We start from the raw sequence: 57,012 nt of genomic DNA, 5'->3' as shown, positions 1-57,012 counted from the left end.
TATGTGCGGATACCGCGTTCACAAAGAATAATGTTTCCATTTCCGCGAGACATAATGTATTCAGCAGCGTTAATGAATTCTTCAATTGTTGCTGCCAATCCACGTTTTAAAAGAATCGGTTTGTCTACAGAACCTGCAGCTTTTAATAGCTCGAAGTTTTGCATGTTACGTGCACCAATTTGAATCACATCTACGTAGTCTAGAGCCGTTTCAATATCTTGAGGAGAAACAATTTCACTGATAATTGATAGGCCTAGCTCATCGCCTACTTGACGTAAGATTTTTAACCCTTCCACTCCAAGACCTTGGAAATCGTAAGGTGATGTACGTGGTTTGAACGCTCCGCCGCGCATTAACGTAATGCCTTGTTCTTTAAGGGCTAAGCCCACTTCTTTTACTTGTTCGTAGCTTTCTACTGCACATGGTCCCATTACAAATTCTAAGTTTCCAGGTCCTACTTTTGTACCGTTGATGTCAACGATTGTATCTTCAGATTTCTTTTTACGAGATACAAGAAGTGCTTTGCGGTGATCGTCTTCTTGAAGCTCTAAGCTTGCTTTGAAAATTTCTTTGAAAATATGCTGAATTGTTGAAGCTTCGAATGGTCCATTATGGTTAGCTAAGATTTGATCTAACGATTTACGTTCACGCACTGGATCAAAGCGATTCACACCTTGTGTACCTTTTACTTTTCCGATTTCTTGTGCGATTTCACCGCGTTTATTTAATAATTCTAAAATTTCTAAATTTATTTCGTCGATTTGTCCTCGTAATTGTTCTAGTGATTTTGTCATTTTAAAAATCCTCCTTTGATTTTATAACCTTGAACGGATCTTCTCGTTTAGTTTGTATTGAAAAATCCGTTTTACACCTACACAGCCGCTTATGCGGATATACAAAAAGTCCCTACTGATTGTATCAGTAGGGACGAATTGATCGCGGTACCACCCTAATTGCAAGCATTGCTTGCCTCTTCATTAAGATAACGGCTATTGCCGCTTTTGACTATCGCCAAAAGAAAGCTCCAAGAATGTAATTCGCAATCTCTTTTGTACTGATTCGCACCAACCATCAGCTCTCTGAATACAGGGAAGATTTTGCTACTATGCTCTTTTCATCGCTTGTAATGGATATAAAATTATAATGGACCGAAATACAAAAAGTCCCTACTCACCCTTAAGATTTTTCTTAAGAGTCAGTAGGGACGAAAATTCGCGGTACCACCCTAGTTGCAAGCATTTTGCTTGCCTCTTCATTAAAATAACGGCCAGGCCGTCTTTTCCTACTCGGAAAAGATGCTCAAGGAATGTACTTCGAAAAAATTTGTGTTCTGACTCGCAGCAACCGTCAGCTCTCTGTTACAGGGAAATTTTTTCTACTAGTGCTCCTATCAACGCTCAGTATTGACTATGTATGTGTACTTGGATAATCAGTTCCGATCGTTTGAAACTGTTTGTCGCTTCCAAGTTGTGTGTAATGTTGTGTGATGTTGATTTGTATTATGAATGTTTTTTTTATCTTCGTCAACACTTTTTATCAATTTTTTTTATTTTTTAAAAACCATAGCTCCTTCAAAGCCATCTCTATCAAGAGTTTTGCTGCTCTAATTTTTTTCAAACTTGTATTCCATTTCAGATTCACATTCAATAAACCCATGTTTTTGATACAAGCTTTTTCCAGCGGGAGAAGCATTTAACCATATTCGATTTACACCACTTTTTTGGCAGTACTGCATCAAATGCTTTAAAATAGCTGAAGAGTAGCCGTGCTTTCGGTGATCAAAAGCTGTATACATGTTCATAACATATGCTTCTTTTCCTTGGAGGTTACTCGGTGAAGGCGGACGTATAAAAAAGACGATGCTTCCTGCTGATACAATTTCTCCATCCGCTTTTAAAATAGCCGTATAGCTATTTGGATTATTTATATTTGCAGTAAAATATTCTTCTGTAGCTTTTTGAAACAGCTCCTCGTTCCCGTTTAATTCTCCCAGTTCTTTCATGAGCAACATTCGCAGTTTAACCAAATCCTGAACGTTTTCTAGCGCTGCTTTTTCAACCATGACTTCCCCTCTTTTCGTCTCTTTTACACAAAAAAACTCTCATTATTTGAGAGCTTCATTTAAGCAAGAAAAACAGCTCCGTATACGAGTGCTCCGACAATAACGAACGCTGGATGCACACGTAATTTTTCCAATAAAAGAAAGCTGGCTACTACTAAAAATAAAGTTTGCCATATACCTGAATCACCGTATGAATTCATAAAAAATTCATACGCCATCAAGCCCAGTAAAATGGCGATAACGGGACGAATGTAGTTCGTCATTTTCTTAACATTTGGCGAATCTTTATACTTAAATAATATTCGAAGTAAAATAACTAAAAGTAAAACCGATGGAGCAATCGTTGCAAAAAGAGCAATCACAGAGCCTAAAATCCCTGCCTGCTGATATCCGATAAACCCCGCCATTTTTGTTGCAATCGGACCAGGAAGCGCATTTCCAATTGCCAGCATTTCACTAAACTCTTTGACGGTAAGCCAATGGTAGCGATCTACGACTTCTTTTTGAATAAGCGGAATCGACGCAGGTCCGCCTCCATAGCCTAAAATATTTGAAACAAAAAACGCCATAAATAGCTGAATATAAATCATACCGATTCCCTCTTCTGCTTGTGTTCAGCACTTTCGCTTTTTTTTCCTTTTCGTTTTAGCGGAATCCAAGCTGCCGCCATAAGAACAATAATAATGACCGCTGGATGGATATGGGCAAATTCCATTAATCCTAAGCTAATAATCAGTAAGATAATAGCTGGCGTCCACCCTAAACCAGATGTTGATTTTTTAAAAAAGTCCCACGTCATAACCGCGAGCATAACTCCCACTACAGGAACAACTGCTTTGGTCATGCCCATAACCCACGGCTGATCTTTAAATTGCGTTAAAGTTGTTAACAGCAATACCATTAAAAAAACGGTTGGAATAACGGCTGCAAATAAAGCTGTCCCGAGACCCAAAATACCGCCGACTCGATAGCCGATGTATCCAGCCAGCTTTGTAGCAATAGGCCCAGGCAGCGTATTGGCGATTGCTAACAAATCGCCAAATTCATCGTCATCCATCCATTTGTACGTATCGACCACTTCTTTTTTTACGAGTGGAATAGCTGAAGGTCCTCCTCCGTAGCCGAGCATACCTGAGCGAAAAAACGCTATAAAAATATCCAATTGTCGCATTTCTCGCGCTCCTTTCTCTGTGATCTAATAAGCAACGACCGCTCCGTCTGTTCGCGCTTCTGTGCCGCCGTATAATACGCCGGTTTGTTCATCTCTCAAAATAATCTGCCCTCTTCCAAACGTATGTCTGCTCGTAGCCACATGAATATCATGCCCTTTGCGTTCTAATGCTTCTACAATATGTGAAGGCATTTCTTTTTCCACAAGAACCTTTTTATGTTCAATCCACTGCCATCTTGGTGCATCTAAAGCTGCCTGAGGATTTAGATGAAAATCAATCATATTCATGACGACTTGCACATGTCCTTGAGGCTGCATGAATTTGCCCATTACACCGAAGGGACCTACAGCACTTTTATTCTTTGTTAAAAATCCAGGAATAATGGTATGATAGGTCCGTTTTCCTGGCTCTAATCGGTTATGGTGCTGTGGGTCTAACGAAAAATTATGCCCGCGGTTTTGCAGGCATATGCCCGTATCAGGTACGACAAGTCCTGAGCCAAAATCCATGTAATTACTTTGAATGAATGATACCATGTTTCCTTCTCCATCAGCTGTCGCTAAATAGATCGTGCCGCTATGAGACGGCTGTCCGGCTTCGGGAATAAGCGCTTTTTCACCAATCAGTCCTCTGCGCTTGTTTGCATAAGAATCATTCAACAAATCTTCAACTGCTACTGTCATTTTGTCAGCATCTGTAATGAATTTTTGTCCATCTGCAAACGCTAGCTTCATGGCTTCAATTTGCTTGTGATATGTATCGACAGAATCTTTGGCATCGAAAGAAAAGCCTTTTAGCGTATTTAAAGCTAAAAGTGCAATAAGGCCTTGGCCGTTAGGCGGAATTTCCCACACATCATATCCTCGGTAAGAAGTTGAAATTGGCTTCACCCACTCTGCTTTAAAAGCTGCTAAATCTTCTTTTGCTAAAAATCCGCCGTATTTTTTCGAAAAAGCTGCTATTTTATCAGCTAAATCCCCTCTGTAAAAAGATTCTCCATTCGTTTCGGCAATTTCAAGCAGCGTAGCAGCATGGTCCGGTGATCGCCACACTTCCCCTACTTTAGGAGCTGATCCATTGTTGGCAAACGTCTCAAACCAGTGCTTATATTCGTCACCTTTTAACGCGTGTGTAAATCGTTCAAACGCTCGTTCCCAATTGTACCCTAAAATCGGGGAGATTGGGAAGCCTTCTTGTGCATATGAAATAGCAGGCTGCAGCACTTCTTTTAACGATAGCCGCCCAAAGCGTTTTGACAGTTCTACCCACGCACTCGGGGCACCTGGGACCGTAACAGGAACAAAACCGCGAGCGGGCATCTCTTTTATCCCCATGGCACGCAGAGCCTCAATAGAGATAGAAGCAGGAGCAGGACCGCTCGCGTTGAGTCCGTATAGCTCTTCATTTATCCACACAAGAGCAAATGCGTCTCCGCCAATTCCATTTGACGTAGGCTCTACAACCGTTAAACAAGCCGCGGAGGCAATAGCAGCATCTACCGCATTGCCTCCTTTTTTCAACATTTCAAGACCCGCCTGAGCAGCAAGAGGCTGACTGGTTGCTACCATTCCGTTTTTTCCAAACGTACACGTACGCTGCGATGCATAGGGGTGTGTAAAAAAGTATTCACTCATAGAAAATCTCCTCTTTTCTTTATATGATGAATAAAACGAATCTCTACAGGCTAGACAACGCTACTTCTTCCTCGTAAACTTCTAATGCTGCTTGCAAAGCAGCACCTGCATTCACGCTTGCCCCGTTTCGAATAAGCACTGCTTCAAGACCAGCCAATGTAAATAGAACGTTGTCTTTTCGACAGCTGTATCCCATTGTACCGATACGCCATATTTTTCCGTGCATCGGCCCAAAAGAACTTGCAATTTCAATCCCAAATTGTTCAAGAAGCGTAGAACGAACTGTCTCTCCGTCAATACCTGGGGGAATTAAAACACAAGTAACGGTTGGAACTTTTGAATGCTCATTTCCGAATAACGATAATCCCATTGCTTTAATACCGGCTACAAGTGCTTTTTCATGGAGACGATGCCTTGCAAATCTTTCCTCTAATCCTTCTTCTAAAATAACGCGCAGCCCTTCCCTTAAAGCATAGAGCATGGACGTTGCTTCCGTGTGATGATTTAGCCTGCGCTCACTCCAATAGTCTTGAAGCTGACTTAAATCGAAATAGTTGCTGATAATATTCGGACGCAGACGAACAGTTTGAGCATCTGCTTTTGTTGCGATTCCTTTTTCAACTTTTTTGCGTTCCATGATAATTTTTTCAATACGATCATTGTACGTAATAGGTGCCATGCCCGACGGAACAGATAAACACTTTTGTGTACCTGCAATCAATGCGTCAATGTTCCACTCATCTACTTTTACATCCGTACCGCCAATAGTGGCTACTGCGTCGACGATAAATAAAACATCTTGGTTGCGGCATGCAGCACCAATTTCTTTAAGCCGCTGCATTCTTCCTGTAGACGTTTCACCATGAACCATTGCAACAATTTTCGGATTCACTTTTTTTATTTCATGGATAACTGTTTCAGGGTCAAACACTTCTCCCCACTCGCATTCAATATTGTGTACATCAGCTCCGTAGCGCTCGGCAATTTCCGTTAATAAATAGCCGAAGCGGCCGAAAATCGGGACAAATACTTTATCTCCAGGCTCAACTACACTTGCAAGAACTGCTTCAATCCCAGCTCTAGACGTTCCATCAACGGGAAAAGCCCATTTGTTTTTGGTTTGAAATAGTTCACGAAGCATTTCCATCGTTTCGTTCATAATGTGCGTAAATGCGGGGTCAAACTGACCTAAAATAGGTGTTCCTAATGCTCTTAATACGCGGGGATCTGCTTCTACGGGTCCGGGTGTCATAATCGTACGCGGCGGTGTATGAAGCTGTTTTGTTATAGTCATGTCAAATTCCTCCTAGTAGGCAAGTTTATATAATAGTTCTATTAAGACCTTTACTCCTTTTTCTAACTGTTCTCCTTTGGTGAATTCCTTTGGGGAATGGCTGATTCCATCTTGGCTCGGTACGAATAACAAACATGTGGGAACTCTTCGTCCGAATACCTGCGAGTCGTGTCCTGCACCGCTTACTAATTCTCGGGAGGAGATATTCTTTTCCGAGGAAATAATTTTGGAAAGTTCAGATAATTCTTCGCTCATGGCGACAGGTTTTTCATCCATCCAGCAGTCGATATTCACTTCTAAATCCCCTGCTGTTCTCTTTATAATTTCCTTCATTTCTCGTTCTGCCTCTTGTAAAACCTCATATTCATGATGTCTTATATCGACCGTAAATTCTACATATCCTGGTATTACATTCGGTGCATTTGGAGAAAGTGTAATTTTGCCAACCGTTACGTATAAAGCGTTATGATATTTTTCGCTCACTTCAATAAATGCTTTAGCAAGTTTGCAGCTCACATAAAATGCATCTTTTCTGATGTTCATCGGGGTTGTGCCCGCATGGTTACTTTCACCTTTAACAGATACTGTAAATCGTTTCTGCCCGACGATACTAGAAACAATTCCGATATCGCAACGAGACATTTCAAGCTGCTTTCCTTGTTCGATATGCAGTTCAATAAAAGAAGCGATGTCCGTGCGGTATGGCTCGCTGTGGAGGCCTTTTCCGAAATTAAGCTGTTTCATTGCGTCATCCAGCTTAACCCCTTCTTTATTTATAACATGTTTTGCATCACTTTTGCTGTGTAATCCATTCATATTACCTGATCCCCAATACGTAAGAGGAAATCTGCTACCTTCTTCTTCACAAAGTGATACGACCTCTAAGGTTTTTGTAGGGGAGCCGTAATGCGCATATAGGTACTGCAGAGCAATGATACCTGCCACAACACCAAACGCCCCGTCATACTTTCCTCCGTTTATCACGGTGTCGATATGGGATCCTGTCAAAATAACTTGTTGTTCTGAACCCGTTCCTTGCAACCGTCCAAATAAATTTCCTACATCATCGTAATACGTTTTGAGGTGAAGTCCCTTCATTTTTTCTTCCAATGCTTTTTGAGCTGCATTCCACTGTTCGGTATATAAAAGCCTCGTAACGCCTTCTTTTTCATCTAACCCAAACTGTGACAACCAGCTAACGTTTTCTTCGATTTGCTGACAAAGCTTAGATTTTCCCGTCATATCTGCAACCATTGCTATCCCTCCTGCTATCTTCATTTTAAGAAAATGACTGATTGTTTTCATTGACACTTCCTACAATGATTTAGTGTTTTTTTGGCTATTATCACTAAATATACAAAGTCTTATATACGTCACTTTTTCTAACATTATATGTTATTTATTTTATCTTACATGATTGAATACACTTCTTCATTAACAATTTATACATTTTTTTCTGAAAATTTTATTTATTTTAACCAAACTTTCTTATAAAATAAAAGATAGATAAAGATATGCGCAGGGAAATGTGAGAATTTTTAACAAAAGGAGTAATGAATAATGGAACTACAAACTCTTTTACGCATTCCAATTTATGAAAAAGCATCTGTAGTAGCCGGGCAAAAAGGAGTCACCCGCAAAGTACATAACGTCAATATGATGGACGCACCCGATATTTTATCTTTTTTAAAAGAAGGAGAATTTTTAATTACAACGGGTTATCATTTCAAAGAACATGAAGAAAGCTTAGCAAAACTTGTAGAAGGAATGGCTAAAAAGAAATGTGCAGGATTGGCCATCAAAACAAAGCGCTTTTTCGAACACGTGCCTGCTTCTATTTGTCAGCTAGCTGATGAACTTCACTTTCCGATCATCGATTTCCAAACGGACGAAACGTTAGGCGCGGTTATTAACGAATCTCTCAGCTTTATTTTAGATAAAAAAACAGCCGAGCTTCAGCAAGCGATGGTCACACATCAGCTATTTTCCTCGTACATCTTACAAGGAAAAGGCATTGAGAAAATTATGCAATCTATTCAAACGTTATGCAATGCTCACGTTGCCCTTTTTGATACCCATGGCCATGAACTCTTTTATACAAACAAACGCGAACCTTTTTCACTCCCGATGGAAGAAGCGATAGCGGGCGCTAAGCAGTTGTTTTTACGAACGTCAAAATATACAACCTTTTCCTTTTTACACACCAAAAAAACCGTTACGCTTTTTCCGATTGCTACTCATACAAGAAAGTACAGTTATTTACTTATTGAACACCAAGTTTCTTTATCCGATTCAGCGCTCCTAACGATTGAACAAGCAACAAACGTTTTATCCTTCGAAATGATGAGGCAGCAGGCTTTGTATGAAGCTGAACGGCGACGAAAAAACGATTTTTTCAATCAGCTTGTTAACAATTATTATAAAACGCTTGAAGATGCTTCCTTTCAAGCACAGATGATGGGCTTATCTGCAGGAAACAGCTATATTTGCGCCGTCGGGAAAATCCACTCTACATTCACGCCTTACAGCGATGATGATATGATCTATGAGCTCCTTCAATATGAGTTATCAGCAGGTCATACAGAGGCCGTTTTGTTTTTCTATGACAATCTTTATATTCTTTTGTTTACACCTCATTCTCAACCTATGATTATAGAATGTTTGCATCGCTTGCAGGAAGCTGTTTACCGCCACTACGATAAGCGAATGTCATTTGGAGTTGGAAACCAAAGCCAATCCCTACTTACAATCGCTGACTCATATAAAGAAGCTGTTGAAGCTCTTGAAACCATCCATTTTAAAGATCAATCGAAGCTTATTCAATTTTATCAGCCAAAACAGTTTAAAGAACTGCTGAGGTTGCTTCCAGCAAACGATTTACAAGATTACTATTCTCAAACATTAGAAGGTTTGCTGCAGTACGATAAGAAAGATCGCTCCATCTTACTTGACACGCTTGAAACATATCTAAATTCCAATTGCCAAATCTCAGAGACCGCTAAGCAGTTATTCGTTCACCGGAACACGGTGATCTATCGAATTGAAAAATGCGAAGAATTATTAAAAAGACCTATTCACACGTCAGAGGAAACCCTTCGGCTGCGCGTAGCTTTTCAAATTTTTTCTCTTGTGCATGCTAATTAAGTATAAATACAATAAAAAACGCCTGAGTGGATACTCAAGCGTTTTTTATTGTATTGCATATTATTTATTTTGCTTTTAATTTAGACTGTACTGATTGTAATTTCCCAGCCATCGTATGATTTTCTTTATCACGGCGATCATCAATTCGTAAATTTGTACATACGCGCTGAATACCATTTTCAAAAGGTACTTCATGCATCTCTTGAACAATTTTTAGCAGCGTGCTTAATTCCCCTTCAATCAATGTATTCATAGGGGTTAATTGATATGTAATTTCATCTTCATGCTTGGCCAACACTTTTTGAATATCAGCTACGTACTGACTCACGCTTGGCGTTTCCGTACCTACCGGAATAATGGTTACATCTACAATAGCCATGTTATACACTCCTTTTATTTGTTCCCTAGTTATCATACCAAATCGCGCAAAAATTTCCTACTTTTACGTTTATGTTGCATAGAAAAAAGGAATAGTTCTGCAACTACTCCTTTTTGTTACACTCTTATAGGTAACGCTTTGCTCCTAAGTAACGTTTTGACCAGTAAGAGTTGCTTAGTGATGTGATTGTCACGCCTGTTGAAGAACCTGCATGCATGAATTGACCGTTCCCGATATAAATTCCAGCATGACTAGCTCCTGGTTGGTACGTTTCAAAGAAAACGATATCGCCAGGCTGAGGTGAACTTACACGCGTACCAGTTTGATAGATGCTAGCAACTGTACGAGGAAGACTTACACCTACTGCATTGCGATATACATAGTTAAGGTAACCACTGCAATCAAAGCCTCCAGGCGCAGCTCCACCCCAAACATAAGGTGTTCCCATAAAACGTTTACCATATGAAATAACTTTTGAAGCTGAGCTTGAGCTTGTGCTGCTTCCTGTTGATGTTGAAGGTTTTGAGCTGCTAGAGCTGCTTGAATTTAATTTATTCAGCGTATCTGGACCCGCTTCTCCGTCTACTAATAAACCATTTGCACGTTGAAATGATTTTACTGCACTTGTTGTAATTGAGCCAAAGTAGCCTGTTACACCAGCTGAGAAGTAACCTTTATTTTTTAGTTTTTGCTGAAGGCTGCTTACTGCTGAACCTTTCATACCTTGACGTAAAATAGTTGAGTTGCTAGAGCTAGAACCACCAGTTGAAGCGCTAGAACCGCCATTTTTTAATTTGCTTAACGTAGCTGGACCCGCAATTCCGTCCACAGACAGTCCGTTTGCACGTTGAAATGCCATTACTGCATTTTTTGTAATTGAACCGAAGTATTGAGTCGTAGTTCCTTTAAAATAACCTTTATTCTTTAGCTGCTGCTGTAAAGATTGTACGTTTGGTCCAGTTGAACCAACGCGCAGCAATGAACTTGAGCTAATTGATGAACTTCCGCTTCCTAGCAGCTTATTAAATGTAGATGGACCTGCAATACCATCTGCAGATAAACCATTTGCACGCTGAAACGACTTTACTGCGCTAGTCGTGATTGAACCGTAATAGTTTGTTGTTGTACCGTATGTAAAATAACCTTTGTTTTTTAATTTTTGCTGTAATTCTTTCACATCTGAATTACTTGTTCCTGGGTGCAGCGTAGCATCTCCTAAAGCAGCTTCACTAATTGTAGGTACTACTGTTAAAGATCCACATAACGCTAACGAATATATCAACTTTTTCATAAAAAAAGGTTCCTCCAATGCCATAATCTACTAATCTATAAGACGTTTACATTGTAACAACACATTATTACAAAATAACATCACTAATATTACATTTATGTTACAGGAAACGACAGTAGCGCAGCTGTATGGTGTATATTGTCGTAGTTTATTGTCGTTTAACACTTAATAAGTTCGACAAAAAAGCTAATATATTCCAATATTATTCCTTTTCCTACACTAATAATAGGTAAAAAATCACCCGTAACATTATCTTTATATTTCAAAAAAAACAATTTATTTTTTTTTGAAATGTGAAACTTTTTTAAAATTTATTCGTTTAGCGGACTTGTTCCCCTCTTTAGTAAAACAGCTTTTCTTCTAAAAATTTATATTTTTTCCATATTAATGAATAAAAAAGCGAAGGCTGAAAAAAATAGTCTTGTTATGTTTGAAACAAGGAGGATTATTTTATGAGCCATAAAGGCATTCATGGTACAAATGTTAGCGGATCAGGTGACTCGGAGGACCAACGCTATGCAGCCGGAGAAAACGAGCAGACGCTTACGACGCGTCAAGGTCACCCCATTCGTGATAACCAAAATTCTCGAACGGTAGGCAACAGAGGACCTGCTACTCTTGAAAATTACCAGCTGATTGAAAAGCTTTCGCATTTTGATCGTGAACGTATACCGGAACGTGTTGTTCATGCCCGGGGAACGGGAGCTCACGGATATTTTGAAACGTACGGAAAGCTTGGAGACGAGCCCGTTGAAAAATACACCCGCGCAAAAGTTTTTTCAGGAGCAGGCAAACAGACGCCCGTTTTTGTCAGATTTTCTACCGTAACTCATGGAAAGGACTCTCCAGAAACAATGCGAGACCCAAGGGGGTTTGCTGTAAAGTTCTACACAGAAGACGGAAACTGGGACTTAGTAGGAAATAACCTTAAAATATTTTTTATCCGCGATGCTATTAAATTCCCTGATTTGATTCATGCTTTTAAGCCCGATCCTGTGACAAACCGTCAAGATACCGAGCGTATTTTTGATTTTATTTCTCACACCCCTGAGGCTATGCATATGATTACTTTTTTATTTTCACCTTGGGGAATACCTGCTAACTATCGGCAAATGCAAGGTTCCGGTGTTAATACATATAAGTGGGTAAACAAAGATGGCGATGCGTTTCTTGTGAAATACCATTGGGAACCAAAACAAGGAATTAAAAATTTGACCCAAAAGCAAGCAGAAGAAATTCAAGCTAAAAATATCAGTCACGCCACTCAAGACTTGTATGAAGCGATTGAGAGCCGTAACTACCCCGAGTGGGAACTTTGTATACAAATCATGGAAGATGGAGAGCATCCTGAACTGGATTTTGATCCGCTTGATGACACGAAAATTTGGCCGGAAGACCAATTTCCATTTCTCCCAGTAGGTAAAATGGTCCTAGATAAAAATCCAAACAACGTATTTGCTGAAACGGAGCAAGTCGCATTTGGTACGGGTGTACTTGTAGACGGACTAGATTTTTCTGATGATAAAATGCTGCAAGGAAGAACGTTTTCCTATTCCGACACGCAGCGTCACCGGGTGGGAACAAACTACTTGCAGCTGCCTATTAACGCGCCGAAAAAACATGTAGCAACAAATCAACGCGACGGTCAAATGGCCTATCATGTAGATGCTGCTCCAGGTCAGAACCCGCACGTGAATTACGAGCCTTCTTCCCTTGGAGGTCTTCAAGAAGCGCATGACCATCCAAAACCTCATCAGCCTTATGTTGAAGGAAATGTAAAAAAAGAAAAAATTGATCGTACAAATGACTTTAAGCAAGCTGGTGAACGCTATCGTTTACTAGAGGACTGGGAACGTGATGAGCTTATTCAAAATTTAGTAGACGGCTTAAAATGTTGTCACCATACCGTTCAAACAAAGATGATTGAGCTTTTAACTCAATGTGATTTTGACTACGGCAATCGAGTAGCAAATGGCATTGGTCTTCTGACGCATGATGATGGTTCCCTAGAAATTGAAATGGGAGCAGAAATGACTCCTACATACGGGAAATTGCCAAAAGAAGGCGGTTCACCCTTAGGAAGCAACAAAGCTGCTGATGCGGTAGAAGAAGCTAATGAAAAAGGTCACGATGCTCATCCTTATTAACAAAAAACATCCTGCAGCGACAGCAGGATGTTTTTTGGGTTAAACGCTTATGACCAAGTAACGGCAAACACGTGGTAGTCATTTTTTAACTGTGGCGCATCAATGGGTGTCCCGTGCTGATATCCTTGTTTCACTCTTTTAGGATGTAAGGGTTGAACCCATTCTTTCACTTGCTGTTTTGTACCATTTGCTAAAATATATACACAATCAGAAAATGCCCCGTCATTGTTTGGACTATCAACTTTTAGTACTTCCACTAACACATCTTGGACACACGTTTTTCTCTGAATACACATAAGCGTATGGTAGATAATATCAGCGGACACATCGTTATTTAAACGAAAGCCCACCTTTTTTTGTTCAAAAAAAGACGAGAATGAGACGATTGGTAATGTCTTTTTTTGTTCATACGCTTGAGATAAAATCTTGACAAGAACTTCTCCACTCAAGATGATCCCTCTTTCTAAAAAAACGCTTCATCACAACATATGTGAGCATTGATTATGCTCATAGGATAATATATTATCATAGTTTAATTCTGTGGTGTTAGTCTTTTTTGGGGTTTTTACACTGGGAATTATACCCGCCTATTTCTTGCGTTTCCCTGAAGTTCTCGCTACTAGCAACAGAATTATTAATAAAATAAATACCCCTGCCCCTACAAACATATCATACAAGAAATCAAGCATCATACTCCTCCTCTTCCTTCAAAAAAACGCTGTTAAAACCAAGCGTTTTAACAGCGTTTTTTCGTTAGATAAAGCCTAGCATATTAAGAAATACAATGATAATTAAAACAGGTGCAATGTATCGAATAGCAAGAAGCCATAAAGAGAACCAGCGCTTCACATTCGCTGAACCGTGCTTAAATTCTTCAATTAGCACATCTTTTTTCATTTTCCAAGGAACAAAGATGGCGATTAAAAGAGCACCTAGTGGCATAAGGATATTACTTACAAGAAAATCGAAAGCGTCAAAGATGCTTTCTCCAAAGATCGATACGTCACTTAATAAACCATACGATAGCGCTGAAGGTATTCCTACCACGAAGATTAGCAAGCCCGAAATCCAAGATAGCTTTATACGCTTGTGCTGCTCTCCTTTGGCTAAAGAAGCAACAATAATTTCTAACATCGAAAACGCAGATGTCAAAGTGGCAAATAAAAACAGCGCCAAAAAGAAAGTTTGAAACACAATTCCGAACGGAAGCTGTTCAAAAATAGAAGGCAATACAATGAATAAAAGACCTGGTCCTTCCGTCGGTTTTACACCCATTGAGAAGACCGCAGGGAAAATTGCCAGTCCTGCTAGTAAAGAAATCAAAATATTTAACGCTGAAATTGAAATAGCCGATTTTGGCAAGTTTTGCTGCTTAGATAGATACGAACTGTACGTAACCATAACTGAAACGCCTACGCTAAGCGAAAAGAATGCTTGTCCCATGGCAAACAAAATCGTTTGGGATGTAAGCTTTGAAAAATCTGGATACAAAAAGAAAGATACGCCTTCCATCGCCCCGTCTAATGTTAAAGAACGAATAATGATAATAATAAATAAAATAAAGAGAGCAGGCATTAAAATTTTGTTTGCTTTTTCAATACCATTTTGAATGCCTCTTGCGACTACAACAATTGTTAAAAGAAGAAAAACAAATTGAGAGATAACAGCACTTGTTGGATTAGCAATGGTCGAGTTAAATAAACTCCCGTAGTCACTTACTCCATTCAGCTGACCCGTGACGCTGGCAAAAATATATTGTAAAATCCATCCTCCTACTACACTATAGAAAGATAATAAAATGAAGCATGTAATCACACCTAAATACCCGATTCCTTTCCATAGAGAATCGGGAGCAACTGCATCATAAGCACGAATTGCTTCCTTTTGTGTATGTCTACCTAGTACAAATTCAGCAAGCAAAAGCGGCAAACCAATAATTGCTGTAAACAAGATAAACAGTAAAAAAAAGGCCCCTCCTCCGCTTGTTCCGGCTACATAAGGCAGTTTCCAAATGGCTCCGATTCCAATCGCGGAACCGGCAGATGCCAAGATAAAGCCGAGTTTTGAGGTCCATTGTTCGTTTTGACTCATTTTTTCTCACCATTTTTCTTTATTTATTCTGATTTGTCATACTATATCATACAACCCTTCTGTCGAAAAGGGTTTTTGTTGTTTTAACCCCCATCATGTGTTATGAATAGTATGTAGGTTTCATGATTTATTTTCGTAACTAAAAAAAGTTTGACAGTTAGAGGTACAAAAAATGACAAATCAGCAAGTAATACAGCAACAATTTTTAGATAAGTTCCTTGATTTTATCTTAGTAAAATGTCCAAACTGCGAACTATGTGCGCGAGTTGTAAAACTGGATAAAAAATTGAGTGGGTCAACGCACTCATGCACGTGTCCTCACTGCGGTTATCTAGACGTAACCAATGCTGATAGCCAAGGACCGTTAGAACTTTCTGAAGCAGTAGATCCTTTTTTTCAGCTTCCGCTTTACTTAGAAACGATATGCCCTGAACGTCGACTTTGGGCTTATAACTTAGATCACCTTCAGTATATTGAATCTTATATTGAAGTTAAAACATGCGGGGCTTGTTTCGACGAGCTGTCGGTTGAACATTCATTGCCAGATTGGGTAATTCATAAGCAGAAAGAAGCATTAAACGAAATTCAACGTTTAAAAGACACCGTCTTTTGCACATTCAAATGAAGATAGAAAAGAAACATTGCCGAAGAGGCAACGTTTCTTTTTTTACGAAGAACTTTCTTCGGTAAGTTTTCTTCGATAGTCTCCGGCCTTATCGAACTCTTTTGCGGTGCCGACGAAAAAGTAGGTTACCGTATGATTTTTGTTACCTTGAGTCGTTCCATGAATCATCTTCCCCTGCTTCAATTGCTTTCGCTCTCCATTTTTATTTACATAGAAATATTTATTTCTTGCCCAGCCGCCGCCGCTTAAAAGCGTTTTGGTTTTCCCGACTCCCTGGTCATTTACTTTAAATACAATGTAGTCTCCTTCTGTCTTGCTGGGATTTCCGTTATCTTTGTCATATTCGACCATAACCCATCCTTTGTACCCTTCTGGTATAAGGAAAATGCTCGGTTGAGACGTTTCATCTGGGCGTCCACATCCAGCTGCGATTATAATCATTAAGCACAAAATGAGCCACCTTTTCACTTTTCCCAACTCCTTTCTTAATAAAAGACGTGCCTCTATACTGCTTTTAGTTTTTGTTGAAGGTAAGATTATATTCTTTTTGTATCCCTCAATTTTTTCCAGTTTATCCAATCAAATATGCTATATTTACGTATTGTTTGTCACACACTATTAGCAGGCGTTTACAATTTACATGGGAGGATAACAAAAATGAGCTATGTTTTTTTATTTATTTTGCTCTTTGTCATTCCGCTTTACACACAGCAAAAAATTGTTCGTGCCGATCGTGAAAATACACGTACATTATTACTAAGTGAACACGAGCAATCTGGACATAAAAAAAGCGATTCCCCGTAAAACAGGAATCGCTTTCTTTTAATATGTTAAGCTTCCGGCCACAATAAGGCCGACGGCAACCGACGCTGCAAAAAGAGTTACTCCAACCGCTACATTTCCTTCTTCTACTTTTTTGGCTAGGCTCGTTTTAGGCGTCATGATAAATTCAATAACCCAATATGCCACTACTTGAGTAATGATACCTACTACTCCCCAAAGAGTTGCATCTACCAAATTTAAGCTGTTGCTCCATACAGTAAAAATGACAATAGCAAGCCCAATTCCTTTTCCCCATAACTTCAAAGCGACCGCCACATTGCCTTTTTTTATGAGTTCACGGTCATTAAACTTTGTTGTTAATTCAAATACCATAACTCCGATAAATAATAGCCCTAACCCTACCGCTACGTGAGATAAAAAACTCCCTATACTAGCCCAATCAATCCATTGTGTCATTTTTATTCCCCTTTTCATTTTAATCCAATCGGCAAATAATACGATTCGTTATCCGTAATTTGATTTCCAGCTCGTATTCCTAATGCGCTTGCTTTTCCATTTAATAAAAAGCACCCGTACATGATATGAGCCTCTATTGTTTGCGTTTGAGTCTTCATCGTTGCAGTTGGCAATGGAATAAACTGTTGATACACAGCCGTGTATTCTTGATATGTTTTATGCTGATCTTCGTCTATTTTGATTCCATCTTCATTATAAATTTCAACGGTATCTCCCTCACGACCAAAAGATGGTTTCTTCACAAATGCTTGTTTTCTTTCAATAAATGGATCTTCTTCTAAATACGTTGGTAAAAAGTACGTTTCAATGATGTGATGCTCTTCTTTAGTGAAGAAAGGGTGATGTTGTTCATACAAAGCCCAAATGAGTGCTTGCACGGCTTTGGACTGCAGTAAAAATGCAGAAGGCGGGTTGATTATGGCTACTTTTTTTTGCTGTGCCAATGTTAAAAGCATGTGTCCGACTTTTTCATGCGTGCTCGGATCTTCATCTTCAATTAAATGTTCAAGCGGATAAGTTTGGCGATAAAGTACGTCTATTTTTTGTCCATATTGATCATACACGCCCGCTTCTATATGTTCACCTTCTTCCACTGTAGAGGAAGGGACAATTCGAAGCTGCGATAATGGAACGTATGTAGCATCTACATCGGCTAGCTTCATTAAATAAAGAGTCGTTAGCTTATCTTCTTCATGTGTATCATGAGAAGAAAAAACGACGTTTGGATAGTTCGTTCTATCGAGCTCGTTATAAGCTTCAAAAATGGCGTGTTTTAATGCTAAAGCAAGCTTTTCTTCCTCAAGCTTATTAGGGTTTTGCACTTGAAAATGACGACAGACTAACTCATTTACATGAAATAATTCTTTAATGAACGTAGGCGTATCCGCATTTAGTTCTAAAAGCTTGATTTGATCAGTCGTAACAGCAAAATCAAGGCGCGAAATCACACTTTCTGTTTCCATCGTTTTCAGTCGTAGGTACGGGAGGCTGTCTTTTGGAAATCCTAAAGAAAAAAGCGTCTGATCATCTAACGAACGAAGTAAAGGTGCAGTTTTAAAAAATAATTCCCCGATTTGATTTGAAGCTTCTTTAATAGAACCAATGATATGAGAAGACTCTATATGTACGTCATAAAGAGCATACTCTGTTCCGTATAAATCGTGCCAAAAATCTTCAATTTCTTTATAAAACATTTCTCGCTTTTCTTTATGCATTACCCGCCAAAACCGCCTTTAGAGCCGCTCCCAATTCCAGATTTATACGAGCTGCTTGATTTAAATGATTTATAGGCCGATGATGAGGTCAGCTGTTTTTTAGAGACGTAGTAGCGGCCTCCGTGATAATATGAGCCGCTGTGGGAAGAAGAAGAATCTGAACAGTAGTACGTTTGGGTATCTTCATCCCATTTCCACTTGTCACACGATTTATCTTTCGGTTTAGCTGGTCTTGCCTGATCAGTTGAACCACAGGCAACGAGCGATGTCATTAAAGCTGTGGTCAAAACCCCGGCCATCATTTTTTTTGTTTTTGACATTACGCCTTTCCCCCTTCATACGTTACGCCTGTTTTTGTTACATATAAACTGTACACGCTGCGATCTTCATCAATTTCCGCAGAGTCTCTTTCCCATTCCAGTCCATTGTAGTATGTATAAACTGTTCCGATATAGCTTAATACGTCCAAATGCGTATGAAATGAAGAGACGAATAAAATCGGATGTCCTCGAAGAGAATTCAGTTCGCGGACTTCTAATGTAATCTCTCTGTGATCATCTTCTGCTTGCTCTTTCGGTCCATGTTCATGTTCTTTTACATAAATAATATGTATATCATCTTCGACTGCAGATGAAGTTTGTTTATACGTTACTCCTTCTTTAACAAAAAATTCGCATTCTCTTCTTGCTAAAATTTGTTCAAGTTCAATAGATTGATAGTGATAAATAGATACAAATGTATCATCAGGCTTTAGCAGTCGGTATTCTAACTTTCCCATTATGCAACTCCTTTTGTGACTTTTTTGTGAACGTTCTTTAATAAATACGTACAGATTTTCAAAAAGTTTCAATTTTTCTCATATTAAAAGGCTTAGCTTTAGATAAGCTAAACCTTTATTTTCTTATCACATCTGTCACAACTTCATAACCGCCTGTGTATGGGTCGAATACATATTCAAGCATGCCGTTTCCACGATTGACTTTAAATAGATAACGGTATTTTTTAGGGCTGTCTTTTGCTGGATATACGTATTTTCCTTTTTGGAACTGACTTAGCAAGAGCTGTTCTCTTTGCGCAAGCATTTTTTTTGCTTCATTATAACCATACAGCGGGAGATTTTTGGCATAGAGAACCGGTACGAATACAAGCACAACGACTGAAATCGTAATAAGCCCTTGTTTAAACCACCGCATAAATCTCTTTGGATTTCGCGAAAGCAACATCGTGATGACAATTACTACTAACAAAGGAACAATATATACTTGAACATACGGAATGTTTGCAAATACAGGTCGATTAATCAATAAGACAATTACTTCGATAGCTGCTACTAATACTAAAATAAAATAGACCACTTACTCTTCACACCTCGACGATTCAATGAATTTTATATGTGTTAGAAAGTATTCCCACTCATGAATGAACTCGTCTATTGTATCATAAGACGCAAAAAAAATATCTACGCTTCTCTATTTTACGGAATTCAGATAATAAAAGAGATTGAGACATAACGAAATCACCCCAATCTAAAGACGAACAAATGGGATAATACGCTAGCATGGATCCCTTGTTACACCGCTGTTGATTTCCGTACAAGGCTGCGCTTTCCGAGGGCGGCCGCTCCTGCCGGGTCTCATCTGTTCCGATTTTCACGCAGGAGTCCTCGCCTTGCCCTCCAACCAACAGCTAGAAACCACTACATACATGAAACTACCTTCACTCTAACCATAAAAAAATCTGAACGCATTTGATTCTCCATCAAGAATCAAATGCGTTCAGATCTTCCTTTAACTAAGCTACTTTTATTCCATCCTCTTTATTACGAAACTTCTACGTTTCGATTTTGATTATATTTTTTTCCTTGTAACAGTGAGTAAATGATCGCTGCGGCCCACACAATAAGTATGAATGCATATACAGCTATCTGAGTTGAGCTGCTGGATACCCATGTGTTTAAGAGTGTTCGAGCATTTGTTAAAATGATAAATCCACCAACAAGTGAACCAAGCAAGTGAGCCGGGATAATACGAACAAACCATGCAGCAATCGGAGCCGCGATAATTCCGCCAATCATAAGGGCGCCTACCCAGAACCAGTTTACCTGCTCCCAGCCAAGAGAAATTAAAAAGCCAAGTGTAGCCGAGACGGCAATAGCAAATTCACTTGTATCCACGGTTCCAACGACTTTCCGGGCTGTTGTGCCTTTTTTAGCTAGCAATACAGGCGTTGCTATCGGCCCCCAGCCTCCTCCTCCTGTAGCATCAGCAAATCCAGCAATTAATCCCAACGGAATGGACTGCTTCGTCGATAAAGGTTTGGTGCTCTTTTCTTCGTTTGTTTTAAACGTAAATAAAAAACGAAATAACACATAAACTCCTAGGAGCAATAAGAATGTTGAAACGTAAGGCCTTACTGCATCTCCAGGTAAATTACTTAGAAAGCAGGCTCCTAAAAAAGCTCCGATGGAACCTGGGATAATTAGTTTTAACACCATCGATTTATCTACGTTTCCAAATTTAATATGTGAAACACCAGAAGCTGCTGTTGTTACAACTTCTGCTAAGTGAACAGATGCGGAAGCCACAGCTGGTGCAATTCCAAACGTTAAAAGCAGCGTAGTTGATGTCACCCCGTATGCCATTCCGAGTGATCCATCAATTAACTGAGCTAAAAAGCCAATAAGTGCAAACGTAATTAACTTTTTCATGTTGTCCCTCCACTTTCATCTTCTGTTAGAAAGCGCAAAAAGGCCTCCAACAGTTGTTTGCTAGAAGCCTTCGGTATGTCCGATCAGCTGTCCGTTTTATGAATAAGTTGTTTATATTGTAATCCTAACTATTCCTAGAAGTCAACTGTGTTTTTGATTTTTTCTTTTAGTCTATGTATGCTGCTTGGTTATAGTATCAGTAAAATAAAATTCTTCTTGTTAAGTCAACCACATAAAAACGACCGCTCACTTAATAAGGGCGGTCGTTTTTATGCATGTCTTTCCAATGAGCCAGCACTTCAGGAGGCAAACTCACATCTTTATCTAATGACGTCATATCCATAGAAGCAGGCTCGTCGCTATTTATCACTTTTTCTACCCAATCTGGCTGTACGACTAATGCTTGTTCAATCGTAATTAAAGCCAGACCTTGCTCAAAAGCTTCTGCTACTTCTGTTGCTGTAAGTCCTCCTGTACCTACAAGAGGGACACGGTGATTGACGTGCTTAATAATCGAAGAAAGAAGTGAACGATTTTCTTCACTATCCAAGGTAGATTCATGCAAATCACTGATATGTAAATAATCAATTTCTGTATGAACAAGACGATCAATCCACTCAAATGTATCTTCCACTTTATTTCCTAAATAGCCTTTTTCTTTAGGCGCTAATGTATACCCCACAATAAATGGTTTGCCCGCATGTGCTGCTCGACGCGTCACTTCACGAATAACTTCAAGTGCAAAAGTGAAGCGGTTTTCTGCGCTTCCCCCATAAGAATCGCTTCGTTCATTGGCTTGCCTTGACATAAACTGCTGCAGTAAACATTCATTTCCTCCGTCAATTTCCACTCCGTCAAATCCTGCTTCCATAGCTCTAGTGGTAGCTTCGCCAAACGCTTGAACAATATAAGTTATATCGCGCTCGTTCATTTGAACAGGCTTTTTGCCTTTACGTTTATGAGGCTTTTCACTTGGGCTAATGGCTTGCCATTTATTTTTCATTTCTACGCACTTTCTTCCCCCGTGCGATAGTTGAAGAATCGCTTTAGCTCCTCTCCTATGAATCATTTGAGTTAGTTGATGAAGCTTTCGTATGACCTGATCACGATGAATGCCGATTTGACCATGTGCTACTTGGCCATTTTCTGTGATAAACGCGGGGCCGACAATTACCGTACTGACGCCCCCTACTCGTTTTTCGTAAAAAGTCAGATCGATATCGGATATTTCTCCGTTTTCCCGTGAAGCGTATGTGAGTATAGGTCCCATTGCTAATCGGTTTTTCATCTCAAGAGCATCAACAAATTTAAAATGTTTAAATAATTTTTCATAGGCTGTCTTCAATTAATTCACACCTTTTTTCCTTAGCTTGCCCATCTAGAAGCCGAGTAGACATAGGCACAAAAAAAGAAATACCTTCGCCGGCATTTCTTTTTACGTTGTTTTTCTTATTTTTTTAATGGGGTAAAATACAAATTCGCTTTTTCCGACAATCCGTTTCTCATCAATGAGACCTAGACCGTTGCGGCTATCCATACTGTACAGACGGTTATCACCCATTACAAATACTTCGTTTTTAGGTATTTGAACGGGTTCAAAATCTCCTGTGAGCTCCATATCCATGTTATTGGCAATTTGACGATTCGTTTTTAAATAAGGTTCACTTACTTTTTTATCATCAATATAAAGCTGATCTTTTTTCATTTCGATTTTTTCACCTGGCAGACCGATTACTCTTTTTACATAATGCTTATTCTTAGCCTCATCTTTAATAATCACAATATCTCCGCGGCGAATATCATGGAGCGAATACGACAGTTTATTCACAAACAAACGCTCTCCGTTATGAAGCGTTGGGTTCATTGAAGCGCCTTCTACAATATACGGAGAAAATAAAAATGCGCGAATCATAAATACTAGAGCGATAGCGAAGATAATAGTTTTGAATATGCTGCGTAATTGATCGCTTTTTGTTTTTTCCGTAGTCAATATACTTTGTCTCCTTTGTACAGCTCACTTTTCTTATGAAAAAAAGCAAGAAACCTCTTACTTTAACACTTATTCTAACTTAATCATAGAAAGAACTGAAATCAAATGTTTTATGTTATGTAAAAAAAGAACCTCTAACAAATGTTAGAGGCTTACATTACGCAAGTTTCGTCTTTACATCTCTTATTATAACATTAATTATATAAAAAGAGACTACCTTTTATGTAAAAATTATGTTTTTTACGCAAACTTAACTAAATCTTCACATTTAAAGGCGTTTCTCCATGTATAAAAAGTTGAGAGATACAATACTCTATAATCTCTCTTCGCCGCACGAGTCCAATAAAAATATTTTGATCATCTACAACTGGTACAAAATTTTGTTCAGACGCGCGTGACAAAATACTTTCCATTTCGTCATTAATGGTGATAGGTTCATAATCGCGATGCCTTGGGACCTCTTCAATTCGTAGGTGTTCTAGCTCATGAAGTTCTATATGCTCTAGGCTTTTTATTTTCCATAGCAAGTCTCCTTCTGCCAAAGTCCCTACATATTCTCCTTTTTGGTTAATGAGCGGTACAGAAGAGTAGCGATGATACTCCATTTTCTCCAATGCTTGACGGACAGTTGACTGTGTCGACAGGGTAACGACTTCTTTTTTGGGGAGTAAAAAGAACGCAATATTCACTCATATTCTCCTTTTATTATACATCCATTTTATTGTCATTGCTTTGCTGAATCTGAAACAATATGAATGTCGATGTTATGAGTCTGTCTCATAATCGTATTCACAATAGACCCTTTTCGAATCTCTTCCCACCTTGTCCTCGCTGATTGCCCTAGTAAGATTTGAGTAACGCGATACTGCTTGGCTACGTTCACAATCACTGCAGCCGGTTTTTGCTTTTTAGCTTCTTCAACAATTAGCGATGCGTGAAAGCGATCAGCAAATTCCTGCCACTCTTTGATTTGTGCTTTTTGCCTTTCAGTTTGCTCGCCTGTAAAAACATGAAGCAGCAGCAAATCTGCTTTCAACCGGTTTGCCATTCTCCAGCCTCTTCGAATCAATTTTTCAGCTGTTTCACTGTATTGAATGCATACTAAAATGCGTTCGCAAATACCTGTTACGCCAATTTCATGGGAATGAATGAGCTTACCGTCCACTTCATCCGCTATTTCTCTGAGCGTTAATTCACGAAGGGCATGGAGATTTGCGAGCTTAAAAAAAGACTGCAGGCTTTGTTCAATTTTATGAACTTCGTATATTTTGCCTTCACGAAGACGCTTTTGCAGCTGTTCTGGCGTAACATCCACAAGCTGAATTTCATCTGCTTGCTGGATAAATAAATCTGGCACTGTTTCACGAACTTTTACCTGGGTAACAGCATATACGAGATCATGTACGCTTTCCATATGCTGAATATTCATTGCTGACATGACTGAAATACCTTGGTTGAGCAGGTAAGAAACATCTTCAAAACGTTTTTTATGGCGGCTTGTCGGCACATTTGTATGAGCGAGTTCATCGATAATTACAACTTTTGGCCGCCTTCTTACAATCGCCAGCAAATCAAGCTCTTGTAATTCTTTTCCCTTATAAAAAATGGTTTCTTTTTGGATTACTTCTAGATTTCCGATCATCGCCTCAGTCTCATTCCTCCCGTGTGCTTCTACATATCCAACTACGACATCTACGCCTTCTTTGACTAAATCGTGCGCATCTTGAAGCATTTTATACGTCTTTCCTACTCCCGGCGCCGCACCGATGTAGAGTTTAAGCTTTCCGCGCTTCTGATCATGAAGTTCACGCAATAGTTCTTCCGGAGTTTTTCTTCGAAAGTATGGATGAGCTTCTTTTTCTTTCATTGTTCAGGCCCCTTTATCACACTCGCTTCAATACATGAAGCGAGGGCATGTAATTAGCGCTCTCGTTGAACAGCTAAATTTAGCTCTACTACATTTACTCGTTTTGCACCAAAAGCTCCTTGCTGAGTATGTTCTTTGATCAGCTCTTTTAGCGTGTTGGTGTTAATATGCGCTGCTTTTGCTACGCGCTCTACTTGTGCATATGCAGCTTGTGGCGTAATATCCGGATCGAGTCCAGAAGCCGAATTTGTGACGGCATCAATTGGAATTCCGCCTTTTGGTACCTCGTTTTCTTTTTTCCACGCCGCTACTGATCTTTCGATACGGTTCGTAAGATCTTTATTTGAAGGTGCTAAATTCAACGAGCCAGACCCTGCCCCGTTATAATCAATACTAGAGACTCTGCCATGAAAAAATGCATTGCTCGTAAACTGCTGCCCTATCAGCTTAGAACCGATAACTTGATGCTTGTTTGAATAGATTAAGCTGCCATTTGCTTTACTTGGAATAGCCGTCTGAGCAATGCCTGTCATCACAACAGGATAAATAAGACCACAAAGAATTATCATCATAATTGTTAAGCGAACAATAATGCTTCCCATTCGTTCTGTTTGTATCATCGTTTCTTCTCCTCTACATTACAAATGAAAGTAGTAAGTCAATCGCTTTAATCCCAATGAAGGGAACCAATACCCCACCTAATCCGTAAATGAACAAATTTTTTCGCAGCAGGGTGTTAGAACTCATCGGCTTATACGCAATTCCCTTCATGGCTAAGGGAATTAACAGCGGGATAATGACCGCATTAAAAATAAGCGCTGACAATACGGCAGATAGAGGTGAATTCAGCTTCATTACGTTAAGAGCCTCCATTTGCGGAATCGCCAAGGTAAACATGGCTGGAATAATAGCGAAATACTTAGCAATATCGTTTGCGATACTGAATGTAGTTAAGGCACCCCTTGTCATTAATAGCTGTTTTCCAATTGAAACGACTTCAATGATTTTAGTGGGATCAGAATCTAAGTCCACCATATTTGCTGCTTCTTTAGCAGCTGAGGTTCCGCTGTTCATTGCTAAGCCAACATCAGCTTGAGCAAGCGCAGGGGCATCGTTTGTCCCGTCACCTGTCATAGCAACTAGCTTTCCTTGCTGCTGTTCATATTTAATTACTTGAATCTTGTCTTCTGGCTTGCATTCCGCAATAAATTCATCTACTCCAGCTTCTTTTGCAATGGTTGCAGCGGTTAACGGATTATCTCCTGTACACATAACCGTTTTAATACCCATTCTACGAAGTTCATCAAAGCGTTCTTTCATTCCTGGTTTTACCGTGTCTTTTAAATAAATTAAGCCATAGATTTTATCATCATCGGCGACGGCAAGCGGCGTGCCACCAGCTCCTGCAATTTCGTTTGCTTTTTGCTGCAAATCAGAGGGAATCTTCCCGCCCTTTGACTCTACCCATGCCGTGACGGCGTCCACTGCTCCTTTTCGTACAGATACATTCTCTAAGTCAATACCGCTCATTCGCGTTTCAGCTTTGAATTCTACAAATGTTCCCTGCGTTTTTCTAAGATCTTCTACTCCCATACGGTTTTGAATAAAATCAACAACTGAGCGCCCTTCTGGCGTTTCGTCGTAAAGAGAAGAAACAAACGCCCATTTGTAAAGTTCACGTTCGTCTATGCCTTTTACAGTCGTTAATTGATGAGCCATTCGGTTTCCGAACGTAATGGTGCCGGTTTTATCTAAGATAATTGTATTGATGTCACCAGCTGCTTCTACTGCTTTTCCTGACATGGCGATCACGTTAAACTGAGTAACTCGGTCCATCCCAGCAATTCCAATGGCCGATAATAATCCTCCAATTGTCGTAGGAATGAGGCAGACGAGCAGTGAAATTAAAATAGCCGTGTCGAGCTGAAAATGTAAGTAATTTGTAAATACAGGAAGCGTCACAACAACTAGTAAGAAAATAATCGTCAGACTTGTTAAAACCGTGTTTAGCGCAATTTCATTTGGCGTTTTTTGACGCTCTGCTCCTTCAACAAGCGAAATCATTTTATCTAAAAATGATTCACCTTGCTCACACGTAATTTTAACTGTAATTTCATCACTGACAACTCTTGTACCTCCCGTTACAGAGTTAAAATCTCCCCCTGCTTCTTTCATAACAGGTGCCGATTCACCCGTAATAGCCGATTCATCAACAGACGCCAGTCCTTTAATGATTTCTCCATCTCCAGGAATCATCTCGCCTTGTGAAACGACGACGATGTCTCCTTTTTTTAGTTGCGATGCCGAAACTTGTATCATTTGCCCGTTTTGAAGTTTATTAGCTGTAATGTCACCTTTCGATTGCTTTAATGAGTTTGCCTGCGCTTTTCCTCGTCCTTCTGCTAATGCTTCTGCAAAATTAGCAAAAACAATTGTGAAAAATAAAACGAGGGATATGGTAATATTAAAGCCTGCGCTTACTGTACTTTCTCCGAAAAGGTCTGGAACAACAGCTAAAAAAAGCGTAATAACAAACCCGATTTCTACTACGAACATGATAGGGTTTTTTATCATCGTTCTTGGACTTAGCTTGATAAAAGCCTGCTTTACTGATTGAATAAAAATCGATGAAGTTTGTTTATCTACTGAACCTTGAATGTGACTGTTACGATCTAATTCAAGATTATTCATAAAATTCCGTTTATTCATTATAATCCTCCGCTTTCTTGATTACAGTGTCAAATACTCAGCAACCGGCCCAAGTACAAGCACCGGGAAAAACGTAAGTGCCCCTACAATAACGGTAGTTCCAATTAAAATGCCGCTAAATAAAGACGTATCCGTTTTAAATGTCCCAGGTGTTTCAGGAACAAGCTGCTTAGATGCTAGTGAGCTCGATACCGCCAGCATCGTAATTAGTCCGAAGTAGCGTCCAATATACATAACAATTCCCGTAGAAATGTTCCAAAACGGAGTTGCGTCACCGAGTCCTTCAAAACCGGATCCATTGTTTGCTGCTGACGACGTAAATTCGTACAGTGCCTGGCTTAACCCGTGAAAGCCTGGGTTTGATATACCTTCCATTCCTAAATGAGTAGTGAGCGCTACGGCGGTTCCCCCTAAAATTAGCAGCGGCTGCAGAATAAGCGTCACGGCAATGAGCTTCATTTCTTTTCCTTCAATTTTTTTACCTACGTATTCCGGGGTTCTTCCAACCATTAAACCTGATAAAAATACGGCGATGATGACGTACATCATGACATTCATAAATCCTGCTCCGACACCGCCAAATACAGTATTTAACATCATATTTCCAAGTGTCAATAACCCGGTAAGAGGCGTAAGGGTATCGTGCATGGCATTGACTGCGCCTGTTTCACTTGCTGTCGTCACGATGGCGTACAGAGTTGACATGCCGACACCAAAACGAACTTCTTTCCCTTCCATATAACCGCTCGCTTCATTCAAATGAAAAGCATCAAGTCTAGGGTTGCCACCCCACTCTGTTACAAACGCTGTACTTAAGATAACAATAAAGAGCATACTCATCGATATAAACAAGATGCGACCTTGTTTACGCTGTCCGATCATTTTTCCGTACGTAAAAGGAAGTGCGGTTGGCAATAAAAGCATAAGGACGATTTGTAATACATTGCTCCACGCATTAGGATTTTCAAATGGATGAGCTGAATTAACACCAAAAAATCCCCCTCCGTTGTTGCCTAGCTCTTTGATTGAAAGAAAAGAAGCAACTGGTCCCCTTGCTATTTGCTGGGATGCCCCTTCTAATGTATGGGCAGTCACCGTTCCGCTTAACGTTTGAGGAACACCTAAAAACGCAAATAAAATGCCTGTTATAAAAGCGATAGGAAGTAAAACATGCGTAATTGATTTCACAAAATCAACAAAAAAGTTTCCCATTTCCTTCCCTGCCAACCCACGAATAAAAGCGATTGCTACCGCAAGTGCTGTTGCTGGTGCAGCAAACATCATAAATACAACGGCGGCCATCTGTGAGAAATAAGACAAACCTGATTCACCGCTGTAGTGCTGCAAGTTCGTATTTGTCATAAAACTAATGGCCGTGTTAAAAGCAAGGGCCGGATCCATTCCTTTGATGTGGCTTGGGTTAAGCGGCAGTACCTCTTGAAACCGGAAGATAAGATACACCACAAAAATCATAAACGTATTCGCCAAAACGAGAGCAAGTGCATATTGCTTCCACGTCTGATTATGCCCTTTAATTCCTGCCGCTTTAAACATCACCGATTCTATCTTCCCTACCAAGCTAGTGTTTTTATCGTTTGAAAACACATTCGCTATATAAATACCTACGGGCTTTGCAATAAGCGCTACAAAAACAAGCAGCAGCGCAACTGATAGTAGAAAAATTCCCACGTTTTATTCCTCCACTTATTAAAATTGTTCTGGATTTAACAGTACATATACTAAATAAATTAAAACGAGAACTGAAATACCTAACAAAATGAACGACATGTTCACTTCTCCTCTCTTTCGTCTACTACATGAGACGACCAGCAAATAATTCCGTACATAGCAGCTGTTAATATGGCAAGCGTTCCAAGCATGATTATATCCAAGTTGCTCCCTCCTATCTGTTTCTTACCACCCATGATTAAGCGTAGTGACTGTTTCTGTGCGTAAAGCATCACGCCCAAGTGAGCTAGCTGCGAAAGGTTATCTTTGATTGTTTAATCCTCACGTATTGTTGCTCTCGTTTTAAAAGCCTTACTATATCCTCTTTACGGTGCAGACATAACCTGCTCTCCTATTTTCCCCATTAAAAAAACCGCAGAAGAGAGTTCTCTTCCGCGGTTTAATGCACGACAAATAAGCCGTGATCGACACGAATTTTTTTACTCCCAAAACGCTTACGGAGTTAGCTGTCGGATTCGGGTTATGGAAGTAACCCTACTCAGTTAAGAGATTCACCCCTAGTACATACGTACAAAATATTGGGTCCCCCGCTCATAATTGATTAAGCGTATATTTGTTATTTAATTTTTAGACTTAATTATGGTTTTTACTGCTGCGTTTAAAACTTTGATTAGCTAACGTAGACAAATAGCGGTTTGCTAGATCAAAAGATTGCTGGTCGCACATTGCTCGGTATTCAATCAATTGAATCATTTGCATAAATGCATCTTGACGCTCCTTTCACCTATATTTTGAAAGGAGCGTACTATCCGCTGTTATAGAAAACGACCACGATTACACCATCCTCTCTCTTAACGCTTACGAAGTTAGCTGACGGGTTCGGGTCAAGAAAGTAACCCTACTCAATTAAGAGATTCACCCCTGATAATTGGGTCCTCCGCTCTTTCCTTCTCTTTCAGAAAAGACTCAGCGTTTCACAGTGGAACGTTTCATGAGAGTAATCTTACTCCTGTTAAAATTTACTGTCAACAACATTTTTTGAAATTTTAAAAGCTTTATTTTTCTATGTATATTCATTATTTTAAAATAATAGATTCGAAGAAAAAAAGGTTGTGACTGAATGTAGCCCATCTAAAGATGAACAGGTGAAACCTATGAGCTGAACCGCTTGTGACACCGCAGTTGATTTCTGTGCAAGACTTCGCTTTCCGCGGGCGGCCGCTGAGCCTCCTCGTCGCTTTTCCCGCAGGAGTCTTCTTCTTGCCCTCCAATCAACTGCTAGAAGGATCTGAACAGGTGAAACCTACGTTCACTTTAACAAAAAAAAACGAACCACTAATCAAACACCTTGATCAATGGTTCGTTTTTCACTTCGGCTAAAGTACGTTTGTCCCAGCCTTTTTTTAGCTCATTTTCTCAATTTCATTTACAAGAATTGAAATGGCATCCGTTTTTGTTGCTTCACGCATTGTACGCTTCATCGTACTTGCCTGCTGCTGAAGCTCATTCACTTCACGCAAAAACACTTCTTTTGTTAACTGTTCTTCTTCCACGACCATACAGTAGCCTTTTTTCTTAAAGGACTGTGCATTTAAAATTTGATCTCCGCGACTTTGTGTTTTTGACAAAGGAATAATCATCATCGGTTTATGAAGGGCTAAAAACTCAAAGATAGCATTTGATCCGCCGCGTGTAATCACATAATCAGTGGCCGCTAGAACATCTGGAAGCTGTTCATTTACATATTCTAACTGACGGTAGCCCGACTCTTTTTCAAGGCTTGTATCAACATTGCCTTTTCCGCACAGGTGTACAATTTGAAATTTCTTTTGCAGTTCAGGCAAGGACTCTCGAACAATTTCATTGATGCGACGTGCTCCTAAACTTCCGCCCATAATGGTTAAAATTGGGCGCTTATCATAAAAGCGAAGCCAGCTTTCCCCGTTCGCTGCGCTTCCGCTAAATAATTCTTTTCGAATAGGTGAACCAACAACCTGCACTTTTTCTTTTGGAAAATAGTTTGCCGCTTCATCAAAAGAAGTGAAAATTTTAGTGGCAAATTTCTGCGCAATTTTATTTGCCAGTCCCGGTGTTAAATCACTTTCATGAATGAACACGGGAATGTTTAGCGATTTAGCAGCCATTACAACAGGAACTGTGACAAAACCGCCTTTTGAAAACACAAGAGAAGGCTTTAACTTTTTCAGCACGCGACGTGCATCGCCAACTCCTTTTGCTACTCGAAATACATCTTTTACATTTTCCATATCTACGTATCGACGCAGCTTCCCGCTTGAAATCGCATGATATGGAACGTTTAATTTTGTAATTAATTCTTTCTCAATACCATTGTGAGAACCGACATAATGGATATCCCATTTTTCACTGTCTAATTCTTTCATAATGGCAATGTTTGGTGTTACGTGTCCAGCTGTTCCGCCTCCGGTAAAAACGATAACTTGCTTACTCATTTTTTCTTCCTCTCTTTACTTCACTTAATCGATCTGTTTTGACATCAATTTTTATCTGATCTTTTTAGCATGCAATCTGACATGTAAAACGATGGTTTTATTATAGCATTTTTCTTTTTACATATGTATGATAAGGCGTATAAAAGCATGCTATACTTTTCATAGGGAGTGATGATAATGAACAAATCTGTACCTGCAGTAAAAGGTGATACGGTGGATTCCGAAACGCGCTGTACGCACTATCATACAGCTAAAGATATTATCGCAATAAAATTTTATTGCTGTAATACATATTATCCATGCTATCAATGTCATAACGGACATGCTGATCATGATATTAAAAGGTGGCCAAAAGCTATGTTTAATAAAAAAGCTATTCTTTGCGGAGTATGTAAACATGAGCTATCAATTAATGAATACTTAACCTGTAACTCGACTTGCCCTCACTGTCGTTCTTCTTTTAATCCCGGGTGCAGCCTGCATGCACACATTTATTTTGAACAAAAAAGCTGAACAAAACATCGTTCAGCTTTTAAAATAATTGCTCATCTATATTTATAATGGAAGGAAGCAGACCTGGGAACAATTCCTCAAGTTCTTCTAAACGCAAGGAATAATAGTGCTGCGTACCTTCTATACGTAGTTTGATAATTCCAGCTTCGCGAAGTACTTTAATATGATGTGATAGCGTTGATTTTGATACATTTAATTTTTGATAATACGAACAGGTCTGCTCCTTTCTTGTCACTAAACACTGTACAATTCGCAGCCGGTTAGGATCACTCAACGCATGTAAAATAGGCGTTAATTTAATTTCAGATTTCGGTGGTTGATAAGGTTTTCTCATGCTTAAAATATAACACAGCTTCTTTTGTGTATCAATGTTCGATAACTTTCGAACTAAATTCCTTGCACTGTTATTTAATCGGTGTTATAGTTTCATTGTTCGATGATATTCGAACTTATCTTCATTTTAATCGTAAATTGAATGAAAGATTAAAAACAAAACAAATAATATAAAGCACCATCATTATTAAAGGAGGAATCACCCATGATTCATTTACAAGCTTCAATGAAAGTTAACCCAGCAAAAAGAGAAGAATTTTTAGAAAACGTACAAGAACTAATTAAGCATTCTTTACAAGAAGAAGGAAACAGCAACTATCAACTATTTGAAGATGCTTTTACACCTAACACATTTATGATGATTGAAGAGTGGAAAAGCGAAGAAGCAATTCAAGCACACAATAAATCAGCTCACTTCCAAAGTTTTGTAGTATTTGCTCAAACTGGCGTACTTGTAGCACCTTTAGATGTAAAAACATTACAAGGTTAATCATAACTTCTTTGAAAGGATGACGCATCATGAATGAAGCAATTCGTATAATTCAAGATCATCGTTCTATCCGTCAGTATACAGACGAAGCAGTAAGTGACGAACATTTAGATAAGATTATTCAATCTGCTCAGTCAGCCGCTTCTTCTATTAATGGACAGCAAGTAACTATTATTAGCGTCCAAGATAAAGAAAAGAAGAAAAAACTTTCAGAGCTTGCCGGCAACCAAGCGTGGATTGACCAAGCTCCTCTATTTTTAATCTTTTGTGCAGATTTTAATCGTGCTAAGATTGCAGCTGAGCTTAACGATGCCCCTCTTGGCGTAACCGATGGGCTTGAATCAATTTTAGTCGGGGCAACTGATGCTGGAATTTCTTTAGAAGCCGCAACAGTTGCAGCAGAATCACTCGGTTTAGGTACAGTCCCAATCGGAGGAATTCGCAGAAAGCCGCTAGAAGTCATTGAACTGCTCGATTTACCGGAATACGTATTCCCAGTAAGCGGTCTTGTGGTTGGGCATCCGTCAGATCATTCTGCGAAAAAGCCTCGATTGCCACAAGCTGCTGTGCACCATCGTGAAAGCTATAATCACGACTTGAAGTCATTGATTCAAGACTATGATGCTGAAATGGCAGAGTATATGAAAAAGAGAACAAACGGTGCTGATGACCGCAACTGGTCACAAACTGTATCAGCTATTTACAAAACCATTTATTATCCAGAAGTTCGAGCGATGCTTGAAAAACAAGGATTTAAATTCGAATAACCAAAAGCTGCGATGAACATCGCAGCTTTTTTATCTACTTTAACAGCGTGCTGAATAGACTAAAAGTAATACTCAATAAATGAGGTGTTGATATGGAGTTTATTTTAATTTGTAATTTTCTTTTAAGTGCAACCGCAGCGTTTTTATTGGTGCCGGCTTTTACAAAAAAGCACACACTTCACGTAACTTTACTTTCTCTCCTTTTCCTCCTTTCGATTGTCCCGACTTTTCTTCTCGCTAATCCACATATCGGCGTTTTGCCTTGGGCTATTCGAGACGGTCTTCTATTGTTCGCCGCTTTCCTTTTCTTTTATTTAACCTTCACTTTAAACAGATGGAAAAAGCTTTTGTTTTTTCTTCTATTTTTACTGTCGATTGCTCCTCTTTCCTACGTCGTATATGACGACTTCACGCATACGTATATAGATGCCAATATTGGGCTTGGCCTAGGCTTTTTATTGACATGGCTCTTAACAGCTCTGTACAATATTTTGGCTATTCTTCGATTTTTTCGTCAGAAATCTCAGTAAACATATCAAAAGTTAACAAACAAACGAATAGTTGATTTTATTTAGTGTACGCTAACAACTGCACAGTCCTTCTATTTACATAAAGCTGTGTATAATAAAAAAGGAGTGATACTTGATGAAACGACTATTCGTAATGGCAGCAGTGATTGCCTTCTTGGCACTTAGCCGCATGTTAGTATTTGCTGCTGAAACACCTCCTGCTGCAGATGAGCGAACAGCTCAAAATGCAGAAGTTCGCATCGTTCATGCTTCACCGGATGCTCCGGCTATAGACATTTTTGTGGATGACAAAGCTATAGTAGAAGGAGCAAAGTTTAAAGATGTCTCCAACTCCTTGCCTTTGTCAGCCGGTTCTCATAAAGTAGAAGTATACGAAACGAAGACAAAAGGAACAAAAGATTCCATCATCGAAGCTACCCTTGTTGTAGACGGTGGAAAATCGTATACAGTGGCCGCTGTAAATAAAGCGGAAAATCTTGAACTACAGGCTTTCACGAATAATAAGCAAGGAATGGATGGAAAAGCAAGCTTACGTGTTGCTCATTTATCTCCTGATGCTCCTGCGGTAAACGTAGGTCCTAAAGGTGCTGCTCCTTTATTTAAAGATCTGTCTTTTAAAAGCATTTCAGGTTATCAAGTAGTAAATCCGGGTTCGTATGATCTATCTGTTTCCACAGCAGATGGAAAAGAAATACTAAGTCTTCCTAGAACAAATCTTCAAAGCGGTAAAAACTATACGGTTCTCGCAGTAAATACTGCTGACAAGCTTGAGATCATTGTTTTACAAGATAATTAATTAAAAAACGTCATTTCAATTGAAATGACGTTTTTTATAGACTGCGCTGAATGAATTCTTCTTTTTTGTACTCATAGGTAGAAATATCGTTCCACAATCGTTTTGAAAGCTCGTATTTCATACCTTCATATTTTTTTCTAGCACGTTCGCTCGAGCGTAACTGCTCCCTGAAATTAATTCGTTCGTTCCAGTAAGGAGATTCACTGACCGTTACATACACATGACTTCTTCTAGCATCATGTGGAATGAGCCTACGGGCATTTTTAGCTGTCATAATTGGAGGATAGTGTGCAGCTGGAACGCCTTCTTTTAATAAGACAAACATCTCTTTTTCCCCTACATATACGTGAGATTTATTTTTTAATATAGCCCGCACTTCATTTATGTCTTCTTCGCGTTTGACTCCGATTAAAATATCAACGATTGGTGAACCTGCCAATCCTGGAACGGACGTGCTTCCAATATGTTCGATGTCTACTGAAAAGTCTTTTAGTGTATTAAGCAACGCTTCTTTTTCCATTTGATACAAAAGCGACCACTTTGTTTCATACTGAACAATCTTTCGCATATCAGTTTCCACCCTTTCACTTTTTTATACTGTATCATGTTTCAAAATAAAAAGAAAGAATTTTCTAACTATTTACTTTTAGTTTATGCTACGAGCTTTACAGCAATATAGACAGGCTTTTTATTATTTTATATATTTTTGTTATTTTTATTCTAAATGTTTCATAATTGTGGATGTTTCCTCCTCTAAAAGATAGATACGATTTTATCTGCTATCTCTCCTCTATCCTATTCACATCCGGCTGCTTTATACTATTTTACATTTTTTCTAGTATAAAACACGTCCTCAAAATGTCGATAAACAAAGGACTAAATGCTTTTAATATCTCTATATTCCACCTTTAACATAATTATATTTTACATTAATGTAAAATTTTATAGGTAAGGATGGCAGATAGTTCAAATTCATTATACAATTGAATTTCGACATATAGTATGATGGATAATATCGGTATTATGAGATAATAGTAGATTTCACTCAAAATTTTGGACTATTTGCCGATATATGCTTTGTATACCAATAACCTTATGTTGAAATTTGTAATTTGCAAGGAGGAAAAAATGAGTAAAAAACATGTCATGTACACAGCCGTTTCTTCTGTTCTTTTAAGCTCTTCATTGCTTTTGCACTCAATTGATGCAGATGCAGCTGAATCGGCCAAAGTAACTGCTACATCGTTAAATGTACGTGCAACGCCTAGTACAAGCGGTGCTATCGTTGGAAAAATAACGAAGGGGAACACCGTTGATATAGTAGATGAAAGCAAAGGATGGGCTAAAATTACCTATAACGGTAAAGAAGCTTGGATTTCATCTCAATACATAAATAAAACGCAAACAAACAGTACGTCTACCGCAAATTCGACATCGAAGTCAGCGGTCGTTAATGCGAGCTCATTAAACGTTCGTTCTTCTGCAAGCACAAGCGCATCCATCGTGACAAACTTACCGCGCAATTCAAAAGTAACAGTGGTAAAAGTAAGCGGATCTTGGTCGCAGATTAAAACGGCATCGGGTCAAACCGGCTGGGTGGCGAGTCAGTACTTACAAGCAGGCTCTGCTTCTTCTGCGCCAGCTAAAGATTCTGGGTCCACATCATCACACTCAGCGGTCGTTAACGCGAGCTCATTAAACGTTCGTTCTTCTGCAAGCACAGGCGCGTCCATCGTGACGAGCTTATCGCGCAATTCAAAAGTAACGGTGGTAAAAGAAAGCGGATCTTGGTCGCAGGTTAAAACGGCATCGGGCCAAACCGGCTGGGTGGCGAGTCAGTATTTAAAAGCTGATTCTGGACAGTCTTCACAACCAGCCCTGTCGATTCAAATTACAAAAGCTTCAAATTTGCGCAGTCAGCCGAGCTTAAGTGCGGGAATCATTCGTGTAGCAAAAGCAGGTGAACGATTCAAAAAAGTAGGCGAAACGAATGACTGGGTGCAAATTCAGTACTCTGCAAGTCAAACAGCATGGGTGTCAAAAGGGTTAACAGCTGCGGCTGGTTCTACAACTTCAGCTAGTTTCCCTTCCTCATCTGCTGCTTTAAAAGATAAAATTATTGTAGTAGACGCTGGGCACGGCGGATATGATCCTGGCACTTCAGGCAAGTCATCGATTGAGAAAAATTTAGCGTTAACAACAGCAAAACTTGTGGCAAGCCGCCTAGCTAATTCTGGAGCAAATGTATTTATGACGCGTTCAAACGATACTTTTATCTCACTAAGCGGACGAGTGAACGTTAGTGAAGCAAAGCATGCAGATGCATTTATCAGCATTCACTATAACGCTTCTACTTCATCTTCTGCAAACGGCATCGCATCATTTTATTACAGTGAAGCCAAAGATAAAGAATTAGCAAAATACATTCAAGAAAGCATGGCTGAAAACGCGCCTTCTATGAAGGATATGGGGGTTCGTTTTGGAGATTATTATGTTACTCGAGAAAACAACCAGCGTGCTGTGCTTCTTGAACTAGGCTTTTTATCAAATGCTCACGATGAGCAAATTGTTTCTTCTAACGCGTATCAGCAGCAAATATCTACAGGTATTTACCAAGGAATTGCTCGATATTTTGCAGCTAATAAATAATAAAAGCCCTCATAATGAGGGCTTTTATACTACCAGCTTGCTTTTTTAACACCTGGAATTTGTCCTTTGTAGGCCAATTCCCTAAAAGCGATGCGTGACATTTCAAATTTTCTAAGATAGCCTCGCGGACGACCGGTAACACGGCAGCGATTATTTAAGCGGGTTGGTGAAGAATCTCTAGGTAATTTTTTTAACGCTTCGTAATCTCCTTTTTCCTTCAGCTCTTGGCGTAATTGCGCATATCTCGCTACCATCTCTTGACGCTTTTTTTCTTTCACAACTTTTGATTTTTTAGCCAAACTCTTTGTCATCCTTTCGTTTTATCAATTTTTTATTTGAAATACGTAATCATTACGATTTAATTATTTTGAGCAAGTTACTTTTTAAATTTAATCATATTTTCTTCATTTTTTCAACTTGTTTGCTTCCAGGCTTACATGTAGCCTACCCCCAGGCTGCTGCATAAACATAAAAAAAATTGTATGTCAAATGTAATTAATTCCTGCATCTCCTATATCATACAAAGAGCCCTACATATTCCATATTGTAGGAGGATTTGTATTTACAGATAATATTTCAATAATATTACAGTTCATTTACATATTAATAACTTCGACAAATTTAGCGGTTATCTAGTATATAATCATCTTAGAAATTCCAAAAATAATATTTTGCGTACTCAATAAAATATAAAAGTAAAGGTGATTAAAAAATGAAATCGACTGGTATTGTAAGAAAAGTAGATGATTTAGGTCGTATCGTAATTCCTAAAGAGTTAAGACGTGTTCTTGAAATAGATGTAAAAGATCCTGTTGAAATTTTTGTCGAAACAGATCGAATTATTTTAAAGAAATATGAGCCGAACGGTGCTTGTGCGATTACTGGCGAAGTATCTTCTGACAACGTAACAATCGCAGATGGCAAATTAACTTTAAGCCGCGAAGGTATGGAGTTATTACTTGAAGAGTTAAAACAACGTAATTTCTAATAAAAAGAAAAGCAGCTGCTCACATGCAGCTGTTTTTCTTTTTGTTAAAGTTTTTTCTTCGCTTTCTGAGTTTCAGATGCTATACTCAGAAGCGAAATACATAATAAAGGAGCCTTTCATCATGACAGTTGAACAAATTACTCATCACTTTTTAGCACATCGAAACGTAACTAATGAATTAATCAACAAAATTGAAGCAGGTCACTACGAATACAAGCCTGCCCCGACATCTATGTCCGCTTTTGACTTATCTACGCATATTTTAACATCTTTTTATGCATTTGCAGCAGTGGTAAAATCCGGTGATTTATCTCCACTTGGTCAAAAAGCTGATTTTAGCGGTAAATCATTATCGGACCTTGCAGCTGAATATACGCAAAAAACAGTAGACGTATTACGTTCACTTAGCGAAGATGATTTAAACAAAACAATTGACACCACTGCAGCGTTTGGAAGAAAGCTTCCCGGAAGTCAACTCTTACAAATGGCCATCGACCATGAAATTCATCATAAAGGAAATTTATACGTCTACGTACGTGAGATGGGTCATACAGATCTTCCTCTATTTGTTCAGTTCGGTTAATAAAATAGTTCGTGCTTGTAAGCGCCCAAGCTAGAAGTTTGGTGCGCTTTTTCTTTGCAGTTTTCGGCATAATAAGTGAGATATATGGTATAATTCTATCAATAACTTCATATCTACTATTCAAAGCTTGTTTCTTCTTATAAAACGATAGTCATCATCTTTTACAAAGGAGGAATCACTTCATGAGTCAAACTGTTAATCAACAAAAAATTGCTCAAGTGTATCATCTTCCGTTTGTTTCTTCATTTGGAGGAAGTGCTATGAACCTTCTTTCTCCTCAAGCTGGCGAACATATTTTAGATATTGGCTGCGGCACTGGCGAATTTATTTCGCAGCTCAATAAGCTTCATGTCCGTGCAACGGGCATCGATTGCTCTGAAAATATGATTGAACAGGCTCGTCATCAGTACCCAACTTTATCCTTTGAACAGTTAAATGCCCTTAACCTTCCTTATTATGAACAATTTGACGCAGTTTTTTCAAATGCAACTTTACACGACATCCGTCCCCCTCACCTTGTCATTAAAAACATTTACAATGCTTTAAAACCAAATGGCCGATTTGTAGCAGAATTTTGGGGAAAAGGAAACATGGACGAAATTTTCACAGAAATCATTCGTCAATTTAAAACGTTTGATATCCCTTATAACGATGTAGATTTCCCATGGTACTTTCCTTCTGTAGCTGAATATTCTTCTCTTTTGGAATCACAGAATTTTCAAGTCACCACGGCTATTCACTACAGCCGTCCCTTCTTGTTAAAAGGGGAAAACGGCTTGCGTAATTGGCTGGAAACAAATGCAGCCCCTCTTTTTGCTCACGTGACGACAGAAACTAAAAATGTCCTCATTACGCGCTTAGAAAATCGAATGCAAGATAAACTATTTCAAAATGGATCTTGGCTAGCAGAAGCTAAACATATACGTGTACATGCTGTAAAACGAGATTAAAAAATGGACGTGATTCTATTCACGTCCATTTTCGTTAAAGTGCAGCCAATATCCTTTTCCTCGAATCACTTCGATTTCTAAATATGTTCCTATTTTTTTTCGAACCCGGTAAATCAGCGCATTCAGCTCTTCCGCTGCTACTAGAATTTCTCCATTTGACTCTACTCGTTCAGGCCAAACGCTTTTTTTTAATGCTTCTTTTGAAACAAATTGATTGTTGTATTCTAGAAGATAAGCTAAGCACGCGTATTCTTTATCTGACAGAATATACGTTTCCTCTTTTATTTTTACTTTCTGCAAAATTGGATCTAATGTGTAAAATGGCTTATTTATTTGTTTTAGCAAAGGTCCTAAATCGAGGGTTGCATCCATATCATCATTTCTAAATACTAAAGCTGCCTCTTCATTTGCTAAGGTAATGACATCCTGCTCTTTCAATGAACGAGGGGTTCCAGGCTGTAACTCTTCTCCGTTTACTTTTGTCCCGTGTTTACTAAACAAGTCTGTAATGAAAAAGGCATTGCTTTCGTACGTTACTTCAAAATGCTTGCGCGAAATGTAAGCACTTTGAAAGGCCAGATAAGGCTCCCATTCTTCACTGCTTCGTCCGATAATACAGGCTTTATCTTTTGGAATAGGCACGGAAGCTCCTTCATAAAAAGGAGCACCGTTCCGAATAATCAACATACCGTTCATTGTTTGCTCACACTCTTTTTTAAAATTTTCTGACTCTTATCATGTAATTATAACACTCACATTTATTGAGATTTCTTCCAACTTTGGATAACATCATAGTATAGTCAGTTATATGATAAAGGTTGTTGCCATGTAAGTAAACCTTTAGAGCAGTCCTTTTCTAACTGAAAAAATACGTATTCTTTGCCCTGCTTTAAAGGGGATACAATTTTTTTGTAAAATAATTTGGTTTTTAGTAACTTTGACATATGTTCTCTCTTTTTAAAGCGGAGTAAAATAGGAAAACACGTGAAATATTTACATAATGGAGGAAGACCAATGGGACGTTTGCCAAAAGATAGAGAAATTCAAGCGATTAAACGACGCGTTGCACTGGTATTGTTAATTATTGGATCATTTATTTTAACAGGTGCTAGCTTTAGCATTTATTGGTTTATGATGTTAAAAATATAAGATTTTTTTATAAAATAAAGAAAAAAGACATGGTTTTGTTTCCATGTCTTTTTTAGGTTTATTCTTTCTCAGACACTCCAGCAGATTGAAACGTAGCCATATTGGCAATCATCAGTGAAGCCGAGTGCAGCAGCGGAAATGTAACAGCAGCTCCACTTCCCTCACCTAAACGAAGATTGAGGTTGAGGAGCGGTTTCTTGCCAAGAAGCTTCATTGCACACGCATGGCCTTGTTCAACAGATTCGTGACTAGCAAACATATAGTCTCTTGCTTGTGTATTGATTTCTGTTGCTAGAAGGGCTGCAACTGTACAAATAAAACCATCTACTAAAATAGGAATACGGTGAGCAGCTGCCGCCAGCATAGCACCTGTCATCCCGGCAATTTCAAGACCCCCTATTTTACTAATAATATCAATCGGATCCTGAGGGTTAATGTGCCTGTTTTGCAGCGCTTCTTCAATCACGTTCACTTTGTGGCGCAGTTGTTCATCAGAAATCCCAGTGCCCATTCCCGCAAGCTTAGAGACTTTTTCTCCTGTCAATACAGCTAAAATAGCCGTGCTTGACGTAGTATTTCCGATGCCCATTTCTCCTGCAATCAAACATTTAATTCCTTGGGCAATAAGCTCTTCAGCTTCTTCATATCCGACTTGAACAGCCAGTTCTGCCTCACTGCGCGTCATCGCGTCTTCTTTATAAAAACTTGCTGTCCCCAGCTTCACTTTGCGTTGTACAAGGTCCTTATGGGAAAGGTCAGAAGCAATGCCGATGTCAATCAGTTTGAACTGTGCATCTATTTGCTGACTAAACACGTTAATAGCTGCTCCTCCCTGCAAAAAATTCAGCGCCATTTGTGCCGTTACGTCTTGCGGATAAGCTGAAACTCCTTCTTCTACAATTCCATGATCGCCTGCAAAAACGAGGACTCCTGGCGGCGTGACTGTCGGAAAAACTTCCCCGGTCATAGCCGCTAATTCCACTGCTATTTCTTCGAGTCTTCCAAGGCTTCCTATCGGTTTGGTTAATGTATCAATATAGCGTGCCGCTTTTTCGCCAGCGCTTGTTTGAAGCGCTGGAATATAAACGTTTATCATATGTACAGCTCCTTTATTTCAGCAAATGTCTACCGTTTAATTTAACAGGATTTTGTTTATTCTGGCTAGTCTTTTTTAAAGTAGATAATTGGATAGAGTTCCCAAGACTTAGTTATACTAGTAAGAGTTGCGTATAGGCAGTATTTTGAAAGGAAAGATTTTATGACAACGAAACAGCACAAAAAGGAAAAGGCAGGTCGGCTCATTTATCGTTACATTATGATGTTAATTGGGGCTTCCTTGGCTGCCGTTTCTATCGAATTATTTTTAGTCCCAAATTCCGTAATTGATGGCGGTATTATCGGTATTTCTCTAATTTTAGTTTACTTAACGAAATTGCCGTTCAGTCTTCTTATCATCATCTTTAATCTCCCTTTTTTATATAGTGGATACAAACAAATTGGTCGTAACTTCTGCTTTTCATCTATGTTTGCAGTTGTTGCTTTATCCATTGTAGAATCTCAATTGCACCATGTTCCAGCTGTAACATCTGAACCGCTTCTTGCTACTGTATTTGGCGGGCTACTGTTAGGAGCAGGTGTAGGAACGGTCATTCGTCACGGCGGAGCGTTAGACGGAACTGAGATTTTAGGTATTTTATTAACAAAAAAAATCCCGTTTTCTGTGGGCGAATTTGTGATGTTTTTAAATATCTTCATTTTTGCTTGGGCAGGGTTTGTGCTAGGTTGGGAACAGGCCATGTACTCGATCCTTACGTACTATATTGCTTCTAAAACAATCGATGCGATTATTCAGGGTCTTGATGAAACAAAAGCAGCCTTTATTGTTTCAAATCACTACGAAGAGCTGTCAGATGCTATTACACATCGTCTAGGACGCGGCGTTACAAAGCTTTACGGTAAAGGCGGATTTGAAGGTACAGAAAAAGAAGTCATATACGTAGTTGTGACGCGTTTAGAAATTACCAAGCTTAAAACCATTATTTCCGAAATAGATCCGCATGCATTTACAACCATTATGGATACCCAAGAAGCGCATGGCGGCAAATTCAAATCAGCCATCCACTAACTTATACATAAGCGTGGATTTCTTTGAGCATGCTAATAGCTGACTACCCGTAAAGGAGCTCACCACAATGAAAGAACAAATGTCCAACTTATTTCACCAATTAAAACAGTCGGTTTCCGATGTATCTGATAAGTTATATGACAAAGTACATACGCTGCAATCATCACCAGGAGTGAGTGCGTTTGAACTGTATGAATGGATTAAAGAAAACCCAAGCACAAGCGTACAAAAGCAAACGCTGCTCGGGATGTCGTACTCTTTCTATACACTCCACGTAGACGGCGTTTTTTTCTATATGGAAACGAAATATGATTATTTACTTTACATGACTATTTATAGTCCAACACGTCATTATTTCACCTATCATTCTTACAGAGATTCTTTATCAACAGCGACTCCCTTGACGTTTCCTATTCCTAAATCATAAAAAGCTCCTCAATCGAGGAGCTTTCTTTATATGGTTATCTTCCTTTTCGGACTTTAAAGATAAACAGCGCAAGTAAAAAACCGCTCGTTGCAGTTACTATTTTCCACGCGTTTAAGATTGGATTTTTTTTCAAGGTCCTGCTCCTTCCTTGCGGCTATACTAAAAATAGGATGGCCGCCTTTCAAACAGCTAGTCCAACTTCCCCCTACTATTGATACGATCATCTAACATATAGCCCACCGACATTTTCATCAATTTCACTTTTCATACTATAACATATTTTTGCCATTTAGTAGAAGTCTTAAAAGTAAAAGCTGCACTTCTCTTAAAAAAAACGGTATTGAACCCCTGCATTTTCTTTACCGTTCATTTTTTGATAAAGGTTTTGAGCAACTTTATTTTCACTGCTGCACTCAGCGGTCATACCTGCAAACTCATACTTTTGAGAATAGGCAAGGCAGATCTTAAACAAACGTTCACCAATTTTATTTCCTCTGTTTAAAGGAGATACGTACAAGTCTTTTAAGATGGCTGTTTCTTTAAAATAATAGGTGCTCCACGATACGTACACCGTCGCAAAACCTACTAGTTTCCCTTCCAATTCAGCAACAAACTGGATACCATAGGAAGGATTATTCAATAAGCGCTTAATATGTAAAGTTAAAGCTTTCCGGGAAGGGGCAGGCTGCTCACAGAATTTTACTATATATTCTTGCATTAACGTAGCCAGTCGCTCTCGATCAGTTTCAACCGCCTGTCGAATGACAACCATTTAATCACTCCTTTTAGCTCAACGCTCTTAACATAATTCGATAACCATATTTTTTTTCCTTTCGTTTTCGTGAAAAGCTCCCTACTTTTACACAAGGGATATTTAAAGCAAACAACCTTATACGGCTTATGGTTGAGGAGAGAAAATACAATGTTTTAAAAAAGGTTGCAAATAGCAACCTTTTTTAGTTAGCAAGCGCATAATTTCGTAAGAATAAACCTACACAGCCGCTGATTACAATCAGTCCTCCTGCTGTTAGAAACGCCGCCGTCACATTTAGCGAAGCAACAGCTCCAAGCAGCAGCACCGAAAGCCCAAACGTCACATATGAAACGCTAAGCGTAGCAGAAAGTACCTTAGAAAGCTTTTCTAAAGGAACGGCCGTTTGTGTAAGCGTGTAAGAACACGTAGCGCTTATTTGAAGGGCAATACCAATAGCAAAACTAAGTAAAAGTGAAAGAAAAGGAGCAGGCATCACTCCGAACAATAATGTAAAGAAACCTGATAAAAGACTGCCTAATGTTACGATATGACAAAGACTTTTCTCTTGTTCAACTGAAATCTTCAACAAAACGAAACCTCCAAGAACCGTTCCAACAAAAAAACTGCTGTTGATATATCCCCACCAAGCTTCATTTTTATTTAATATCTCTTTCACAAACACGTAGACAATTGCTGATGCCCAAACGCCGGCAGCCATTCCTTCTAAAACCTCCATGACTAATAAAACCCGCAGGCGCGGATAATGCCAAATTAGCTTCCATCCCTCTTTTAACCCTTGTTTTTGCTTCGTTTTAGAAGAATGAGCGTTAATGCGAATGGACTGCATAAATACGATTGACAAACTGAATAATGAAAATGACAGCCATAAAAGGCCAGTAGCATCCCAGCTAATGATCAGAAAGCTTCCAAGCGGATAGGCTGCAATTTGAATCGTTTGATCGGTGACATTAAACATACTGTTCCATTTCAACAGCTTCTCTTTATCTACTAAATGAGGAAGCATAGAGCTTTGAACCGGAGCTGCCCACCCATCGAAAAAAGCAATAAGCGCCACGCAGCACAGCATGCTGATAAGCGACATATGCCACAAGAAAAACATAGACAAAACACTGGTTTTTAACAGCTGAGACACAACAAGAATACGCTTAGCCCTGTAGCGATCTATAAGAAAAGGCACAGTAAAACTGCTCAAAAACTTAGCAGTCGTAATGGTAAACGGAATGCATGAAAGCAGCACGGGAGAACTATTTTGAGTATAAAGAATGCTGATTAACGCAACAATATATAATACATCTGCTAAATTGGCTTGACTTTGACCAAACCATAAAAAAATTACGGAACGATTTTTCACGACAATCCCTCTTTCTTTTTAGTATGACTGAAAAGAAAGAGAATCCTACACGTAATCAACCCCTTTATATAGCGGCTTGCTTTTATCGACTTATTACAATCGTATGCTTTTTACCGAACACAACTTTTTTATATATTAAAAATACAAACAGTTAAACAGTATCGTAAAAAATCAAGAAATTGTCGTGAAAACGAAGTTAGATTAACTATAGAATATCAGAGTTATAGAATCAATACTTTTTACATAATTTTCTTTTTACTTCTAAATAACCCAAGCTTGCCATATATATAGATGAACGATTACTCCTATTAAAATTTAACGTATAGGGTGAGGAATATTTTTTCGAGAGTGGTTTCGATTTGCTGTGGCAGCTTATTAATTGGACTAGGGCTAAACGGATTTATTGCTCCGTATCACTTACTAGACGGTGGACTTATAGGATTTGGTCTTATCGTATATTATGTGTTTGGAACTCCTATCGGAATGTCCATTTTCTTTTTGAACGTACCTGTCTATTTATATGCTTTTTTTCGTCATCGTCAAAACTTTTTTTATGGAAGTATAGGTTTATTTGTTTCTTTTTTTATGACAGAATGGCTGTCTATTCTCGAAGGCACGCTGGAGCTTCCTTTGCTCTTTAGCTCACTGCTTGGAGGCGCACTCGTAGGAATGGGAATAGGACTGATGCTTCGCTACGGCATCAGTTCGGACGGGCTTGATTTAATTGCCATTATTGTATCAAAAAAATGGAAAATCAATATAGGAATAACCATTTTTATCTTAGACAGTACGATTATGATAGTGGGCTTACATATTATCGGATTTACTGCTTTTTGCTACTCCATGCTTGTTATTACGATGAGCAGCATAATGATTATGCTCTTTACTTCTCCGCGATGGCTGTCTTCATAAAAAAAACGCTGGAACTTCCAGCGTTTTTTTATCTGTTTCCGACTATCATATTTATGTGATTGTGGAGAACCGTAATCGTTGAAGGTGTCGTCGTTTCTTTTTCTCCATCACAATCTACCGTTTTTTCAGGAGTAGTTTCAATATGAACTTCTTTTGCACGAAAATGCATAAGGTTGCTTTCAGGGTTAAGCTGTTCCTCATCAGGGCTTGTTTGTAACCATGCCATAACCGGCTCGATTCCCATTTCTTTAATAACGAATACATCTAATAATCCGTCTTGAAATGAGCTGTTTCCTAGCATAGCGCGAGTTCCTCCTAAAAAGGGACCGTTTCCAATTAACACCATAACAGCTTCTCCTTCATAGGAAGCTTTTTCACTCGTCATTTTTAATTGAAAAGGCTCTGCTTGATTTAAAGTTCTACCTACGCTCATGTAATAAGAGAGCTTACCAAATTTCTCTTTATTTTCTTCTAAAATATTTTCAGATACATCAGCTACGAGGCCGATTCCCCAAAAGTTTAAAAAATAATCTTCGCCATGTTTTCCAACATCCACTGCCTCCGTCTGCTTTTCTATAATTTGCTCCACCGCTTTTAAAGGATTTTGATTCATTCCAATTGCACGCGAAAAGTCGTTGCACGTTCCTCCAGGTAAAATAGCAAATACAGGACGTTGCTGCAGCGGAGCAAGAGCGTTGATGAGCTCATAAATTGTCCCGTCTCCTCCTGCTCCAATAATGACATCCGCTTTGCCTTCCAATTTTCTTACCAGATCGGCACCATCTCCAGGTTGCTCTGTTTTATATAAAGTAACCGTCTCAAATGCAGTGTTTAACCGATCACATATAAAGTCAATTTCATTTACTAATTTTTTGTTTCCTGCGTTTGGATTCAAAATCACTGCTGCTTTCATCTTTCTCTCTCCTCTATTCATATCTTCCGTTTCACTTTTTTTCCCTTTCTCTTTAAAAAACAAACCTTTTCAAATATGAACGTTTTATGAAACCATTCCAATAGTACTTTTTTTACTTTCAAAACCTGCTATAATAATTTTCGGACTTGTATTAACAAAAGATGGTTATTGAGAGGAGCTTTCTATACGTGTCAATAAAATGCATGACGCAGCTATTTGCAAGTTGTTTTGTTTTTTTACTTTCCTCAGTCGCTACTTGGTATAACGGCTCTTCGATGCTTGAAGGACCTTTATCAGCTAGTTTGACCGGAGGACTAACAAAGTCCTCGGCGGTTCATCACTATTCTCACATCGATTATTTGTTATATACAATTAAATTCCACCCTCAGTTTCCAATTATGATGATGGTGAGCGGAATTTATTTGATTGTATTACTATCTATTATTGGCTTCAAAAAGCGGTATGGATTGATTAGCTCCTGCTGTTTATGTATCACAGCTCTCTTATGCTACAGCAGCTATAAACTTTCACGTACCCCTACCGAAGGTGAGCACGCCATGATTACCTCTAGCTTAGCTGCAGCAAGTTTATGCTTAGCAGTCGGATTATTCTATTTATTAAAGCGATTTTATTCTCAAAAAGAATATATTTAACCATATGAAAAAAACGTCGGATCTACCGACGTTTTTTATGTGAAACCGAGTTTATTTATTGATTTTGTTCAACTGGCGTATAACCTATATACGCAGACTGAGGTCGGTAAATACGATTATTTTCTGACTGCTCTACGACATGAGCTGTCCAGCCAACTACACGGCTTGCTGTGAAGGTTGGTGTGAATAGTTCAGACGGAAGCTCAACCGCTTTCATAACCGCTGCAGCGAAATATTCTACATTGGTATAAATGCCTCGACCCGGCTTGTATTCATTGAGTAATTCAATGGTTTTATCTTCAATTTTAACAATTAAATCAAATAGCCCGTTGTCTCCTGAGATTTGTTTCGATACTTCTTTTAATGCTTCTGCTCTTGGATCATGTGTACGATAAACGCGATGACCAAATCCCATAATTTTCTCTTTATTATCTAATTTTTTACGAACCCAAGGCTCAATATTCTCTTCACTTCCAATTTCATCAAACATGGTAATAACACCAGAAGGAGCTCCTCCGTGAAGCGGACCTTTCATCGCGCCAATTGCTCCGCAAATAGCTGAAACCATGTCAGATTCGGTAGATGAAATAACGCGTGATGAGAAGGTTGAGGCGTTCATCCCATGTTCAATTGTCAAAACAAAATATGCGTTCAGCGCAGTAACCAAACTTTGATCTGGAATTTCCCCGTTAATCATATATAAATAGTTTGCTACATGATCCAAATGCTCGTTAGGTTCTACTACTTCTAAGTCATTCATTTTACGATACCAATAGGCAATAATGGTAGGTGTTACCGCTGTAATCGCAAGCGCCTGCTCTTTTGTCGGAGGCCAGCTGTATGAAGGGTCTCCTAATGCTGAGATACATGTGCGAAGCGCGCTCATCACTTCTGTATCTTTTGGCAAACAGTCCATTAACGCAACAATATTAGCTGGAAGCGTACGATGAGTCACCATTTTTTGTTTAAATGCTTTTAACTCATCATGATTTGGCAGTGTGCCGTTCCAAATTAAATAAGAAACTTCTTCAAAAGAATAATTGATCGCCAAATCTTTTGCCCAATATCCGCGATAAATCAGCTGACCTTTCTCTCCATCAACATGCCCTACTTTTGTTTCAGCTGCAATGATTCCTTCTAGTCCTTTAACGTATGTCATCTCAACCACTCCCCCAATTATTTTTAACAAACAGGCCTTTTTTCTATGTACGGCTCGTTTGCAGAATGAATAGACTCACCTTAGTGGTGCACTATACCATTTTATTCCTCTTTCTTAATTGTCAGAACAGTATACAAAATGAACATTTCAACACTTGTTATTTCTGCGCTCGCGGCTTTGTTTTACGGGAGAAAAAAATATTTTTCTAGGATTTTCTTCGAGGGTGCTTTTTTTGTTAACGCTTACAAACATGCGGGTTTCTAACGTATTTAGAGGAATTTGATGTACTATTTTTAGATGAATCCTTATTCACTTCCTTATGTAAGAGTTTACATTTATTTGAATCATAAGTAAAATAGATAAATAGAATAAATAGTATGAAAACTAAGAATACTAGTGAGGGGAATTTATGGATATTCGAGAACTGCAACATTTCATGGAAGTAGTTAATCAAAAAAGTTTCACGAAAGCAGCAGCTGCAATTCACTTGTCTCAGCCAGCATTAAGTAAAATTGTAAAGAAACTAGAAGAAGAACTCGGCGTAGATCTTTTTGATCGCTCTACTCGAAAGCTGACGTTAACCGATGCAGGACAGATTGTGTATGGGCAAAGCCAAAAGCTGGTATCCACTCTTCACGAGCTGCATGCTCTGTTAGATGATTTACGGAATCTGCCTACAGGAGATATTAAAGTAGGAATTCCTCCTTTAGTAGGGACTGTTGTTTTCCCGATGATTGCAAAAAACTTTACATCAAAACATCCTCAGGTGAAATTAGAGCTTGTGGAGCTTGGCGCAAAGCGAATTGTCGAACTTGTAGAAAACGAACAAGTAGACCTTGGCATTATTGTGTTGCCTATTCAAAACCCTCTTTTTCACATCTATCCGTTTATTGAAGAAGAGTTTAATTTATACATTCATCATGAGCATCCGCTCGCAGCTAAATCAATTGTTGCTTTGAGCGAGCTTAGAGAAGAGCCGTTTGTTCTGTTCAGCAAAGATTTCTCTCTTCATGATCGCATTATTCATGAGTGCATTCAAGCGGGTTTTCATCCAAAAATAGCGTACGAAAGTTCTCAATGGGATTTGATTATTGAACTAGTTGCTTCTGAATTAGGTATTGCTATTTTACCAAAGTCCGTGTTTCCGAAAATCAATAATCCCTTTATTAAAAGTATTCCAATTGCCGCCCCTACTCCAATGTGGGAGCTCGGGATCATTTTGAAAAAAGATCGGTATATGTCATATGCTACACGAGAACTTTTGTCCTTTCTCGTCGACCAAGACATCATTTTACCGTCTCATACGATGTCAGCAAACTCTTAACAAAAAAGCCTCTTCTTTCATTAGGAAGAGGTTTTTAGTCATCTTTGATATCTTCTTCAATCTTCTTTGTCATCCGATTGACTAAAAACAAGTCAGCAAATGGCGACTTGTTTTACAGCTGCTTTTTGAATAGCACACCTTTTTTAAAATGTACTCCCAAAGCTTCACGATTGGCCATAAACACTCCTATTAAAATAAGAAGGCCTCCGCCAATAATAGAAGGCGTGATAGCTTCATTTAAGACTACATAACCGATTAACACCGCGATTAAAGGAGATACATACAACCACGTAGATGGAAAAACCGGATTTGTTTGGGCTATTAGCCAATAATATAAACCGTGTCCAGCAATTGAACCAACAAAAATTAAATATACAATAGACCATACTGCGTTCCAAGGCATAATAGTGGAAACATGGATCTGCTCTGTACATAAAGATAGCACCAGTAGAAATATTCCCCCGTAAAACATTTGAATACCGTTAATTAAAAACGGTGATACTTCTTTTAGTTTATTTAACAAAGCTTTCGAATAATTGCTGCCTATGCCGTAAAATACCTCTCCTACTATGATAATGATACACCCTAACGTCCGCGAATAAGACATAGTGGCTGTCACATTTGGAAGTGAAATGCAAATAACACCGGTAAAAGCCAGAAGCAAAGCGAATAACTGCTCTTTTTTTAATTCCATTTTTCTTTGCATCACTTGAATAAGCAATATCATCATTGGGCCAGTAGCAGATAAAACAGCTGCAAGACCCGATGTCACATGTTGTTCTGCCCAATAGAGTGTTGAAAAAGTCATAAAGGTCAAACAAAACCCTACCATCATGACTTTTTTTGAAAGTAATAACGAGCGTCGAACGTCTTTTTTATATGCAAAGTACGAGATTACTAATATTCCTGCTAAAAGAAAGCGAGTTCCAGCTGAGAAAAGGGGAGGCATTCCTGCTTCAATCCCTAATTTAATAGTTAAGAATGTCGTGCCGAAAATAAAACAGATAAGTACGTAATTAATAATAATCATATATCTTCCTCCTTTAAACATGCCACGAGTATAAAAGAAAGGAAGTATAACAGTAAAACCTTGACTATAACAGTTGCTGTTTTTCCAGTTGCGCCCATGCTTATTTTGAGGTTAACTAAAGAAAAAGAATAGTTAGGTGACACAATGAGATTTAATGTACATAAAAAATCTTCTACCCCCATTTATCAGCAAATCTATGAGCAGATTCGTTATCGCATCCAAACGAGCATGATAAAACCTGGTGATCAGCTCCCTTCTTTACGCAAGCTATCACAAGAGTTAGAAATAAGCTTATTAACGGTACGAAAATCGTATCAGCTCTTACAAAAATCAGGATTAATCGTAATACAGTCAGGAAAAGGAGCTTTTGTTAAAGGGGTTACTAAACGTTCTTCCAAGGTATTAAATAATTTTTCATGGCAAGATGAATTAAACGTAAATATCACGCGCTCTCAGTATAGCTTAAATCGTGATCGTAAATATTATGATTTCTCTCAGGCTATTCTTTTCCCTCGTCTCCTTCCTAATCAGTTTTTAGCGCAAGAAATGCAAAGTCTGTTACGTACCAATGAGCTTGTTTTAGCCACATACGGTCCAATTCAAGGAGATCGTGAGCTTCGCATAGAGCTTTCTTCTTATTTACAGAAAGAGCAAGGAATAAAAGCTGATCCTCATGAAATCATGATTACAAGTGGCGCTCAGCAAGGTATTGATTTAATTGCTCAAACGCTTTTAAAGCCAGGGGATACGGTTATAGTAGAGAGTCCATGCTACGGAGCTGCAATTGATGTCTTCACCAATAAAGGTGTTAACGTCATTTCAATTGAACTAGATGAAGAAGGAATACAATCTGATTTAGTAGAAGAAGTCTGCAAAAAAATAAAGCCTTCGCTTTTGTACGTAAACCCTTCTTTTCAAAACCCTACAGGTTTACTAATGAGCAGACAGCGCCGCAAAGAACTAGTTGATTTGGCCGAATTGTATCACTTTTTTATTGTTGAAGATGATTCGTTTGGAGAGATTTATTTCGATGATATATCAGTGCCTCCACCGATCAAAACGTTTGATAAAAATGGGCATGTTTTGTTCTTGAAGGGGTTTAGTAAAACTTTGGCTCCAGGACTTCGAATTGGATTACTTTATGCACAAGGTTCTGTATTTGATTGGCTATATGCGGTTAAAGCATTGATGGACATTGGTAGTCCCTTACTAACTCAAAAAGCTGTGCTAGCTTTCTTACGCACTGAGCGAATGAAACAGCATATGGAAAAGCTGAGGATCGCTTTGCAATTGAGAAGAGATCATGCAAGCGACCTGCTTTCGCCTCTTTCCGACTACGTTCAATTCCAAGTCCCTAAAGGAGGCTTCAACTTATGGTTAAAACTGCCGCAAAATGTAAACACATTCGCATTATTAAAAAAAGCCCAGGAGCATAATGTTTGCTTTTTACCTGGTGAAGCTTGTTTCGTTCACAAACCTCCTCATGCTTACATTCGAATAAGCTATTCCCTTCTTAGTGATACTGATTTGAACATTGGACTTCAACGTCTTAATGCTATCCTTTCAGCTGAAATATAAAAAGAATGTTTAATTGTAAGCGAAGAAGTGTATACAGAAAGAGGAGAAGAAAGTTATTCTTTCTTCTCCTCCACTCTTTTAACTCACATTTTTATTCACAGCAATAATTTCACTAAGATTATTCATATAAATAATTTGATCACCAAACGTTCTATTTTTCAAAGCAGCCGTATGGTGAGGCTTCATGCCGATAATGTAGCATGTGATACCCATGAGGTAGAAGGACTGCATAAAGCCTGCAAAAGCTTGAATTCCTTCGGTTGTTAATATATCTAAGCCTCCAAAGTCAAATAGAAGCGTGGTGTAATTTCCTTCATGCGCAAAGTTTTGCAAAATGCACGTATTTTCAGCTACAAGATCTGTATCTAAGTCTCCAAAAAGAGGTATAAGTCCTACTTTAGAGGATAATTTAATAAAAGAAGCGGACAATTGCTTAATTTTTTGTAATGATTTTTCAAGACGTTCTTTTTGTTCAAGCAGTTCAAAATCTGTATCTGCTAATCGTTTCCGATGGTCTTGAACAAGATTCGTTAGCTCTTGTATACGTTCATCTTGGCGAATACAAACTAAATGACCTATATCACTATCCCATTGAATTAAGCATTCAAACAGTGAATAAGGCGAATCATTGGTTTGCATCACAAGCTCTACTTTCTGAATAGCCTGGCCTCGGCTTTGGACAAGCGTTTGCTCATCATGGGGTTCGTCTACCGACAGTTCTCGAGAATCTTTTTGGCGCAAGCTTAAAAACTTTCTCGCCTTTTCTTGACTAAATACGTCTACAAGATCTAAAAAATTAGCTGAAGGCTTAAATAAATGACCTGATTGTTGCGACCATTCCAAAATATTAAATTCAGTATCCACTAAAAAGTAAGGAATTGGAACATATTCAAGCATCGACATTAACTTCCACTCCTTTGTGATAACTGATTAACCAGTTATTTAGTTGGTGAAGATCCGGAATTAGGCGTGTATGCTCAGAACAGTAGGAACGGAAATCAATTTGAGAAACTAAGCGCCCTCCTACCATTACCGTTGGTCTTGGTTCTAATTTGTCCAAAGTTTTGGTATATTCAGCAAGCCTCTCAATATGATAAGGAATACTGACAGATAATCCTACCATTTGTGGTTTCCATTCTATAGCCATTTTCTCAGCGTATTCCAGAGGCAGATTGGCCCCTAAAAAGCGAGTATTCCACCCATGTTCTTCAAACAATAAAGCCACCATCTTTAAACCAATAAAGTGCTGTTCTTGTTCCAAACATAGAAGCAGTGCCTTTGGAGCGATGTCTGAAGCGTGTCCCTGAATTTTTTTATAAAAGCGATAGCGAGTTAGCACATAATCACATGTCGTAGTGGCGACATGCTCATCAGCTACAGAAATGATATTTTCTTCCCACATATCTCCAGTTACTCGCATTGCGGTTGTAATTAAATTTTCATAAATATCTAGGCTGTTCTTTCCTTGTTGGATTTCTTCTAGCACAACTTCCCAAGCGCTGTCTTGATCACCAGCTAATAAATAGCCTACAAATTTTTGTACTTGAGATTTCATTGTTTCACCTCAGTAAACGTAAAGCTTTTAAGAAACTTGAATAAAAGCTTCTCGTCTCTCTTTTTCAAGATCGCCTAAAATGTACACCACTTTTAGACTAACACATGTTGCCAATAGCAACAACCTAAAAATAGAATAATAACTTTTCATTCTACTACACTCAGTAAAATATGACTAGTATTTCTCTAAATATTCTCCTTTCCCTTTTATTTACGAAAAACACCTCGGCATTTTTTACCGAGGTGTTTTTCCAGTTGTCATCATTTCGGCTCAAAGAATGTAAGTTCGTCTCGTTCTCTTTTAAGCATTTCTACTTATCTTCCACTTTCAATAGACTTTCAAACATATGTATTTATGACTCTTCTGCTCCGACCATAATACTGATAAGATAGAGCGCTGTCATAACTGAGCCGATTGTATTGCATATCAAATGAATATATTGGCTGGTCGCCATAAACAAGTATAAACTTAGCGACAGCAGCATCGTTCCGAACAAAAAAGACCATTTAAATAATGACAGTGGCCGCTTGAACTTTAGCCGCAAACAAAAAATGAGAATAAAGCCTACTAGCGCCATCACAAAGAAACTAACGTTAAATAAATTGATGGTTATCACGTTTGTTCACACTCCCTTTGCTCCTGAAACTATTATAACATATTTTTCCTTATCTTCATTCTTTCTCTAGGAGCAAACGCGTCGAAAATTGTTTTTTTGACGTGTTTATGTCACAATATTTTTATAAAAATTCCAAGGAATGAAGGAATGCATTGACTACACCTGAAGCTCAAGATTCAAAATGGTCCATTTTAAATAAAGCCCTTCATAGCTCACAATCTGGTATTATCGTGACAGACCCTTCTTTGCGTGATAACCCAATTATTTACCTCAATCAAGGGTTTTCCCTTATGACCGGCTATAAGGAAGAAGAAGTATTAGGGGAAAATTGCCGTTTTCTACAAGGTCCTCTTACAAACCCGCACCACGTTGATGAAATTCGCAGCGCTATCAGCCGCAATCAGTCAGTCTCTGTTACGCTTGTTAATTATCGAAAAGACGGCTCTTTCTTTCATAATCAGCTAACGATTGACCCAACATATATAGAAGAAGATAAATACTACTTTATCGGTGTTCAAAAAGACGTAACAATAGAAATCACAGCCCAGGAACAGCTTCAGCAGGCTTTGGAAGAAGTGGAAAGGCTATCCACTCCTATCGTGTCAATAGAGGAAGGAATCTCTGTTCTTCCATTAATCGGAACGTTAAACGAACGGCGTATAGAAATGCTATTTAATAGCTTCACCGCGCGTAATACAAGCAGCAAAGATCGTTATTTAATCCTAGACGTCTCAGGATTAGCGCAATTTAATGATTCATTCGGCCATGATATTCTTAATATTTACAATTGGCTGAAGCTCATGGGAACTCAGCTTGTTTTAACAGGAATTTCTCCTGACATGGCCATACATATGAGCACTATAGAAGATGATATGTCCTTTATTTTAGTCTATCAAAGCATTAAAGATGCCTTGCCGAAGCTAAAGCTATAAGCATAAGAAGTGGTTCTTTATGAAAAATAGTTAACATGCATGAATATGCTAGTTAAAAAATGTTTATTTTTTTATAAATTGGGTTTGAGAGTATACAGTTAGGGAAAATAAGGCGTATAGGAAAATAAA

At 38.7% G+C, this 57,012-nt stretch carries 62 protein-coding genes, 2 riboswitches and 2 other annotated features (1 of these 66 only partly in view); of the genes, 21 read left to right on the top strand and 41 right to left on the bottom strand.

The features are described from left to right. The 7 genes from LAV82_RS14800 to allC all read right to left on the bottom strand — a co-directional run. Positions 1-794 carry the 5' portion of a bifunctional 3-deoxy-7-phosphoheptulonate synthase/chorismate mutase gene (locus tag LAV82_RS14800; RefSeq protein ID WP_013057698.1) on the bottom strand. 280 nt of this gene lie to the left of the window's left edge, so 794 of the gene's 1,074 nt are visible here — the first part of the coding sequence; its start codon is at positions 792-794; the stop codon falls past the left edge of the window. A 126-nt stretch (positions 795-920) separates the two neighbouring features. Continuing rightward, positions 921-1,127, bottom strand: a binding site (T-box leader). A gap of 70 nt (positions 1,128-1,197) precedes the next feature. Further along, positions 1,198-1,403: a binding site (T-box leader), on the bottom strand. A gap of 200 nt (positions 1,404-1,603) precedes the next feature. Next, the gene (locus tag LAV82_RS14795) at positions 1,604-2,062 is read right to left on the bottom strand and encodes a GNAT family N-acetyltransferase (RefSeq protein ID WP_211077919.1); all 459 of its coding nucleotides are present in this window, start codon (positions 2,060-2,062) and stop codon (positions 1,604-1,606) included. A gap of 59 nt (positions 2,063-2,121) precedes the next feature. Then, positions 2,122-2,652 carry a chromate transporter gene (locus LAV82_RS14790; protein ID WP_013057700.1) on the bottom strand — a complete coding sequence of 177 codons (531 nt, stop codon included), beginning with the start codon at positions 2,650-2,652 and terminating at the stop codon, positions 2,122-2,124. Continuing rightward, positions 2,649-3,233, bottom strand: a complete 585-nt coding sequence (locus tag LAV82_RS14785) for a chromate transporter (protein WP_499716336.1) — start codon at positions 3,231-3,233, stop codon at positions 2,649-2,651. The genes LAV82_RS14790 and LAV82_RS14785 overlap by 4 nt, the downstream gene beginning before the upstream one ends. Before the next feature lie 24 nt (positions 3,234-3,257). After that, positions 3,258-4,868, bottom strand: coding sequence for a gamma-glutamyltransferase (ggt, locus tag LAV82_RS14780; RefSeq protein ID WP_057273475.1), 1,611 nt, complete (start codon positions 4,866-4,868; stop codon positions 3,258-3,260). Between the two features lie 43 nt (positions 4,869-4,911). After that, entirely contained in the window at positions 4,912-6,162 is a 1,251-nt protein-coding gene (locus LAV82_RS14775) for a pyridoxal-phosphate-dependent aminotransferase family protein (RefSeq protein WP_499716335.1), read from the bottom strand. Between the two features lie 12 nt (positions 6,163-6,174). Beyond that, positions 6,175-7,416, bottom strand: coding sequence for an allantoate deiminase (gene allC, locus LAV82_RS14770; RefSeq protein ID WP_244856579.1), 1,242 nt, complete (start codon positions 7,414-7,416; stop codon positions 6,175-6,177). 306 nt (positions 7,417-7,722) lie between these two features. On the opposite strand from allC, the gene LAV82_RS14765 reads away from it, so the two are divergent. Next, positions 7,723-9,306 (top strand): PucR family transcriptional regulator, encoded by a 1,584-nt coding sequence (locus tag LAV82_RS14765; protein ID WP_211077916.1) that lies wholly within the window; start codon positions 7,723-7,725, stop codon positions 9,304-9,306. Positions 9,307-9,370: 64 nt separating this feature from the next. Here the strand turns inward: LAV82_RS14765 and LAV82_RS14760 are convergent, their stop codons facing one another. Then, a complete protein-coding gene (locus tag LAV82_RS14760; RefSeq protein ID WP_013057706.1) occupies positions 9,371-9,685 on the bottom strand; it encodes an MTH1187 family thiamine-binding protein in 315 nt (104 codons plus the stop codon). Positions 9,686-9,809: 124 nt separating this feature from the next. After that, positions 9,810-10,976, bottom strand: a complete 1,167-nt coding sequence (locus LAV82_RS14755; RefSeq protein WP_016764712.1) for a C40 family peptidase — start codon at positions 10,974-10,976, stop codon at positions 9,810-9,812. Between the two features lie 452 nt (positions 10,977-11,428). Between LAV82_RS14755 and LAV82_RS14750 the strand changes: the two genes are divergently transcribed. Further along, positions 11,429-13,123: a catalase gene (locus LAV82_RS14750; RefSeq protein WP_499716334.1), complete on the top strand. Its 1,695-nt coding sequence runs from the start codon at positions 11,429-11,431 to the stop codon at positions 13,121-13,123. A gap of 47 nt (positions 13,124-13,170) precedes the next feature. Here LAV82_RS14750 and LAV82_RS14745 read toward each other — a convergent pair whose 3' ends face one another. Together LAV82_RS14745 and LAV82_RS14740 are read right to left on the bottom strand one after the other, a co-directional pair. Next, the gene (locus LAV82_RS14745; protein WP_013057709.1) at positions 13,171-13,572 is read right to left on the bottom strand and encodes a YfbO family protein; all 402 of its coding nucleotides are present in this window, start codon (positions 13,570-13,572) and stop codon (positions 13,171-13,173) included. Between the two features lie 304 nt (positions 13,573-13,876). Beyond that, positions 13,877-15,214 carry a sodium-dependent transporter gene (locus tag LAV82_RS14740; RefSeq protein ID WP_499716333.1) on the bottom strand — a complete coding sequence of 446 codons (1,338 nt, stop codon included), beginning with the start codon at positions 15,212-15,214 and terminating at the stop codon, positions 13,877-13,879. 172 nt (positions 15,215-15,386) lie between these two features. Here LAV82_RS14740 and LAV82_RS14735 point away from each other — a divergent pair, with 172 nt between their 5' ends. Further along, positions 15,387-15,839, top strand: a complete 453-nt coding sequence (locus LAV82_RS14735; RefSeq protein ID WP_013057711.1) for a hypothetical protein — start codon at positions 15,387-15,389, stop codon at positions 15,837-15,839. A gap of 42 nt (positions 15,840-15,881) precedes the next feature. Here LAV82_RS14735 and LAV82_RS14730 read toward each other — a convergent pair whose 3' ends face one another. After that, complete coding sequence (locus LAV82_RS14730; RefSeq protein ID WP_013057712.1) at positions 15,882-16,307, bottom strand: DUF6843 domain-containing protein; 426 nt, start codon at positions 16,305-16,307, stop codon at positions 15,882-15,884. A 189-nt stretch (positions 16,308-16,496) separates the two neighbouring features. Here LAV82_RS14730 and LAV82_RS14725 point away from each other — a divergent pair, with 189 nt between their 5' ends. Then, the gene (locus LAV82_RS14725; RefSeq protein WP_016764718.1) at positions 16,497-16,643 is read left to right on the top strand and encodes a hypothetical protein; all 147 of its coding nucleotides are present in this window, start codon (positions 16,497-16,499) and stop codon (positions 16,641-16,643) included. A gap of 18 nt (positions 16,644-16,661) precedes the next feature. Here the strand turns inward: LAV82_RS14725 and LAV82_RS14720 are convergent, their stop codons facing one another. From LAV82_RS14720 to murG, 16 genes are all read right to left on the bottom strand, one after another. After that, entirely contained in the window at positions 16,662-17,078 is a 417-nt protein-coding gene (locus LAV82_RS14720; protein WP_013057713.1) for a DUF350 domain-containing protein, read from the bottom strand. 14 nt (positions 17,079-17,092) lie between these two features. After that, positions 17,093-18,352 carry a glutathionylspermidine synthase family protein gene (locus tag LAV82_RS14715; RefSeq protein WP_211077912.1) on the bottom strand — a complete coding sequence of 420 codons (1,260 nt, stop codon included), beginning with the start codon at positions 18,350-18,352 and terminating at the stop codon, positions 17,093-17,095. Then, positions 18,352-18,672, bottom strand: coding sequence for a hypothetical protein (locus LAV82_RS14710; protein ID WP_211077911.1), 321 nt, complete (start codon positions 18,670-18,672; stop codon positions 18,352-18,354). Before LAV82_RS14710 ends, LAV82_RS14715 begins: the two co-directional genes overlap by 1 nt. Further along, complete coding sequence (locus LAV82_RS14705) at positions 18,672-19,130, bottom strand: hypothetical protein (RefSeq protein ID WP_211077910.1); 459 nt, start codon at positions 19,128-19,130, stop codon at positions 18,672-18,674. Before LAV82_RS14705 ends, LAV82_RS14710 begins: the two co-directional genes overlap by 1 nt. Before the next feature lie 115 nt (positions 19,131-19,245). Continuing rightward, positions 19,246-19,707: a hypothetical protein gene (locus LAV82_RS14700; RefSeq protein WP_499716332.1), complete on the bottom strand. Its 462-nt coding sequence runs from the start codon at positions 19,705-19,707 to the stop codon at positions 19,246-19,248. A gap of 464 nt (positions 19,708-20,171) precedes the next feature. Continuing rightward, positions 20,172-21,059, bottom strand: coding sequence for a sulfite exporter TauE/SafE family protein (locus tag LAV82_RS14695; RefSeq protein ID WP_211077909.1), 888 nt, complete (start codon positions 21,057-21,059; stop codon positions 20,172-20,174). A 250-nt stretch (positions 21,060-21,309) separates the two neighbouring features. Further along, positions 21,310-22,404, bottom strand: coding sequence for an oxidoreductase (locus LAV82_RS14690; RefSeq protein ID WP_499716331.1), 1,095 nt, complete (start codon positions 22,402-22,404; stop codon positions 21,310-21,312). Between the two features lie 90 nt (positions 22,405-22,494). After that, the gene (gene lepB / locus LAV82_RS14685) at positions 22,495-23,049 is read right to left on the bottom strand and encodes a signal peptidase I (RefSeq protein ID WP_013057720.1); all 555 of its coding nucleotides are present in this window, start codon (positions 23,047-23,049) and stop codon (positions 22,495-22,497) included. Positions 23,050-23,303: 254 nt separating this feature from the next. Continuing rightward, the gene (locus LAV82_RS14680) at positions 23,304-23,738 is read right to left on the bottom strand and encodes a CBS domain-containing protein (RefSeq protein ID WP_057273481.1); all 435 of its coding nucleotides are present in this window, start codon (positions 23,736-23,738) and stop codon (positions 23,304-23,306) included. A gap of 35 nt (positions 23,739-23,773) precedes the next feature. Further along, positions 23,774-24,916, bottom strand: coding sequence for a KdpD-like non-kinase potassium sensor (kdpDN, locus tag LAV82_RS14675; protein ID WP_013057722.1), 1,143 nt, complete (start codon positions 24,914-24,916; stop codon positions 23,774-23,776). A 53-nt stretch (positions 24,917-24,969) separates the two neighbouring features. Then, positions 24,970-25,536, bottom strand: coding sequence for a potassium-transporting ATPase subunit KdpC (gene kdpC / locus LAV82_RS14670; RefSeq protein WP_029322673.1), 567 nt, complete (start codon positions 25,534-25,536; stop codon positions 24,970-24,972). A gap of 13 nt (positions 25,537-25,549) precedes the next feature. Continuing rightward, positions 25,550-27,625 carry a potassium-transporting ATPase subunit KdpB gene (gene kdpB, locus LAV82_RS14665; protein ID WP_499716330.1) on the bottom strand — a complete coding sequence of 692 codons (2,076 nt, stop codon included), beginning with the start codon at positions 27,623-27,625 and terminating at the stop codon, positions 25,550-25,552. A 21-nt stretch (positions 27,626-27,646) separates the two neighbouring features. Further along, a complete protein-coding gene (kdpA, locus tag LAV82_RS14660) occupies positions 27,647-29,308 on the bottom strand; it encodes a potassium-transporting ATPase subunit KdpA (RefSeq protein ID WP_170959532.1) in 1,662 nt (553 codons plus the stop codon). Between the two features lie 24 nt (positions 29,309-29,332). Further along, positions 29,333-29,413, bottom strand: a complete 81-nt coding sequence (kdpF, locus tag LAV82_RS14655) for a K(+)-transporting ATPase subunit F (protein WP_063611563.1) — start codon at positions 29,411-29,413, stop codon at positions 29,333-29,335. A 378-nt stretch (positions 29,414-29,791) separates the two neighbouring features. Beyond that, positions 29,792-29,932, bottom strand: a riboswitch (cyclic di-AMP (ydaO/yuaA leader). 15 nt (positions 29,933-29,947) lie between these two features. Beyond that, positions 29,948-30,073: a hypothetical protein gene (locus tag LAV82_RS14650; RefSeq protein WP_499716329.1), complete on the bottom strand. Its 126-nt coding sequence runs from the start codon at positions 30,071-30,073 to the stop codon at positions 29,948-29,950. 80 nt (positions 30,074-30,153) lie between these two features. Next, positions 30,154-30,296, bottom strand: a riboswitch (cyclic di-AMP (ydaO/yuaA leader). A 421-nt stretch (positions 30,297-30,717) separates the two neighbouring features. Next, positions 30,718-31,785, bottom strand: a complete 1,068-nt coding sequence (gene murG / locus LAV82_RS14645; RefSeq protein WP_499716328.1) for an undecaprenyldiphospho-muramoylpentapeptide beta-N-acetylglucosaminyltransferase — start codon at positions 31,783-31,785, stop codon at positions 30,718-30,720. 177 nt (positions 31,786-31,962) lie between these two features. Here murG and LAV82_RS14640 point away from each other — a divergent pair, with 177 nt between their 5' ends. Then, positions 31,963-32,298, top strand: a complete 336-nt coding sequence (locus LAV82_RS14640) for a CHY zinc finger protein (protein WP_029322681.1) — start codon at positions 31,963-31,965, stop codon at positions 32,296-32,298. Positions 32,299-32,317: 19 nt separating this feature from the next. Here the strand turns inward: LAV82_RS14640 and LAV82_RS14635 are convergent, their stop codons facing one another. Next, complete coding sequence (locus tag LAV82_RS14635) at positions 32,318-32,632, bottom strand: ArsR/SmtB family transcription factor (RefSeq protein ID WP_499716327.1); 315 nt, start codon at positions 32,630-32,632, stop codon at positions 32,318-32,320. Positions 32,633-32,836: 204 nt separating this feature from the next. On the opposite strand from LAV82_RS14635, the gene LAV82_RS14630 reads away from it, so the two are divergent. The 4 genes from LAV82_RS14630 (at position 32,837) to LAV82_RS14615 (ending at position 35,214) form a co-directional block, all read left to right on the top strand. Next, positions 32,837-33,121 carry a putative quinol monooxygenase gene (locus LAV82_RS14630; protein WP_211077906.1) on the top strand — a complete coding sequence of 95 codons (285 nt, stop codon included), beginning with the start codon at positions 32,837-32,839 and terminating at the stop codon, positions 33,119-33,121. A 29-nt stretch (positions 33,122-33,150) separates the two neighbouring features. Beyond that, positions 33,151-33,888, top strand: coding sequence for an oxygen-insensitive NADPH nitroreductase (gene nfsA, locus LAV82_RS14625; protein WP_499716326.1), 738 nt, complete (start codon positions 33,151-33,153; stop codon positions 33,886-33,888). 92 nt (positions 33,889-33,980) lie between these two features. Next, a complete protein-coding gene (locus LAV82_RS14620; protein ID WP_013057731.1) occupies positions 33,981-34,418 on the top strand; it encodes a hypothetical protein in 438 nt (145 codons plus the stop codon). A 115-nt stretch (positions 34,419-34,533) separates the two neighbouring features. Beyond that, a complete protein-coding gene (locus tag LAV82_RS14615; protein ID WP_499716324.1) occupies positions 34,534-35,214 on the top strand; it encodes a DUF4397 domain-containing protein in 681 nt (226 codons plus the stop codon). Positions 35,215-35,248: 34 nt separating this feature from the next. On the opposite strand, the gene LAV82_RS14610 is transcribed toward LAV82_RS14615, so the two are convergent. Continuing rightward, positions 35,249-35,782 carry a GrpB family protein gene (locus LAV82_RS14610; protein ID WP_064471844.1) on the bottom strand — a complete coding sequence of 178 codons (534 nt, stop codon included), beginning with the start codon at positions 35,780-35,782 and terminating at the stop codon, positions 35,249-35,251. Positions 35,783-36,342: 560 nt separating this feature from the next. Between LAV82_RS14610 and LAV82_RS14605 the strand changes: the two genes are divergently transcribed. Further along, positions 36,343-37,863: an N-acetylmuramoyl-L-alanine amidase family protein gene (locus tag LAV82_RS14605; protein WP_499716323.1), complete on the top strand. Its 1,521-nt coding sequence runs from the start codon at positions 36,343-36,345 to the stop codon at positions 37,861-37,863. Between the two features lie 29 nt (positions 37,864-37,892). Here the strand turns inward: LAV82_RS14605 and rpsN are convergent, their stop codons facing one another. Continuing rightward, entirely contained in the window at positions 37,893-38,162 is a 270-nt protein-coding gene (gene rpsN, locus LAV82_RS14600) for a 30S ribosomal protein S14 (protein WP_211077902.1), read from the bottom strand. Positions 38,163-38,575: 413 nt separating this feature from the next. Here rpsN and LAV82_RS14595 point away from each other — a divergent pair, with 413 nt between their 5' ends. From LAV82_RS14595 to LAV82_RS14585, 3 genes are all read left to right on the top strand, one after another. Further along, positions 38,576-38,851, top strand: a complete 276-nt coding sequence (locus tag LAV82_RS14595; RefSeq protein WP_013057736.1) for an AbrB/MazE/SpoVT family DNA-binding domain-containing protein — start codon at positions 38,576-38,578, stop codon at positions 38,849-38,851. A 121-nt stretch (positions 38,852-38,972) separates the two neighbouring features. Beyond that, entirely contained in the window at positions 38,973-39,434 is a 462-nt protein-coding gene (locus LAV82_RS14590; protein ID WP_211077900.1) for a DinB family protein, read from the top strand. A gap of 182 nt (positions 39,435-39,616) precedes the next feature. Continuing rightward, entirely contained in the window at positions 39,617-40,384 is a 768-nt protein-coding gene (locus LAV82_RS14585) for a class I SAM-dependent methyltransferase (protein ID WP_013057738.1), read from the top strand. A 15-nt stretch (positions 40,385-40,399) separates the two neighbouring features. Here LAV82_RS14585 and LAV82_RS14580 read toward each other — a convergent pair whose 3' ends face one another. After that, positions 40,400-41,080 carry an FHA domain-containing protein gene (locus LAV82_RS14580; RefSeq protein ID WP_211077898.1) on the bottom strand — a complete coding sequence of 227 codons (681 nt, stop codon included), beginning with the start codon at positions 41,078-41,080 and terminating at the stop codon, positions 40,400-40,402. A 318-nt stretch (positions 41,081-41,398) separates the two neighbouring features. On the opposite strand from LAV82_RS14580, the gene LAV82_RS14575 reads away from it, so the two are divergent. Beyond that, complete coding sequence (locus tag LAV82_RS14575) at positions 41,399-41,533, top strand: hypothetical protein (protein WP_013057740.1); 135 nt, start codon at positions 41,399-41,401, stop codon at positions 41,531-41,533. Between the two features lie 58 nt (positions 41,534-41,591). Here LAV82_RS14575 and cobT read toward each other — a convergent pair whose 3' ends face one another. Further along, entirely contained in the window at positions 41,592-42,629 is a 1,038-nt protein-coding gene (cobT, locus tag LAV82_RS14570) for a nicotinate-nucleotide--dimethylbenzimidazole phosphoribosyltransferase (RefSeq protein ID WP_211077897.1), read from the bottom strand. A gap of 162 nt (positions 42,630-42,791) precedes the next feature. Between cobT and LAV82_RS14565 the strand changes: the two genes are divergently transcribed. After that, on the top strand, positions 42,792-43,658 hold the full coding sequence (locus tag LAV82_RS14565) for a YitT family protein (protein WP_013057742.1): 867 nt from the start codon (positions 42,792-42,794) through the stop codon (positions 43,656-43,658). Between the two features lie 67 nt (positions 43,659-43,725). Then, a complete protein-coding gene (locus LAV82_RS14560) occupies positions 43,726-44,085 on the top strand; it encodes a hypothetical protein (RefSeq protein ID WP_499716322.1) in 360 nt (119 codons plus the stop codon). 325 nt (positions 44,086-44,410) lie between these two features. Here the strand turns inward: LAV82_RS14560 and LAV82_RS14555 are convergent, their stop codons facing one another. Continuing rightward, entirely contained in the window at positions 44,411-44,857 is a 447-nt protein-coding gene (locus LAV82_RS14555) for a GNAT family N-acetyltransferase (protein ID WP_013057744.1), read from the bottom strand. A gap of 184 nt (positions 44,858-45,041) precedes the next feature. Continuing rightward, positions 45,042-46,211 carry an MFS transporter gene (locus LAV82_RS14550; RefSeq protein ID WP_499716321.1) on the bottom strand — a complete coding sequence of 390 codons (1,170 nt, stop codon included), beginning with the start codon at positions 46,209-46,211 and terminating at the stop codon, positions 45,042-45,044. A 348-nt stretch (positions 46,212-46,559) separates the two neighbouring features. Here LAV82_RS14550 and LAV82_RS14545 point away from each other — a divergent pair, with 348 nt between their 5' ends. Next, complete coding sequence (locus LAV82_RS14545; RefSeq protein ID WP_029322703.1) at positions 46,560-47,123, top strand: YitT family protein; 564 nt, start codon at positions 46,560-46,562, stop codon at positions 47,121-47,123. Positions 47,124-47,151: 28 nt separating this feature from the next. Here LAV82_RS14545 and LAV82_RS14540 read toward each other — a convergent pair whose 3' ends face one another. After that, the gene (locus LAV82_RS14540; RefSeq protein ID WP_025751162.1) at positions 47,152-48,036 is read right to left on the bottom strand and encodes a diacylglycerol/lipid kinase family protein; all 885 of its coding nucleotides are present in this window, start codon (positions 48,034-48,036) and stop codon (positions 47,152-47,154) included. Between the two features lie 188 nt (positions 48,037-48,224). Between LAV82_RS14540 and LAV82_RS14535 the strand changes: the two genes are divergently transcribed. Next, positions 48,225-48,689: a DUF4306 domain-containing protein gene (locus tag LAV82_RS14535; protein ID WP_244303169.1), complete on the top strand. Its 465-nt coding sequence runs from the start codon at positions 48,225-48,227 to the stop codon at positions 48,687-48,689. A gap of 55 nt (positions 48,690-48,744) precedes the next feature. On the opposite strand, the gene LAV82_RS14530 is transcribed toward LAV82_RS14535, so the two are convergent. After that, a complete protein-coding gene (locus LAV82_RS14530; RefSeq protein ID WP_013057749.1) occupies positions 48,745-49,848 on the bottom strand; it encodes a citrate synthase/methylcitrate synthase in 1,104 nt (367 codons plus the stop codon). A 409-nt stretch (positions 49,849-50,257) separates the two neighbouring features. On the opposite strand from LAV82_RS14530, the gene LAV82_RS14525 reads away from it, so the two are divergent. Next, positions 50,258-51,172 (top strand): LysR family transcriptional regulator, encoded by a 915-nt coding sequence (locus tag LAV82_RS14525; protein ID WP_013057751.1) that lies wholly within the window; start codon positions 50,258-50,260, stop codon positions 51,170-51,172. Positions 51,173-51,284: 112 nt separating this feature from the next. Here the strand turns inward: LAV82_RS14525 and LAV82_RS14520 are convergent, their stop codons facing one another. Continuing rightward, the gene (locus tag LAV82_RS14520; protein WP_029322707.1) at positions 51,285-52,202 is read right to left on the bottom strand and encodes a DMT family transporter; all 918 of its coding nucleotides are present in this window, start codon (positions 52,200-52,202) and stop codon (positions 51,285-51,287) included. A 144-nt stretch (positions 52,203-52,346) separates the two neighbouring features. Here LAV82_RS14520 and pdxR point away from each other — a divergent pair, with 144 nt between their 5' ends. Continuing rightward, positions 52,347-53,780 (top strand): MocR-like pyridoxine biosynthesis transcription factor PdxR, encoded by a 1,434-nt coding sequence (gene pdxR / locus LAV82_RS14515; RefSeq protein WP_499716320.1) that lies wholly within the window; start codon positions 52,347-52,349, stop codon positions 53,778-53,780. 78 nt (positions 53,781-53,858) lie between these two features. On the opposite strand, the gene LAV82_RS14510 is transcribed toward pdxR, so the two are convergent. The 3 genes from LAV82_RS14510 to LAV82_RS14500 form a co-directional block, all read right to left on the bottom strand. Continuing rightward, the gene (locus tag LAV82_RS14510; RefSeq protein WP_013057754.1) at positions 53,859-54,683 is read right to left on the bottom strand and encodes an STAS domain-containing protein; all 825 of its coding nucleotides are present in this window, start codon (positions 54,681-54,683) and stop codon (positions 53,859-53,861) included. Further along, positions 54,670-55,335 carry a cobalamin B12-binding domain-containing protein gene (locus tag LAV82_RS14505; RefSeq protein ID WP_499716319.1) on the bottom strand — a complete coding sequence of 222 codons (666 nt, stop codon included), beginning with the start codon at positions 55,333-55,335 and terminating at the stop codon, positions 54,670-54,672. The genes LAV82_RS14510 and LAV82_RS14505 overlap by 14 nt, the downstream gene beginning before the upstream one ends. A gap of 352 nt (positions 55,336-55,687) precedes the next feature. After that, complete coding sequence (locus LAV82_RS14500; RefSeq protein ID WP_078081959.1) at positions 55,688-55,951, bottom strand: hypothetical protein; 264 nt, start codon at positions 55,949-55,951, stop codon at positions 55,688-55,690. A gap of 152 nt (positions 55,952-56,103) precedes the next feature. Between LAV82_RS14500 and ytvA the strand changes: the two genes are divergently transcribed. Beyond that, positions 56,104-56,883, top strand: a complete 780-nt coding sequence (gene ytvA / locus LAV82_RS14495) for a YtvA family blue-light photoreceptor (RefSeq protein WP_499716317.1) — start codon at positions 56,104-56,106, stop codon at positions 56,881-56,883. Positions 56,884-57,012 lie beyond the last annotated feature (129 nt).

Source organism: Bacillus sp. ILBB4, from assembly GCF_035064545.1.
Lineage (GTDB): Bacteria > Bacillota > Bacilli > Bacillales > Bacillaceae_H > Priestia.
The sequence above is the reverse complement of the archived record's forward strand: the minus strand, read 5'-3'. Positions and strand labels throughout refer to the sequence as shown.

Coding starts and splice junctions, on each gene's coding strand:
- LAV82_RS14775 (WP_499716335.1), bottom strand. CDS start 6,162: ATGACTATAACAAAACAGCTTCATACACCGCCGCGTACGATTATGACA.
- LAV82_RS14795 (WP_211077919.1), bottom strand. CDS start 2,062: ATGGTTGAAAAAGCAGCGCTAGAAAACGTTCAGGATTTGGTTAAACTG.
- LAV82_RS14705 (WP_211077910.1), bottom strand. CDS start 19,130: ATGGGAAAGTTAGAATACCGACTGCTAAAGCCTGATGATACATTTGTA.
- cobT (WP_211077897.1), bottom strand. CDS start 42,629: ATGATAAACGTTTATATTCCAGCGCTTCAAACAAGCGCTGGCGAAAAA.
- LAV82_RS14510 (WP_013057754.1), bottom strand. CDS start 54,683: ATGTCGATGCTTGAATATGTTCCAATTCCTTACTTTTTAGTGGATACT.
- kdpDN (WP_013057722.1), bottom strand. CDS start 24,916: ATGAAAGAAAAAGAAGCTCATCCATACTTTCGAAGAAAAACTCCGGAA.
- LAV82_RS14580 (WP_211077898.1), bottom strand. CDS start 41,080: ATGAACGGTATGTTGATTATTCGGAACGGTGCTCCTTTTTATGAAGGA.
- murG (WP_499716328.1), bottom strand. CDS start 31,785: ATGAGTAAGCAAGTTATCGTTTTTACCGGAGGCGGAACAGCTGGACAC.
- LAV82_RS14605 (WP_499716323.1), top strand. CDS start 36,343: ATGAGTAAAAAACATGTCATGTACACAGCCGTTTCTTCTGTTCTTTTA.
- LAV82_RS14630 (WP_211077906.1), top strand. CDS start 32,837: ATGATTCATTTACAAGCTTCAATGAAAGTTAACCCAGCAAAAAGAGAA.
- nfsA (WP_499716326.1), top strand. CDS start 33,151: ATGAATGAAGCAATTCGTATAATTCAAGATCATCGTTCTATCCGTCAG.
- LAV82_RS14715 (WP_211077912.1), bottom strand. CDS start 18,352: ATGCATAAAGAAAAGCGAGAAATGTTTTATAAAGAAATTGAAGATTTT.
- LAV82_RS14785 (WP_499716336.1), bottom strand. CDS start 3,233: ATGCGACAATTGGATATTTTTATAGCGTTTTTTCGCTCAGGTATGCTC.
- LAV82_RS14765 (WP_211077916.1), top strand. CDS start 7,723: ATGGAACTACAAACTCTTTTACGCATTCCAATTTATGAAAAAGCATCT.
- LAV82_RS14555 (WP_013057744.1), bottom strand. CDS start 44,857: ATGGTTGTCATTCGACAGGCGGTTGAAACTGATCGAGAGCGACTGGCT.
- pdxR (WP_499716320.1), top strand. CDS start 52,347: ATGAGATTTAATGTACATAAAAAATCTTCTACCCCCATTTATCAGCAA.
- allC (WP_244856579.1), bottom strand. CDS start 7,416: ATGGTTGCAGATATGACGGGAAAATCTAAGCTTTGTCAGCAAATCGAA.
- LAV82_RS14505 (WP_499716319.1), bottom strand. CDS start 55,335: ATGAAATCTCAAGTACAAAAATTTGTAGGCTATTTATTAGCTGGTGAT.
- kdpC (WP_029322673.1), bottom strand. CDS start 25,536: ATGATACAAACAGAACGAATGGGAAGCATTATTGTTCGCTTAACAATT.
- ggt (WP_057273475.1), bottom strand. CDS start 4,868: ATGAGTGAATACTTTTTTACACACCCCTATGCATCGCAGCGTACGTGT.
- LAV82_RS14740 (WP_499716333.1), bottom strand. CDS start 15,214: ATGAGTCAAAACGAACAATGGACCTCAAAACTCGGCTTTATCTTGGCA.
- LAV82_RS14695 (WP_211077909.1), bottom strand. CDS start 21,059: ATGAAAAAGTTAATTACGTTTGCACTTATTGGCTTTTTAGCTCAGTTA.
- LAV82_RS14635 (WP_499716327.1), bottom strand. CDS start 32,632: ATGAGAAAACCTTATCAACCACCGAAATCTGAAATTAAATTAACGCCT.
- LAV82_RS14760 (WP_013057706.1), bottom strand. CDS start 9,685: ATGGCTATTGTAGATGTAACCATTATTCCGGTAGGTACGGAAACGCCA.
- LAV82_RS14610 (WP_064471844.1), bottom strand. CDS start 35,782: ATGCGAAAGATTGTTCAGTATGAAACAAAGTGGTCGCTTTTGTATCAA.
- LAV82_RS14585 (WP_013057738.1), top strand. CDS start 39,617: ATGAGTCAAACTGTTAATCAACAAAAAATTGCTCAAGTGTATCATCTT.
- LAV82_RS14520 (WP_029322707.1), bottom strand. CDS start 52,202: ATGATTATTATTAATTACGTACTTATCTGTTTTATTTTCGGCACGACA.
- LAV82_RS14560 (WP_499716322.1), top strand. CDS start 43,726: ATGAAAGAACAAATGTCCAACTTATTTCACCAATTAAAACAGTCGGTT.
- LAV82_RS14735 (WP_013057711.1), top strand. CDS start 15,387: ATGACAAATCAGCAAGTAATACAGCAACAATTTTTAGATAAGTTCCTT.
- LAV82_RS14540 (WP_025751162.1), bottom strand. CDS start 48,036: ATGAAAGCAGCAGTGATTTTGAATCCAAACGCAGGAAACAAAAAATTA.
- LAV82_RS14615 (WP_499716324.1), top strand. CDS start 34,534: ATGAAACGACTATTCGTAATGGCAGCAGTGATTGCCTTCTTGGCACTT.
- kdpF (WP_063611563.1), bottom strand. CDS start 29,413: ATGTCGTTCATTTTGTTAGGTATTTCAGTTCTCGTTTTAATTTATTTA.
- LAV82_RS14575 (WP_013057740.1), top strand. CDS start 41,399: ATGGGACGTTTGCCAAAAGATAGAGAAATTCAAGCGATTAAACGACGC.
- LAV82_RS14640 (WP_029322681.1), top strand. CDS start 31,963: ATGAACAAATCTGTACCTGCAGTAAAAGGTGATACGGTGGATTCCGAA.
- LAV82_RS14725 (WP_016764718.1), top strand. CDS start 16,497: ATGAGCTATGTTTTTTTATTTATTTTGCTCTTTGTCATTCCGCTTTAC.
- LAV82_RS14590 (WP_211077900.1), top strand. CDS start 38,973: ATGACAGTTGAACAAATTACTCATCACTTTTTAGCACATCGAAACGTA.
- LAV82_RS14620 (WP_013057731.1), top strand. CDS start 33,981: ATGGAGTTTATTTTAATTTGTAATTTTCTTTTAAGTGCAACCGCAGCG.
- LAV82_RS14565 (WP_013057742.1), top strand. CDS start 42,792: ATGACAACGAAACAGCACAAAAAGGAAAAGGCAGGTCGGCTCATTTAT.
- LAV82_RS14710 (WP_211077911.1), bottom strand. CDS start 18,672: ATGTCAAAAACAAAAAAAATGATGGCCGGGGTTTTGACCACAGCTTTA.
- kdpB (WP_499716330.1), bottom strand. CDS start 27,625: ATGAATAAACGGAATTTTATGAATAATCTTGAATTAGATCGTAACAGT.
- LAV82_RS14595 (WP_013057736.1), top strand. CDS start 38,576: ATGAAATCGACTGGTATTGTAAGAAAAGTAGATGATTTAGGTCGTATC.
- LAV82_RS14650 (WP_499716329.1), bottom strand. CDS start 30,073: ATGCAAATGATTCAATTGATTGAATACCGAGCAATGTGCGACCAGCAA.
- LAV82_RS14720 (WP_013057713.1), bottom strand. CDS start 17,078: ATGACACAATGGATTGATTGGGCTAGTATAGGGAGTTTTTTATCTCAC.
- LAV82_RS14790 (WP_013057700.1), bottom strand. CDS start 2,652: ATGATTTATATTCAGCTATTTATGGCGTTTTTTGTTTCAAATATTTTA.
- LAV82_RS14750 (WP_499716334.1), top strand. CDS start 11,429: ATGAGCCATAAAGGCATTCATGGTACAAATGTTAGCGGATCAGGTGAC.
- LAV82_RS14755 (WP_016764712.1), bottom strand. CDS start 10,976: ATGAAAAAGTTGATATATTCGTTAGCGTTATGTGGATCTTTAACAGTA.
- LAV82_RS14525 (WP_013057751.1), top strand. CDS start 50,258: ATGGATATTCGAGAACTGCAACATTTCATGGAAGTAGTTAATCAAAAA.
- LAV82_RS14530 (WP_013057749.1), bottom strand. CDS start 49,848: ATGACATACGTTAAAGGACTAGAAGGAATCATTGCAGCTGAAACAAAA.